The following is a 43944-nucleotide window of genomic DNA, read 5'->3' on the forward strand; positions in this document are numbered from 1 at the left end:
CAGCAGCAGGACAGCATCCGCGCATCGACCGATCGTCTCTGGTCGCTTCTGCGCGACGTCAAGCCACCGCCGTCGGGCCCGCTTTATGTCGGCTTTTCGAGTCCCTACCCGGTCACGCCCGCGACCATTCAGTTGTATGCGGCGCAGGCGCGGATGAATCTCGTCGTCCGCGGCGAGATGCTGCATCGAACGGCAGCGGCCACCGCAGACGCGCTTCTGCAGTCGAACATCCTCGTCGTCTCGAGCTCGATCCAGCACACGCTGGTCGGACCGCGGGTCGGCGATGATCTCATCGCCCGCATGGACGCGGAAAAGGGCGTCTGCCTGCTCGACAGCATGAGCTTTCCGGATGTGACGCTGCGGGTCTATCGGCGGGGGTGTTGATCGCGGCCGGCCGGTTCGAAATTGCTCCGCGATTGTGTGAGGCCAATCACTTAACCCAGGACACCTTCCCCGTAATGTCCCGGGTACGCCAACACGGGGAGATTTCACATGCGCAAGATCATTCTGGTTGCCGCCATGGTCCTGGCTTCTGCCTCTGCCCAGGCAGACGGCTCCCGCAGCCTGTCACTGTCCGCGGCGGGCGCTCAGGCCCCTGCTCCACAAACGACGCCGACCGCCGCCACGGCGCAGGTGAGCGAAGTCGCGCCAGCCGCGGAGGCGCCGAAATATTCCGATCGCCCGCCGGCAGTGTCGCTCTCTGCGCCGGCCGCCACGGTCACGCCGGCGGCTCCCGCGGTGACCACGCCCACGACCACCCCGGCGCCGGTCGCGACAACCAAGCCCGCCACCAAGAAAACGGCAAGGGCGGACCAGCCGAAGTCCAAGCGCTGGACCGAGCGCCGCATCATCAGCGAGCTGCACCGCCACGGCATCTATTGGTAAGCCGTTCGCCAAAAGCAAATGGCCGGGCAAAAAGCCCGGCCATGACGCTAGACTTTGGATCGGATCGCTGGCGTTTACTGCGACACCGTCTGCACCACGCTTCCGATCGGACGCGTGTTCGTGCTCGCGGTCGGCACCTTCATGTCCTTCATGATGGCTTCGTCATACTCCGGCAGCGTCTGCAGCGTCGACTTGGCCTTCATCTGCACGACCTTGTAGCCGCCGGCCTTCAACCGCGCGAGCAGCGTCGGCAGGGCCAGTCCGGTATTCTTCTGGAAATCGTGCATCAGGATGATGCCCTTGCCGAGCTTGTCCAGCCGGGTCATCACCGTCTCGATGATCTTCTCCGGCGTGGCGCCCTTGCGGAAGTCGAAGGAGTCGACGTCGGTCGAGAACATCGCGACGTTGCGGGTGCCGAAATAGCCCACGATCGCCGGATTATGCTGGAGCTGCGGAAAGCGGAAGAACGGCGCGGGGTTGGCACCCAGCGCGAACCTCACCGCGCTGATGCCCTTTTCGACCTCGTCCTTGGCCATCTGCTCCGTCATCTTCTTGCCGTTCAGATTGACGTGCGACCAGGTATGCGTGCCGACCGTATGGCCCTGGGCCAGCACCTGGCGCAGGATCTCCGGATGATAGGTCGCATGCTTGCCGACCGAGAAGAACAGACCCTTGGTGCATTCATCCGCCAGCGCCTTCAGCACATTCGGCGTGTTCACCGGCCAGGGACCGTCGTCGAAGGTCAGCACGACTTCCTTGTCGGTGAGGAAGTCGAATTGCTTGAAATGATCGAATCCGAAGCCGGGGCCGCCGGTGGTGTCGATCTCGACCACGCGGGCGACGCCCAGCGCGTTCGGATTGGCGCAGGTCGATTTCTGCTGAACCGGCATGGCCGGGGCGGGCGCGGGTGCCTGAGCAACTGTCGTCGGCTTGGCCGCGATCGTTGCGGTGGTCTCGACGTCATCCCTGGCGGCGAGCTTCGCCGGTGCCGGCAATTGATCGGCGGCACGGGCGGCAATTGTCTTGGGAGCGGCCTGATCGGCGCGCGAGGAATAATAAAACCAACCGCCGGCGGCGATCACGACCGCCGCAACTACACTGGCCAACATCAGGCCCAACGCATTACGCATCGCTATTCTTTCCAATTACGCAACCAAACCGGCGGAATTTCCCGCGCGACGAGCCATTAATGCGAAGTAACAGTTAACGTGACACCAACACGACGGCGGTTGTGGAGGAATTTCAGGGCGGTGCGCCAAAGTGACCGACGTCACAGTCGGGGTGCGGCCCGTGACCATCATCACAGTGGAAACTGTTTTGCTGGAGCATCGTAGCTCCCATCAACAACGGGCACCGTTGCCACGGCGCCAATGGGAGCTTCAAATGACCAACTCTCCTGACACCAAGTCTCTTAACACCAAGTCCTTCTCTGCCAGTCTCCGCGACATCAGCCTGGCGCTCGGCCTTGCCGCCATTGTCTCGCTCGTCTCGACGACCTCGAGCTTCGCCTTCTCGGCCGAGGCGCAGCAGCAGTGCACCGGCGACGCCTTCCGCCTGTGCTCGTCGGAAATCCCCAACATCCCGAAGATCACGGCCTGTATGATGAAGCATCGCTCGGACCTGAGCGTCGGCTGCCGCGCGGTGATGGACAAGGATCTCGCCAAGGGCGCGTCGCGCAAGGTCGCTGACGCCCAGGACAAGCAGTAAGAGCACGCAACACCGTCATCGTTGCGTCGGTTAGCTCCCCTCGCGAATACGCCCCGGCGTCAAGCCGGGGCGACGCGGCGGCGTCATGCGGCCGCCAATAAAGCCGTTGCGGCTGAGGGATCGTCGCACTAGCTTCGCCCGCACATTCTTCCGGGTAAGAGGCATTACGCGATGACCAGATTTCTTTTCATTCTTCTCTTGCTGCTCGGCGCGTCGGTCGCATCCGCGCAGCAGCAGCCGGGCCACGATGCCTGCGCGCGCGATGTCACCCGCTTCTGCCGCGCCGTGATGAACAATGGCGATGGCGCTGTGCTCGCCTGCCTCAAGCAGAACCGCACCAAGCTGAGCAAAGGCTGCGACAAGGTGCTGACCGAGCACGGGCAGTAGTGATTCCCGTGGCCCGGATGGAGCGAAGAAACCTACGTGCTGCTCCCCGCCGCGGTCGCGACCACCGGCAGCACCTCGGCGCTCGCACGATCTGGCGTCTCATCCTTCCAGCGCACCGAGCCGAACGGACGCTCCAGCATGCGGCGGATCCGCACCGGCTCGGGACCGATATGGAAATCGATCGCCTGCTGATGCAGCGCGCGTTCGGACTGCGTCGAGCGGTTGCGCTGGCGCAGATAGTCGAACCAGGTCGGGCAATGATAGCGCTCGGTCCACAATTCGGGGTCGGCGATGTCGCGGGCGATCGACCAGCCATAGGCGCCGTTACGTTGCCGTGAGAGCTGCACGTCCTGCATCACGTTGTGGAACGCGCGCGCGTTCTCCTGTGACACGCGGTATTCGATCTCGACCACCAGAGGTCCGCTGCGCCCCGTCAGGGACAGTTTCACCTCGGGATCGGCCAGCACGTCGGCATCCTCGTTGCGGGCACCGACGCGCGGCATCGTCAGCCAGATCCCGAGCAGGGGCGAGATCAGCATCAGGCCGGCGGCGGTCAACAATGCGACCTCGACGCCGGCATAGTCGGTGAGATGGCCCCAGCCCCAGGCGCCGATGGCGATGCCGCCGGAGATCGAGGCCTGGAATGCGGCGAGCGAGCGACCGGCGACCCAGCGCGGCGCCGAGAGCTGAACGCCGATATTGAACAGCGCGATCGCGGCCATCCAGACCGCGCCGGCCAGCACCAGCGCAGTTGCCGTCAGCACCGGCTCCGTGCTCAGGGCAAGGGCAGCCATCGCGAACGCCATCGAGATGGTGCAGGCGCGGATCGCGGCCTCGCCGCTCATGCGCTTGCGCAATTCGTGGATGTTGAGCGCGCCGACCACGGCGCCCATGCCGAAGGCACCCAGCATGATGCCGTAGGTCTGCGCACCGCCATGCAGCAGGTCGCGCGCGACCAGCGGCATCAGCGCCATGATGGCACCGCCGATCAGGCCCATCACCAGCGTGCGCAACAGCACGATCTTGATCGGCGGCGAATTGGTGATGTAGCGGAAGCCGGAGACCATGGCGCGGTTGAGCTTTTCCCGCGGCAGGCGCGATGGCTCTGTGCTGCGCCGCCACAGCAGCAGCACCACCAGCAGCGGCAGATAGAGGATCGCGTTGCAGGCAAACGCCGCTACCGCGCCGAGCGCCGCGACGATGACGCCGCCGACTGCGGGCCCAAAACTGCGGGCGATGTTGTAGCTGATGCCGTTCAGCGCGACAGCCGAAGGCAGCGCATCGGGCGGCACCTGTTCGTTGACCGAAGACTGCCACGCCGGGCCGAACAGCGCGTTGCCGCTGCCCACCACGAAGCAGAAGGCGAGCAGCGTCTCCGGGCTGATGAGATTGAACCCGGCCAGCACCGTCAGCGCGGTTGCGCCGGTAAGTGCAATCATCAACGAGACCAGGGTGACGATGCGGCGGTCATACATGTCGGCGATGGCGCCGGCCGGCATCGAGATCAGCATGATCGGCAGCATCAAGGCGGTCTGCACCAGCGCCACCTTGTCCGCCGAGGCCGCCATCTGCGTCATCGCCCAGGCTGCACCCACGCCCTGGATCAGGAGGCCGAGATTGGAGAGCAGGCTGGCGAGCCAGATGCGCCGGAACACGGTGTACCGCAGAGGCGCGGTGATGCCGTCGGCGGCGATTCTCTGGCGGTTCGTCTGCTCGGTCATATCCCCTTCCAAACGTGCTGGCAGAATGGTCTTGGAGTGATCTTGGGCGATTCCGGCAAATTCAGTGATGCCTGCGAAAGTCCTTCGCTGTCCAGTGGTTAGGCCGCTATAAGCGGTGCAAAGAGTTGGGTTGCCGGGAGGAACATATGAAGCTGTCGCGACGGACGATCCTGCAGGGGGCAGGCAGCTTGCCTTTCGCAGTTGCGAGCTTGCGGACGGGCGCATGGGCCCAGACCGCGCCCGCCGCGGCGCCTGGCACCGAGGTGCCGCCGATCCTGTTCGTCCACGGCAATGGCGACTACGACGCGCTCTGGATGACGACCTTGTGGCGGATGGAATCCAACGGCATCGCGCGCGATCGCATGATGGCGATCAACTTCACCGATCCCAATGCGCGCAGCGACGACACGGTCGAGCAGGCGAACCGTTCCTCGACCGAGGACCAGCGCCGCGAGCTCGCCGCTGCCATTGCCGAGTTGAAGCGCCGCACGGGCGCCTCGCGCGTGGCGCTGGTCGGCAGCTCGCGCGGCGGCTATGCGATCCGCAATGTCATCAAGAACGGTGGTGCCGGCGATGTCAGCCATGCCGTCCTGTGCGGCACACCCAATCACGGCGTGTTCGCGACCGACGACCAGCCCAACAACGAGTTCAACGGCCGTGGCGTATTCCTGCGCGGCCTGAACGAGGGCGAGAGCGAGGTGACGCCGGGTGTCGCCTTCCTCACCTTGCGCAGCGACGGCATGGACAAATACGCCCAGGCCGACGGTCGCTTTATCGGCAAGCCGGGCACGCCGACCGGCGTCACCAATGAAGGGCCGGAGCTGAAGGGCGCCACCAATCTCGTGCTCGGCGCACTCGATCATCGCGAAGTGGCGTTCCATCCGCGCGCCTTCCGCGAGATCTACAAATTCATCGCGGGACGCGAGCCCGCGCGAATTGCGATCGTCCCGGAGCCAAGCGTCCGGCTCAGCGGCCTCATCACGGGGACGCCCGGCGGCGTGCCGACCAATCGCCCGGTGGCGGGCGCAACCGTCGATGTCTTCCGCGTCGACCCTGAAACCGGAGAGCGCAAGGGCGGTGCGCTGCACAGCGCGAAGACCGGCGCCGACGGCCGCTGGGGGCCAGCGCAGGTCGATCCCGCCTGGTCGCTCGAATTCGTCCTGGCATCGCCCGAGATGCCGACGACGCATATCTACCGCTCGCCGTTCCCACGCTCATCCGACGTCGTGCATTTGCGCGCCGCGCGCCCGCTGGGGCCGGCCGACAAGGACGCAGGAGCTGTCGTGATCATGTCGCGGCCGAGGGGCTATTTCGGCCTGCCGCGGGACGTGGTGCTGTTCGACGGCAAGGAGCCGGCCGACGTCAAGCCGGGCGTGCCCACGGATGCGGCAGCAACCCTGCGGCTTCCCGCCAGCGAGGTTGGGCGTAACATCGTGGCCGAGTTCGGCGAAGAACGAATTGTGGCGCGCGCCTGGCCGGCCCAGGAGAACAGGATTGCGGTCGCCGAGCTGACTTATTAGCTATTTTGCCTGCGTCACATCTCTCGGGAGAGAGCCATGAATATCGCCAGCGTGCGTAGGCCCATCATCCCCCCGGCTCCCCCGCGTGCGCCCGACGACATGTCGTTCTTCGGCCGGCTTGCCGTGATCCGGCGCAACATGATCGCGACGTGGGGGCAGCCTGCTTACGAGGAAGAGGTCATCAAGGGCCGCTTCTTCCTTCGCAACAGCTTCATCCTGAATCAGCCGGATGCGATCCGGCACGTCCTGCTCAACAATTACGAGAACTATACGCGCACGCCGGCGGGCATCCGCATGCTGCGCCCGGTGCTCGGCGACGGGCTTCTGATCGCGGAAGGACACTCCTGGACGTTCCAGCGCCGGACGCTCGCGCCGGCCTTCACGCCGCGCGCCACCGCCAACCTCGTGCCGCACATGACGGCGGTGCTCGACGAGACCATCGCGAAGCTCGATACGCAGACGGGCGCGCCGGTCGATCTGCGCGAAATCATGCAGCGCATGACGCTGGAGATCGCGGGGCGCACGATGTTCTCGTTCGGCATGGACCGGCATGGCGCGACCCTGCGCAATTTCATTATGGAGTATGCGTCCCGGCTGGGACGGCCCTACTTCCTCGACATGCTGCTGCCGGTGTCGTGGCCGAGCCCGATGGATTTTGCCCGCGCCCGTTTCCGCAAGCGCTGGACCGAGTTCGTCGCGATGCTGATCGCCGAGCGGCGCGCTGCCGGCAAGAAGGACGGCGCGCCGCCGCGCGATCTGTTCGATCTCATGGACGCGGCGCGCGATCCGGAAACCGGCAAGGGCTTTTCCGACGAGCAGCTCGTCGACGAGGTCGCGACCATGATCTTGGCGGGTCACGAGACCACCGCAACGGCGTTGTTCTGGGCGCTATATTTGCTCGCACTCGATCCGGAGACGCAGGAAGAGGTGGCGTCCGAGACAAGCGGCGAGCATCTCGACAGCATGGCCGACATCGATCGTCAGAAATTCACCCGCGCGGTGATCGACGAGACCATGCGGCTCTATCCTCCCGCCTTCCTGGTCGCGCGCGCCGCACGCGAAAAGGACAATGCGGCAGGCGTCGAGATCAGCAAGGGCGACATCATCATGATCGCGCCCTGGCTTCTGCACCGTCACGAGAAGCTGTGGGATCAGCCGAACGCGTTCATTCCAAAGCGCTTCATGTCGACGGAGGCGCCCGATCGCTTCGCCTATCTGCCGTTCGGCGCAGGTCCGCGCGTCTGCATTGGCGCGCCGTTTGCGCAAGCCGAATCCGTGCTGGCGCTGGCTCGGTTGATCGGCGCGTTCCGTGTCGAGCTCGCCGATCAGGCGAATCCCGTGATCCCGCTCGGCGTCGTCACGACCCAGCCGGACCACTCACCTATGTTCCGTATCACCCGTCGGTGACAGGCGATTGCCTGGCCGATGGCGTGATTCAACCAGCAGAGTCCCGCCATGAGCGACATCCAGGCCCAGTTCTCCGTTCTGAAGCAGACCGCTGACACGAAGGTGGTCGATGCGATTGCGCGTCTGATCGAGGACGGCGAAGATCACGAGCTCAACCGCGTCAATGTCCTCGATTTCGCCACGCAACATGCCGTCGACGAAGAGCACGCGATCTCGGCCTTCCTGCACGCGGCGCGGCTCGGGTTGTTCGATCTCGGCTGGAACGTGCTGTGTCCGGGCTGCGGCGGCGTGCTCGGCGCGCACACGACGTTGAAGGCGCTCAAGCCAGACGACTATCACTGCGCGCTCTGCGCTTGCGGCTACAAGGCCTCCGTCGACGATCAGGTCGAGGTGTCCTTCACCGTGAATCCGCGCGTGCGGCGCATCGCGGCGCACGACCCCGACACACTGCCGGTGTGGGAGTATTTCAAGCAGGTGTTCTGGAGCTCCGGCGTCGACTTCAACAAGGAATCGTTTGCGACGCTGGCGAACGAGGTGACGCTGGATACGATGGAGTTGCCGGCCGGGGAGAAGGCGACCATGTCGCTGCAGCTGCCTGGTGACTTCGTCATCATCTTCGAACCGGTCACGCACGCCGCCCATTTCATCGACGTCCAGGGCGAGCCGACCAGGGATCGCCAGCAGCTCGCCATCATGTACAACAAGGTGCAGGCCCCGACGGGGACCACGACCATGCGGCCGGGTCCGCTGCGGCTATCGCTGGAGAACCAGGCCGGCGTGCGCGTGCTGCCGTCGGTGTTCATCGCGGCCGAGGCGCTCCATCATCTAATCGGCAAGCGCAAGCCGTTCCTCACCGCCAAGCGGATGCTGTCGAACCAGACCTTTCGGGATGTGTTCAAGGCGGACAATCTCAGTCTCGACCAGCGGCTCCAGATCACGTCGCTGACCTTCCTGTTCACCGATCTGAAGGGCTCGACGGCGCTCTACGAGCGCGTCGGCGACCTCGCCGCCTTCGATCTGGTGCGGGCGCATTTCCATGCGCTGCTCGAGATCATCTCCTCCGAGAAGGGCGCGGTGGTGAAGACGATCGGCGATGCCGTGATGGCGACCTTCGTCCGCCCCGAGCATGCCATCGTCGCGGGCCTGCGGATGCGTGCGGCGATGGACCAGCTCAACAAGCGGCGCGGCACCGATGATCTCATCGTCAAGATCGGCATCCATGAAGGTCCCTGCCTCGCGGTGATGCTCAACGAGCGGCAGGATTATTTTGGCCAAACGGTCAACATCGCCGCCCGCGTGCAGAGCCTGTCGACCGCGCAGGAGATCCACATCACCGGCCCGGTGCTCGATGCGCCCGCAGTTGCGGAGGTGCTGGAGCAGCGCGCGATCAAGCCGATCCAGAAACAGGCGGCGCTGCGCGGCATCGCCGACAAGATGGTGGTGTACGAGATCCCGTGAGCCTCAGGCGGTCATTCCGGGGCGATGCGCAGCGTCGAACCCGGAATCTCGAGATTCCGGGTTCGTGCTCTGCGCGCACACGGAATGACCGTGAACAGATTGCCGAAACGTAATGCAGCGCGCGGAACTGACGCACGTTGCGCCGGTTGAGTTTCCTGCTCATATAATGCTGGTAACGGCCGCGCCTCGCGGCTGTATCGATTTCGGTAGGATCTTATGCTCGACGGCCTGCGCCAATTCATCGCCGACATTGTCGCCCCCAATGACCAGAACCGCACGTTCGGCGACAGCGATTATCGGTTGGCGGCCACCGCGCTGCTGGTCCACGTAATCTCGCTCGACGGCCAGCCGAGCGCGGCCGAGCAGCGCAAGCTGCACAGCCTGATCGAAAGCCATTTTAAGCTCGATCGCGGCACTGCGGATCGTCTGATTGCGGACGCCACCCAGGTCGAGGGCGAGGCGGTGGACCTCTATCACTTCACCAGCGTCATCATGCGCTCGCTCGACGAGGAGGGCCGCAAGCGCATCGTCCGGATGATGTGGGAGCTGGTCTATGCCGACGGCCAGGTCTCCGAATTCGAAGACAACGTCGTCTGGCGCGCCTCCGACCTGCTCGGGATTTCCCAGCGCGACAGGATCGACCTGAAGCATACGGTGGCCGAGCGCGCCGGTGGTCAGGTGACGGACAGCGCCGTCGGCGGCTGATCCGCGCAAACCGTCGGATGGCCGGTTGTGCGGATCACATGACGAAACTTTAATGTAGCTGCCGGCCGTCCGGCTCCGGATTCGTCCGTAAAAACCCGGCTTTCCTGCTCCTCTTGACGCCCGCTCAGGCGGCCATGCGGCCGACGCCGCTTGCCTGTCGCGCACGGCTTATGCTCTCGTTCCATCATTGCGGGGCCAAAAACTTCAATTCAAGAGACTTCGATCGTGGCTGAGCGGGTAACGTTGATCACCGGTGCTTCGGCGGGCATAGGTGCGGAGCTGGCGCGCGTGTTTGCCGCCAATGGACATCGCCTCGCATTGACGGCGCGGCGCGCGGATCGATTGGAGGCGCTCGCGAACGAGCTCGCCGCCAAAGGCGGCAAGAAGCCGATCGTGATCGCCTGCGATCTCCAGGACCTGGACGCCGGCGAGACGATCGCGGCGGCGCTGGCCGCTGAAGGCGTCGAGCTCGACCACCTCGTCAACAATGCCGGTTTCGGCGTGTTCGGCGACGCCATCGAGCGCGATCGCGACGAGCAGATCGGGATTGTCGATGTCAACGTGCGGGCTCTGACCGATTTGTCGCTGCGCTTCGCCGATCAACTCATCAGGAACAAGGGCGGTCTTCTCAATGTCGGCTCGGTCGCGGGCTTCCTGCCCGGCCCCGGCATGGCCGTCTATTACGCGTCCAAGGCCTACGTGATTTCCTTCACCGAAGCGCTGCGGGCCGAGCTCGCGCCGCGCGGCGTTCGGGTCACCGTGCTTTGCCCGGGTCCCGTGCCCACCGAATTCCAGGCGCGCGCCGGCGTCGGCTCCGGACATGATACGGCCCTTCTCAATGTTTCAGCCGCCGATGTCGCGCAGGAGGCCTATCGTGGCCTGATGGCCAACAAACGGGCAGTGCTGCCTGGTCTGGGCATCAAGATTGTGCCATTTGCCCTGCGCTTCTTCCCGCGGGGCTTCATCCTGGCCGCCACCAGCCGATTCCAGAGGCAGAGGCATTAGATCTCGAAGCTCCCGTATTGGCCCGGAGCTTGCTTCGGTTTCGTTGTGTGCGCGAACTCACACGAAATTAACGATCGCTTAGTTATGCTGGCGGTCTGAACCGATAGCATTCGCAAAGGCCATGTCGTTCCGGACGGACAGGTTTGGTAGCGCAGAGGTGGTGCCCTTCCCGAGGAGGACGCCAGGCGCCGTCGCCTCCGAAACCCAATTGCCGGTTCTGATCATCCTGCACCAGGAATCCTCGACGCCGGGCCGTGTCGGCAATGCGCTGCGTGCGCTGGGCCATCGTCTCGACATCCGCCGTCCCCGCTTCGGCGATCCCCTGCCCGAGACGCTCGATCAGCATGCCGGCGCCGTGGTCTTCGGCGGTCCGATGAGCGCCAATGATTCCGACGACTATATTCGCCGCGAGATCGACTGGATCGAAATTCCGCTCCGCGAGCAGCGGCCGTTCCTCGGCATCTGCCTTGGTGCCCAGATGCTGGCGATGCAGCTCGGCGCCCGCGTCGCGCCGCATGCCGATGCGCTGACCCAGATCGGCTACTACCCGATCCGGCCCACAGCCGCGGGCCACGCGCTCTGCCCGGCCTGGCCGGCCCAGGTCTATCACTGGCATCGCGAGGGATTCGAGCTGCCTGTCGGCGCCGAGCTGCTCGCAGAAGGCGACGATTTTCCGGTGCAGGCGTTCCGCGCCGGCAATGCCTTCGGCGTGCAGTTTCATCCTGACGTGACCTACGCGATGATGCATCGCTGGACCACGCGCGGCTATGACGGCTTCAGTGCGCCCGGTGCGCGGCAGCGACATCATCATTTCGCCGATCGTGCCGTATACGATGTCGCAGAGCGTGCCTGGCTCGACCATTTCATCGACGGCTGGCTGACGCGCCGGCCGGTGCTGGCGCAAGCCGCCGAGTAATCGCGTGCTCGCGCAGGTTCTTGGCGCAGGTCCTTGGCGCAAGTCTCTGCCTCTTTCCTGGATATGCTAGGCTCACCGCCAACGAGCGCGCGAACGCGCCGGAAAGCAAAGGGAGAGCGTCATGGCCTACGAGCACATTCTCTATGAGGTGAGCGACAAGATCGCGACCATCACCCTCAACCGTCCCGATCGCATGAATGCGTGGACGCCGACCATGGAGCGCGACGTGCGCCATGCGATGGAAGCGTCAAACGCCGATGACGATGTCCGCGTCATCGTGCTGACCGGCGCGGGCCGCGCCTTCTGCGCCGGCGCCGACATGGATGCGCTGAAGGGGCTCGACCCCGATGACGTCCGGCGCGCGTCGAACCTGCCGCCGTTCGACATGAACCGGCGTCCGGACTGGCAGACGCGCTACGGGTTCTATCCGTCGATCAAGAAGCCTGTGATCGCCATGCTCAACGGCGCCACGGCCGGCATTGGGCTGGTGCACGCGCTCTATTGCGACCTGCGCTTTGCCGCCGACAACACGGTGTTCACGACGGCCTTCGCGCGGCGCGGCCTGATTGCCGAGCACGGCATCAGCTGGATGCTGCCGCGCATCGTCGGCCACGCCAACGCGATGGATCTGCTGCTCTCGGCGAGGCGCGTGCCGAGCGACGAGGCGTTGCGGATCGGCCTGGTGAACCGGCTCTGCCCGCCTGACAAGCTCCGCGAGGAGACCTATGCCTATGCGCGCGATCTCGCCGATTTCGTCTCGCCGAGCGCGATGGCCGTGATCAAGCGCCAGCTCTACGAGGTGCCGTTCCAGACGCTGGCGGAGGCAACGATCGAAGCCAACCGGGAGATGATGGTGGCGCTCGCCGGCAGCGATTTCCGGGAAGGCGTGGCGAGCTTCATGGAAAAGCGGCCGCCGAGGTTTACGGGGAGGTAGGGGGATTTCGGAGGGAGCCCGCCTTCGCCCTGCGGGCTTCGGCGAGGCAGCCTTCGCTCACTTCGCTGCGAGAGACTTCCCAAGGCTTGCCTAGCCGTAGCTCGCGAAGCGAACGAAGGCTGGTGGAGCCAGGCGGGATCGAACCGCCGACCTCGTCATTGCGAACGACGCGCTCTCCCAGCTGAGCTATGGCCCCTTTGTTGGCCGCTCTGGTAAACGCGACCGACAACCGGGCGCCATTTAAGTCCCCGCCAAGGTCAAGTCAAGGACGGGTGTCACCCGGTTTTAGCCATTCGGGGCGCGGACTTCCCTTGTTTGGGCGGGGGGGAACCGATATCTAGCAAAAGGCGTCAATCCCGACCGCAGCCAACGTTTTCAAAAGCCAGAGGCTTCAAAAGCCATGCGTGCCGTTCTCGACATCGTCATCATCGTGCTCGACCTCTACGTCTGGCTGCTGATCGCCTCCGCGATCCTGTCCTGGCTGATCGCCTTCAACGTCGTGAACACGCGCAACCAGTTCGTGTCGGCGGTGGCCGAGTTCCTGTACCGGATCACCGAGCCGGTGCTGGCGCCGATTCGCAACTTCCTGCCCAGTCTCGGCGGTCTCGACATCTCGCCGATCATCCTGATCCTGCTCATCATGTTCATCGAGCGGGTGATCCTGTACTACATCTACCCGAACGTGATCTGAGCGGGCTGGAGCCCTTGGTTGCGAACGAAGGTTGTAAGGAACCCTGGCGTTACTCGGCCGCAGGAATCAGCATCGCGCTGCGGGTGACGCCGCGCGGCGGTCGCGACGGCATCGACGGAATCGAGCAGCTGGCCGACGGCCGCAGCGTGCTCAAGGTGCGGGTGCGCGCCATCGCCGATGGCGGCGAGGCCAACAAGGCCGTTTTGGTCCTGCTGGCGAAATCGCTGGGCGTCCCCAAGGCCGGCGTAAAGCTCCTGTCCGGAGCTACCTCGCGGCTGAAGCAGATCGCGGTCGACGGCGATCCGGCACGGCTCGGCGAAGCCCTGCGCCAGCTCGTCTCGGCCCAATCGAAAGACTGAGGGAACTGACATGACCGCCAAGATTATCGATGGAAAAGTCATCGCCGCGGAACTTCGGGCCCGCGTCGCCGACGAGGTCGCCCGCGTCAGGCGCGAGCACAATCTGGTGCCGGGACTGGCGGTCGTGCTGGTCGGCAGCGACCCCGCCAGCGAGGTTTATGTCCGCTCCAAGCACACCCAGACCCAGGCCGCTGGCATGGCCTCGTTCGAGCACAAGCTGCCGGCCGACGTCTCGCAGGCGGAGCTTCTGGCGCTGGTCGCAAAGCTCAACCGCGATCCGGCCGTGCACGGCATTCTGGTGCAACTGCCGCTGCCGAAGGGGCTGAACACCGAAGCGGTCGTCAACGCCATCGACCCTGCCAAGGACGTCGACGGGCTGCATCCGAACAATGCCGGCCGGCTCGCCGGTGGTTTCGAAGCGCTGTCGCCCTGCACGCCGCTCGGCTGCATCATCCTGACCAAGAGCGTGCACGCCTCGCTGGAAGGCATGAACGCCATCGTCATCGGCCGCTCCAATCTGGTCGGCCGCCCGCTGGTGCAATTGCTGCTGAACGAGAACGCCACGGTGACGATCGCGCATTCGCGCTCGCGCGACCTGCCCGGCCTCGTGAAGCAGGCCGATCTCGTCTATGCCGCGGTCGGAAGACCTGAGATGGTGCGCGGCGACTGGCTCAAGCCGGGTGCGACCGTGATCGACGTTGGCATCAACCGCATACCCAAAGAAGACGGCAAGACGCGCCTCGTCGGCGACGTCGCCTATCAGGAAGCGCTTGGGGTTGCTGGCGCGATTACGCCGGTGCCGGGCGGCGTCGGTCAGATGACGGTGGCGTGCCTGCTGGTCAACACGCTGCGCGCGGCCTGTGCGATCGCCGAGCTACCGAAGCCGGCGGTGTAGCCAAACTCTCGTGCCCCGGCTCTGCAGCGCAGCGTGAAACGATGCGCTGCAGAGCCGGGGCCTAGCGGCAGCATGGGTCCCGGCCCTGCGACGCGTCACACCGGACGATGCTACGCATCGCCGGGACATGCCGCATCGCGTCCGGGACACCAAAGCTCAGCCCTTCTTCTTCTTCTCGCGATCCATGCCTTCGAGGATCAGCTTGTGCGCGTCCTCCGGACCGCCCCAGCGCAGGATCTTGACCCATTTGCCCTTCTCGAGATCCTTGTAGTGCTCGAAGAAGTGCTGGATCTGCTGCAGCGTGATGTCGGGCAGGTCGGAGTACGACTTCACCTTGTCGTAGCGCTGCGTCAGCTTCGACGACGGCACCGCCAGAATCTTCTCGTCGCCGCCGGCTTCGTCTTCCATGAACAGCACGCCGACCGGGCGCACGCTCATGACCGCGCCGGGAATGATAGCGCGGGTGTTGATGATCAGGACGTCGCAGGGGTCGCCGTCATCCGACAAGGTGTGCGGGATGAAGCCGTAGTTACCGGGGTAACGCATCGGCGTGTAGAGGAAGCGGTCGACCACCAGCGTGCCGGCCTCCTTGTCCATCTCGTATTTGATCGGTTCGCCGCCCACGGGGACTTCGATGAGGACGTTGACTTCGTGAGGTACGTTCTTCCCGATCGAGATCGCATCGATACGCATTCAAGGCTCCGTTATTGCCGAGGATAAATCGCGCCCGGCAGCGATTTGGCGCTGTCATACGCGGGCTTGGCCCGCTGATCCATCGCGTTTTTGTGAAATAATGAATCCGGAAATCACCGGCTCAAAGGCAACGGTATCGACGGAAGGGAAACGCTGCCGCTGAGCTTTCAGCAGCTCAATTGGTCCAAGCGAAGGCAACCTTGTCGAGCGACTTCGGCCCGAACCGCTCCGAGGAGCGGGCCACCATACGGCCCCCCAGCGCCCGGTAGAACTCGGTCGCAGGATCGTTGTCCGAGAGCGCCCAGACCACCATGCTCTTCAGCCCGCTTTGCATCAGGTCGCGGCGGGCGGAGGCGAACAGGCGGCGGCCGAAGCCGAGGCCCTGGAATTCTGGGCGCAGGTACAGCTCGTAGATCTCGCCGTCGAAATGCAGGCTGCGGGCGCGGTTGCGGCCGTAATTGGCGTAGCCCGCGATCTTGTCGCCGAACACCAGCACGCTGACGCGGCTGCCCTTGCGGATCGCGCTGTCCCACCATTGCGGGCCGCGGCGGTTGATGAGCTTTTCCAGCTCGGCGCCGGGAATGATGCCCTGATAGGCGGAGCGCCAGGCTTCGTCATGAGTAGACGCCACCGCAGTTGCATCTGCAGCTTTGGCCGGCCGGACCTCGATCAGGGTTGTGCTCATGGGCGCAATCAAACCAAGTCGCCGCGCCGGCGGCAAGACCTATCGTTAATTATCGGTTAACGTGTGGACTTTGTGCATCAGTATCTGAACCATGTTGTACCGAAAAAAGACAGGACGCCGACTCGAATGGCACCGGCGTGCCGTGTGTCGGTGCAAAACTCCCTCTACGGCAACGAATGAAGGGCGAGGGCCACGCAGAAAGTCCGCCCATAGTGATTCGTTCCTACTAGTGTGGCTGTCGCTGTTCGTGCTCGCCCTCGGCCATTCATGCGGCTTCTCAACATCTTCGCGCTTATGACTCTGCTGGCCTTGCTGACTGCGCCGCCTCTGTGCGCTCAGGTCACGTTTGGCCCATCGGGCGAGGAGGGCGAACCGTTTCGCCGACAAGAGTGGCGGGTGCCGTCGCCGGATACCGACATTGCTGCGCGTGCCCTGCTGTTTCGCCCTGCCGGGGCAGGTCCGTTCCGGCTGGCGGTCGTCGCACACGCCTCGACGCAGAATGGCTTGCGTCGAGCGCAAATGCCGCAGCCGGAATATCGTGCGCTCGCCGCCTATCTCGTCGGGCGCGGTTTTGCCGTGCTGGTGCCGGAGCGGCTCGGCCATGGCGCGACCGGCGGCCGCTATGTCGAGGACCAGGGCGGATGTGACGAGGCGGACTATGCGCGCTCGGGCCGTGCAACGGCCGAGGAAATCCGGCTCGCGATGGAGTTCTTGCGAAAGCAGGATTTTATCCGCAAGGACGCCGCCATCGTGATCGGCCATTCCGCCGGCGGCTGGGGGGCGCTGGCGCTCGCCAATGCCGATCCGAAGGCGATCGCCGCGATCACAGTATTTGCGCCAGGGCGCGGCGGCCATGCCAATGATGAGCCGAACCGGATCTGCGCGCCACACACGCTTCTTGCCGCCGCTGCAGAGTTCGGCAAGGGCGCGCGCATTCCTGTCACATGGCTCGTTGCAACCAATGACAGCTATTTTTCGCCGGCGTTTTCAAAGGGCCTGGCCGACGCATTTCGCGGCAGCGGCGGCAAAGTCGACTTCCACACCTTGCCGGCCGCCAGCAGCGAGGGGCACTGGATGATCGAAAGTGAGGCCGGCGTCAAAGCCGCGAGCGGGGAGCTCGTGGGTGCGCTGAATAAGGGCAGGCCAACCGCGACCAAGAAGCCATGACGCTGTATTTCCTGGTCAAATTTCTCCATGTGCTCGGCGCCATCGTCATCCTCGGCACCGGAACCGGCATCGCCTTCTTCATGCTGATGGCGCATCGCACCGACGATGCGGAGTTCATCGCGCGCACCGCTTCGGTCGTCGTCATCGCGGACGCAATCTTCACACTGTCGGCCGTGCTCCTCCAGCCGATCACGGGCGGCTTGCTGATGATGCTCTCGGCGACGTCGATCACCGAGCGCTGGCTGCTCGCCTCGCTCGTGTTGTATGCCGTCGCCGGCCTGTTCTGGATCCCTGTCGTCTTGATGCAGATCGAGATGCGCGATCTCGCGCGAAAGGCCGCGGAGCAGCACAAGGCGTTGCCACAACGATACTTCGTCCTGTTTCGCCGCTGGTTCGCGTTCGGCTTCCCCGGCTTCGGCGCGACGATGCTGATCCTCTGGCTGATGATTGCAAAGCCGTTTTGAGAGCCGTGATGAACCAGCGAACCATTCTGGTGCTCGGCGCCTCCGGCCTGATCGGCCGCTTCGTTACGGACGATCTTCGCTCGCGTGGCTTTCGCGCGCTTGGCGTGGCGCGCAGCCTGTCGCCGGCGCAGAAGACGAGCGCGCTAGATATCGAGCTGCCGATCCTCTCGTTCGACGCGCCTGCGTTCACACGGCTATTGCGCGAGCATGCGGTGGATGTCGTCGTAAACTGTCTCGGCGTGCTCCAGGACGGCCCCGGCAGCGACACAGGTGCCGTGCATCGCGATTTCGTCGCGCGCCTGCTTGCGGCGATCACCGACAGCGGCCGCGCGATCCGGCTGGTGCACATCTCGATCCCCGGAGCGGCTGAAGCCGATCGCACCGCCTTCGCAACGACCAAGCGCGAGGCCGAGCGCCTGATCGCGGCCTCAGGCATTACGCACGCCATCCTGCGGCCCGGCTTCGTAATCGCACCGTCCGCTTATGGCGGCAGCGCCATGCTCCGCGCGCTCGCTGCCTTCCCACTCAACCTGCCGGACAAGGTGATGGCGACGTCGTTCCAGCCAATAGCCATCGAGGATATTTCGGGCACCATCGCCTGGCTCGCGGCGCGCGACATCGACGATGCCTCTGTAAACGCGCTGAGCTGGGATCTGATGCAGGCTGAGCCGGTCACCATGGCCGGCGTCATCAGGCAATTCCGCCTTGCGTTCGGCACGGCCGGGTGGCCGCATGTCGCGATGCCGTCGTTCATGCTCGATCTCGGCGCCAAGATCGGCGATCTCGCCAATTATCTCGGCTGGATGCCGCCGATGCGCTCCACGGCCATCGCCGAGCTGCGCCGCGGCGTGAGCGGTGATCCCTCGGCATGGATCGCCGCCACGGGCATCACGCCGAAGACGTTGGTCGATATGATTGGTCGTCATCCCGCGACCGTTCAGGACAAATGGTTCGCGCGCCTGTTCCTGATCAAGGCGCTGATCTTCGCGAGCCTGGTCGCGTTCTGGCTGATCTCCGGCTTCATCGCGCTGTTCGTGTCCTATCGCGCCGCCGCCGGCATTTTGATCGCGCACAACTTCCCGGCCGCGCTGGTCGATCCCATCACCATCGGCACCAGCCTGATGGACATGAGCATTGGCGTGCTGATTGCCTTCCGCCGCACCGCGGCGACTGGGCTCGTTGCTGGCATCGTCGCCTCGCTCGGCTATATGTTCGGCGCGGCGGTGCTGACGCCCGATCTCTGGATCGAACCGCTCGGCGCGCTGGTGAAGACGGGGCCGGCGATCGTGCTGATGTTGGTGGCGCTCTTGACGCTGGATAATCGCTGATGAGCAAATGGCCCGATGACGACGTGATCCTGTTCGACGGCGTCTGCGTCTTCTGCTCGCGCTGGGTCCGCTTCGTCGCGCAGCGCGACGCGGCGAAGCGGTTTCGCTTCACGCCGATCCAGTCGGACTATGGAGCCCGGCTCGCGCGGACATTCGGCATCGATCCCGACGATCCCGACACCAATGCCGTGGTTCATGGCGGCGAGGCGTTTCTGAAGTCCGACGCTGCACTGACGGTATTGTCTCTGCTTCCCCGCTGGGGTTGGGTGAGCATGTTGTTCGCCGTACCGAAGCCGCTGCGGGACCCAGTGTACAACCTCATCGCGCGCAACCGCTATCGCATCTTCGGCAAGTATGACGCGTGTTTCGTGCCTGATGCAGATTTGCGGGCGCGAGTGATCGAGTGACGCGACAGCGGCGCCACAAGATTGGTGTCGTCCCGGCGAACGCCGGGACCCATAACCACAGGACGAAGTTTGGCGAAGACTGGAAGTAGGGTCAATCCGCGGTACGCGCACCACGCGTGACTGAAAGATCACGCGGTATGGGTCCCGGCGTTCGCCGGGACGACATTGGTGGGGAGGTTAGCGCTTCCCGATTGCCGCCAGCACTTCCGTCGCCGCCCGTTCCCCGCTGTCCCGCGCCCCATGCGCAGTCGTGAAGAAGGTTGGCGACGTCGCCTCGCCCGCAAAAAATAGCCGGCCATCGACCGGCGCGGCCAGCACGGCGCGATCCCCGGCGTGGCCGGGCAGCGCATGCGAATAGGAGCCGCGCGCGAACGGATCATGTGCCCAGCGCGACTCGTACAGCGGCTTCAGCTTGCGGCGGATGTCGTTGCCGAGAAAGCCGGCGATCTCGTCGATGCTATGCGCGGCGATGGCGCCGTCGCCGGAATCCTCCAGCGCGCGGGCGAAGCTGCCGCCGAAGAAGCCTTCGATGCAGGGCTGGCCGAATGGGCGGATGTGGTAGGTGCCCATCGCGGTGCGCATGGTGGCGCCGCGCAAGTTTGCTTCCTTGGGAAAGGCTTCGGCGTCCTCGAGCGCGAGCGTCACCTTGTCGTCGACGCCGAGCGGGAGGCCGGCCGCTGCGTCGACCTTGGACGGTAACGGCGGCGAAAAGCGGATCGTCTCATCGGCGATCAGGTTGGTCGGCACGGTGATGATCACCTTGTCCGCGGTCAGCGTGCCCTGCGAAGTCTCGAGTCGGATGCGTCGGCCGGAATGATCGATCAGCGCGACGTTGCAGTTCAGCGCCACCGGGCAGGGCGCGCCATAGGCCGCAACAAGCGCGCCATAGCCGCGGCGGACGCGCCAGTTGAGACCAGAGTCCTCATAGGCGTCCCAGTCCAGCGTCGACATGTCCTTGAGTTCGCAGCCGTTGATGTAGGTCGAGATCGCATCGATCATGGGATTCCAGCGATTGCCCACCTCGAGGCTCCGGCTCGCAGGCTCGTCCTTGCCCTTCTGCGCTGCTTCCCAGAGGCGCTCGTAGAACGCGTCCATCGCGCCCATGAAATCGTCGCGCTCGCCTTGCGGAAACGCGTTGCCATAGGCGCGCTCGCGCCAGGGCGGCAGGTCCTTGTTGAGCTCGAAACCGAGTCGCTGCGCGATCGAAACGAAGGAGTTCTTGTCCGCCGAGTGCAGCCAGCCGCAGCCGACGTCGAAGGTGACGTCAGGTGAGGCCTGTACGGTCCAGGCGCGGCCGCCGAGCCTGTTCCGTGCCTCCAGCACGATCGCGGAGAGACCGGAGCCCGCAAGAGCGTGTGCAGCGCCGAGGCCGGCGGCACCGGCGCCGACGATCGCGACGTCGACGGAGGAGGGGAGGGAGGTCATGGGCGGGCTCTAGCACGTTCGTTGGGTGTGCTGAAGCCGGACGGGTAAACGCTTTTGTAGGGCGGGCAAAGGCGCTCTTGCGCCGTGCCCACCATCGTCCATAGGTGGGCACGCTTGCGCTTTGCCCACCCTACGGCACTACGGAGAACGGTGGCCTTACGCCACCGCTTCCTTGGCCTTCTCCGCGCGCTTGCGCTCGTTCGGGTCGAGGTGCTTCTTGCGCAGGCGGATCGACTTCGGCGTGACCTCGACGAGCTCGTCGTCCTCGATATAGGCGAGCGCCTTTTCCAGCGTCATGCGGATCGGCGGGGTCAGGCGCACGGCTTCGTCCTTCGAGGTCGTGCGGATGTTGGTGAGCTGCTTGCCCTTGAGCACGTTGATCTCGAGATCGTTGTCGCGGGTGTGCTCGCCGACGATCATGCCCTTGTAGACCTTCCAGCCGGGCTCGATCATCATCGGGCCGCGGTCTTCCAGCTTGAACATGGCGTAGGCCACCGCGTCGCCCTGGTCGTTTGAGATCAGGACGCCGTTGCGGCGGCCCTGGATCTCGCCCTTGTACGGGGCGTAGCCGTGGAACAGGCGGTTCATGATCGCGGTGCCGCGGGTGTCGGTGAGCAGCTCGCCCTGGTAGCCGATCAGGCCACGGGTCGGCGCGTAGAACACCAGGCGCTGACGATTGCCGCCCGAGGGCTTCATCTCGATCAGCTCGGACTTGCGCTCGCTCATCTTCTGCACGACGACGCCGGAATGCTCCTCGTCGACGTCGATCACGACTTCCTCGATCGGCTCCAGGGTGGCGCCGGTGGCTTCGTCCTTCTGGAACACGACGCGCGGGCGCGACACCGAGAGCTCAAAGCCCTCGCGGCGCATGGTCTCGATCAGGATCGCGAGCTGCAATTCGCCGCGGCCCGAGACTTCCATCGCGTCCTTGTCGGAGGCTTCGACGACGCGCAGCGCGACGTTGCCTTCGGCCTCGCGGAGCAGACGGTCGCGGATCATGCGACTCGTCACCTTGTCGCCTTCGGTGCCGGCGAGCGGGGAGTTGTTGACGATGAACGACATCGACACGGTCGGCGGATCGATCGGCTGTGCCGGCAGCGGCACTTCGACGGTCGGATCGCAGAAGGTGTCGGCGACGGTGCCCTTGGTCAGGCCGGCAATGGCGACGATGTCGCCGGCTTCGGCTTCATCGAGCGGCGTGCGCTCGAGACCGCGGAACGCCAGGATCTTGGTGATGCGCCCGGATTCGACCAGCTTGCCCTCGGCGTTCAGCACCTTGACCTGCTGGTTCGGCTTGAGGATGCCGGAGGAGATCCGGCCGGTGATGATGCGGCCGAGATAGGGGTTGGCCTCCAGGATGGTGCCGATCATCCGGAACGGACCTTCCTCGACCTTCGGCGGCGCGACGTGACGCAGGATCAGGTCGAACAGCGGCTCCATGCCCTTGTCCTTCGGACCCTCCGGGCTGTCGGCCATCCAGCCCTGCTTGGCCGACCCGTAGAGGATCGGGAAGTCGAGCTGCTCCTCGCTGGCGTCGAGCGCGGCGAACAGGTCGAACACCTCGTTGATGACTTCGGTCGGGCGCGCGTCGGGGCGATCGACCTTGTTGATGACGACGATCGGCTTGAGGCCGACCTTGAGCGCCTTGGAGACCACGAACTTGGTCTGCGGCAGCGGGCCTTCGGCGGCGTCGACCAGCACCAGGGCGCCGTCCACCATGTTCAGGATGCGCTCGACCTCGCCGCCGAAATCGGCGTGGCCGGGGGTGTCGACGATGTTGATGCGGGTGTCCTTCCACTGCACCGAGGCCGCCTTGGCCAGGATGGTGATGCCGCGCTCGCGCTCCAGGTCGTTGGAGTCCATGGCGCGATCGGTCACCTTCTGGTTCTCGCGGAACGTGCCGGACTGCTGGAGGAGTTTGTCGACCAGGGTCGTCTTGCCGTGGTCGACGTGAGCGATGATGGCGACGTTACGGAGGTTCATGAGTGAGCTTCTTTGGTTCGAACAATGGGTTAAGCGCGATCTCGCCGGTCGGACCGGGACCTCTTCTCGAAACAACGCTGGAAGACTGGAAACGGGGCGCTTTCCGCCCAAAAAGGAAGCCCGGCCATATCGACCGGGCAGCCTACGCGTTGCGGCGCAATATATGCAAAAACCGCCAAAAAACAATGCGTTCTTTGGGCCTTGGTTGACTGAATTTTGCCCGGGAATTCCCGGGGCTTAGCTGCCGTTCCGGGCCGGCGGGGCCTTTCGCCCCATGATGGCCGCCCAGATCAAGACGACGCCTCCGATGCCGATGACTAGTCCCAAAAACACCAGCGACGCGATGTCGGAGGGGATCTGGCCACCCTCGACCACCGACATTCCGCCGAACAAGAGCGCGCAGAGCCCTGGCAGCAGCATGAAGATGCCGGCGATCGCCATCAGCGCGGTCAGGCAGCCGCTGCGCTGTTGCTGGTTCTGCGGAGGCACTGCCGGTGGGTTGGGGCTGGAATCGCTCATGGTCTCTTTCTCGCTGCCCTGATCAGCATCACGCCGGCAAATGCCACCAGCAGTGCGAGGGCGAGGATGGGGGTAAAGCGGGTGTCGAAGTGGGACGACTGGGTCTGGTCGAAGGCAAAGATCAAAGCGCAGATGCCGGGCAGCAGCAGGATAACCCCAAACATCACCATGAGCGCGGTGACGTATCCGCTTCGCGACGGTGGAAGTGGAGGCGTCTCGCTCAACGAGGCATCTCCTCGCGCTGCGTAGCTTCCCGATAAGTGTCGCCGCGCAGCGCCGCGCGAATGCCGTCGATCTTGCCGTTGCGGTAGAACAGATTGTAGGTGTCGAACGGAATGATCGCGCCTTGCTCGGTCACGAAATGGATGCAGCTGCGCTTGACGTTGCCGACGCAGAAATTGAAGCGATCGAGAAACTGCACGATGGTGACGCGGAACACGTTCTCGTAAGAAAGCCCTTCCGGCACCTGAAAGCTCGGCAGGCAGCACAGCAATTCGCAGACGCGCTCGGACGTGTTGAGCGGGCCCGACGACAGCGAGAACAGATCGACGAATTTCTCCCGCAGCACCGGATATTTCTCCGGGCTGATGGTGTTGGGCATCACGGCGACAAGCTGCTCCTGCGGAATCAGCGAGGTCAGCGGCAGCACCCTCTCGCCGTTGCGCAGGCCGTAGCCGATCGAGATGCTCTCGGGGTTGCAGGGCAGCGGGATCATGTCCTTGTCACCGAACACGCCGGTTTCGATCACGCGCTTGCGGATCTCCGACAGCATGATGCGGTCGGTATTTTTGTCGAAATTCTCGTTGCGGCCGGCGTCCTGCACCGGCTGCAGCGTGACGCCGCGCACGCATGTCCAGGTCAGCGCGTGGCGGACGATGTCGCCGATCTCGGCATCGTTGACGCCGCGCTTGATGGTCGCGACCAGCGTGGTCGACACGCCGTAATGCTCGAGATTTTCCAGCGCCTGCTGGCGGATTTTTCGCAAATCCGCGCCGCGCAAGTCGATCAGCGCGTCGCGCTGCAGCGAATCGAACTGGAGATAGACCTCCAGCCCGCGCCTGTTCTCGGCGAGCCGCGCCACGAAATCCTTTTCGCGGGCGATGCGCAGGCCGTTGGTGTTGATCATGACGTGCCGGATCGGGCGGGCGCGCACCGCGTCCAGAATCTCGAAGAAATCAGGATGCAGCGTCGGCTCACCGCCGGAGATCTGCACGAGATCGGGCTCGCCCTCGCTTGCGACCAGCGCGTCCAGCATCTTCTCGACTGTCGCGAGCGGGGTGAATTTCGTTCGTGCCGGCGAGGATTCCGCAAAGCAGACCGGGCAGGTTAGGTTGCAGTGCTCGGTGATCTCGATCAGCGCCAGGCAGGAATGCTGCTCGTGGTCGGAACAGAGACCGCAATCATAGGGACAGCCGAATTCGGTGCGCTGCTGGAATTGCAGCGGTCGGTCGCCGGGCTTGATGAAATCCTTGCACAGGCGCCAATAGGCGGCATCCGTCGACACCAGCGTCGACTGGACGCCGTGCTCCCTGCAGCGCTTTTCGTACCAGACCTCGTTGTCCAGGATCTGGATCTTGGTCGGCACCAGCTTCAGGCAGGTCTCGCAAAGAGATTGGGTCTGGCCCCAGAAAATATAGGGACGCGACTTACGCAACGGCGCGTTCATGCATGGGTCTCGCTTTGGGCGCCGTCGCCAGCATGACGCCGGCGTAGAGCAAAATGGACAGCGACAGCAGGTGAAACAGGGTGAAGGGGCCGATCAGCGTGCCGTAGGGCTTGAGGAATTCCCACGCGAAGCGTTGCGCTCCATAATAGGCGAGAACCAGGTAGAAACCATTGGTGATCACAAAGGCGTTCCGGTTCACGACGGCGAGCACATAGAGCAGCGCGAATACGGCCATGGCCGCGCTCTCATAGAGCTGCACGGGATGGCGCAGCATGCCGTCGCCGAAATCATGGGCCCATGGCAGCGCCGTCGGCGTGCCATAAGTGAAGTCGTCGAGACCCGCGAAGTAGCAGCCGAGCCGGCCGATCGCGATGCCGAGCGCCAGCGGCAGCGCAAAACGGGCACCGGTTCGCGCGGCGATCCCCGCGGACCATTTGTAGAGCTCGATCGCCACGATGCCGCCGGCAATCGCGCCCTCCACCGAGCGCGCAATGCCGCTCTCGCCCGACAGCCACAGATTGGCGGAGCCGAACAGGTAGGCCCCGAGGCCCGCGCCGAACACCAGCGCGGCGATATAGGGCAGCTCAAAGGATTGCGCCGGAAACTGCAGGCACTGCCGCGACAGCCAGTAGACGGCCGCCGCCGCCGCCAGCCACGCCAAGACGTCGAAGATGGTGTGTAGGAAAGCCCCGCTCATGCGGGGGATATTAGCCCAGGTTTCGTCCGTGAGGGATAGTGCGCCTGCTCGTTCTCCACGCCGGGGAAGCGAGGCGGATCGCTAGCTGGCCTCCCGCTCCTCGGTCGGATAGACGCCGCGCAGCACCTCCTCGAAGTGCATTTTCACCGCGTCGTTGCACAGGCAGGCGCGAAGCCTCAGGCCGTCGCGGTTGCGAACCAGGATCGATCCGCGCCTCGTGTCGAGAATCCGTTCCGCCTTGAACGATTGAAGCACGCGGCTGGCATAGCTGCGACCAACGCCCAGCAGCGTCGCAAGCTGTTCGTGGGTCAGCGGCACGCTATCCTCGTCGCCGGTGCGCTCCATCGCCGCCAAGATCCATTTGGCGGTCCGCTGTTCGATCGAATGGATCGCATTGCAGGCGGTCGACTGGAAGATCTGCGCCAGCATGCAATCGGCGTAGCGGGCAAAGATGTTGCGCAGCGACGCCGAGCGCAGCTTGGCCGCTTCCAGCTTGGCGACATGAACGCGCGCAAACGGGCCGCCGAATTTCACGCAGATCCGGGTATAGGCCGGCAGGAATCCTTCGCTGACGATGCCGCCCACCGCGCCTTCGCGACCGACCAGGATGGTCTCGACGTCTCGGCCATCCTCGTTAGGGACGAGAAAGGTCGCGAGCGCGGGTCCACAGGGGAAGTGGACGACCTGGACATCGTCACCGGGGCTGTAGAGCAGCTGGCCGGCGGCGGAGTTTTCGACGGTCACGTGCGGTGCGAGCAGGGCGTAGTCTGCCTGGTTCAAACGCCGCAACAAATTGTTGGCCGGACGGCTCTCGACCTCGGTCATCTTGCTGATACGCGCATCCATCGTGAACTCCCATCCTCCTCCCACCTTAACGAGTTCCGTGCATTCCCTGTGTGCACAAGTGGACAGACTGGAGAACGACAATGTGGTGGGTTTCGTTCCGGGAACCCTCCGATGCGCTGTGCGCAGGCATCGTGTCGCGGCAGTCCTGATCCGAACCCCCACACACAAGATGCGATCATGACACCCGCACTTTCCAATGGCTCAAGCTGGCCGGCCGATGTTCTGATCGTCGAAGACGACCCGATCATCGCGATCGATTTCGAGGACCGTCTGCTCGGGTTTGGGGTGACGGGCGTGCGGACCGTCGGCTCGGTGACGCAGGCGCTCGGCGCCATCGCCAAGCGTGCGCCCGACTTCGCGCTGCTCGACGTCGAGTTGATCCGCGAGACGAGCTTTGCGGTCGCCGCGCGGCTGGCCGCGCTGAAGATCCCGTTCGTCTTCGTCACCGGCTATGGCGCCGAGGCGCGCATTCCGCCTGAATTCTCCGGCCAGCCGCGGTTGCAGAAGCCGTGCTCGAGCGACGCGCTGGAGGCGGCGCTGAAGGTGCGCGCCCTCGATTAGCGATCAGGCCTGCTTCGGATCGAGCGTGGTCGACCATAGCGCGACGTCGGCGCGGTCGCGCAAGGTCACCGTCATTTGGCCCGAGGCGCCGTCGATCTTGACGTGACCGAAGAACTGCATGCCGGCGGAGGGCGGCAGGTTCTGGCTGTCCTTGCCCGGCGCCTTGACGAAGCGCACCTCGGGCCCAAACGTGTTGTCGAGCGCGTTCGGACCGAACGTGCCGGCATGCAGCGGACCCGACACGAATTCCCAGAACGGCTCGAACTCCTGGAATTGCGCCTTGTTCGGATCGTAATAATGCGCGGCAGCGTAGTGCACGTCCGCCGTCAGCCACACCGTGTTGCTGATCGGCGCCATCTTGATGAAACGCAGGATGTCGGCAATCTCGAGCTCGCGGCCGCGCACCGGGCCGTCACCCTGCGCGATCGCTTCCGAACCGCCCTTCGGCGTGTCCGACACGACGAGGCTGAGCGGCATGTCGGAGGCGATCACCTTCCAGGTCGCGCGCGAATTGAGCAGGCCGCGCTTGAGCCAGGCGATCTGGTCCGGGCCGAGGAAGTAGCTGGCGGGGCCGTAAGCGGTGTCCAGATTGGCGCCGTTCGGACCGCGATAGCTGCGCTCGTCGAGCACGAACAAGTCGAGATGCGGGCCGTAGGAGATCTGGCGATAGACCCGGCCCGGCTCAACGATGCTCTCGCGCATCGGATACATCTCGTGGAAGGCGCGGCCCGCGCGGGCGGCGAGCAAGCCGATGTCGCGCTCCTTGTAGGCGGCCGGCAATTCCTTCGACAGCGACCAGTTGTTGGTCACCTCGTGGTCGTCCCATTGCACGAAGATCGGCACCTCGGCATTGAAGGCGCGGAGGTTTTCGTCGGAGAGATTGTATTTGTGCGCGGCGCGGTACTCGTCCAGCGTCTCGGCGACCTTGGCCTTCTCGGGGATGGTGACGTTCTTCCAGATCTTGCCGTCGGCGAGCTTCACCTCGGATTGAATCGGGCCGTCCGCGTAGATGGTGTCGCCCGAGTGCAGGAAGAAATCCGGACGGTGCTTGCGCATCGCCGAGAAGGTGAACATGCCGCCGTCGTCGGGATTGATGCCCCAGCCCTGGCCGGCGACGTCTCCGCCCCAGACGAAGCTGACGTCGCGGCGGTCGGCCGGCGCGGTGCGGAAGCGGCCGACCACCGGCTCGCCCTCGATGGCGCTGTGGGAGAGGTCGCGGAAGCGGACGCGGTAAAAGATGTCCTGGCTAGCAGGCAGGTTCTCGATCAGCATCTTCGCGGTGAAGTCGCTCTCGGGGAGCGCTGCGATCGGCGGTAGCGCGCGGGCATCCCTGAATGACTCCGTCGTTGCCACCTCGACCAGCATCTGCGCGGGCCGATCGGTGCGCGCCCACACCACGCCGCCGTCGACAGTGACGTCGCCCGACTGCACGCCATGAGTGACCATCGGCCGATCGGCCGCGCGCGAGAGATAGGGCATCGCCATCGTGCCGAGCGCACCGGCGCCGGTGGCAAGGAGGCGGCGGCGGGAGAATTTGATGTTCATGGGACGCGTCCGCTGGCTACTGTCTTGCGCTGTCATTCCGGAGCGCGCGAAGCGCGAATCCGGAATCTCGAGAATCCCCGGTACGCAATTGCGCACCTGCGGTCTGGTCCTTCGGACCATCCCGGAATGACCGTGGGAGCTATATTGAGACAATGTGACGCAGCGATAACGCGCGCAAGCGTTACGCGTTGCCGGCGGCCCTGAACTGGGCGCCGGCGCGCTGCAGGTTCTGCGGCAGGCTGAACAGCACCGCCTTGCGGTCGGCGACGGCGGCGTGGAACTGATCCAGCGCGATGTTGAAGGCGGTGAGCGCGGCTTCCTCGATCGCGCCGTGATCGAAGCAGCGCAGCGTGTCGCGCAGGATCTCGTCAGCCTCGGTCTGCATCTGGTCGAGCTCTTCGGTCGTCTCGCATCTGCGTGCGGCGGCGATCATGTCGAGCAGCCGTTCGCGCTGATGGTTGTTGTTGTCGCGCTCGTCCTTCTTCAGATAGCCGGCGAACCAGGCGCCGATCGAGCCCATGGCGGACAACGCCATCAGGCTCCACCAGATGTAATCGCTGTATTTGTCGAGGAAGGTCTTTTCCTCGCCGTCGACGAAGGCGGCAGCGCCCGGATGCACCGGGATCACCGCATCCTTGTCGGTGTCGGGCGTTTCGATCTTCGCCGCCAGCGGGAATTCCGTCACCAGTTGCTGGCGCACGGCGAAGAGCTGGCGCGTGAACGCTGCGATGGTGGTTTCGGACACGCCTTTGCGCGCCACGACGTGGTGCGAGAAGCTGATGGTCTTGACCTCGTCATCCGGGCGGGCGGGCGAGCCGCCATAGGTGCCGGCGGGAATCTCGGACGCTTCGTAGACCGGGTGGTTCTGCGCGATCGCATCCGCGGACTCGATCGCGAGGAAGCTGGGCGCGCCGAAATCCTTGGTGGAGGCGGCGATCGCATCTGCCGTGATTTTGCTGTTGACCGGGCCGGCCGCGAGATAGACGTCGGCCTTCTGGGCCTTGATCGCTTCGGCGACCTCGTTGGCCGGGAATTGCACGATCTCGACCTTGGCGGGATCGACGTTGTATTGCTGGAGGATCACCTTGAGCAGATTGACGTTGGCCTGGGTGCGGCCGACCACGCCGACGCGATGGCCGGCGAGCTGCGAGATCTTGGTAATCTTCGCGCCCCGCTTCTTGCCTTTGCCCGGTACGGACCACAGCACCACGACGTTCTTGCGCAGGGTCGCGACCGCTTGCGCGTTCTTGGGCACGTCGAGGTCGCCGCGCACGATGGCGAGATCGACCTTGCCTTCCGCAAGCGCATTGGCGCTGGCGGTGGCGCCGTCGGTCTGGATCGGTCGCAGCCGCACCTGGCCCTTGCTCTGCGTGAAGGCCTGCGTCAGCGCCTGCACGACCTTGACGTCGTCGCTGTTGGCGGGACCGACCGCGATCTTCAACGTCACGGGCCGCATGGCGAAGTAGTAGCCGCCGACGAGTGCGCCGATGATGGCAAGCACGAGCGCAAGAGACACGAGCGCGGTCTTCCGCGCCGCGGATCGCGGCGAAGGCGGAGAGGGCGTTTCGGCCAGGTCCAATCCCCCGGTCATCGATCTCCCAAACAGGCGCTTCAGGCTCAGTTTCATCTTGGCCGGCGATTTACGCCCGTAATTGTAGCAAATTTCTTGTCCGGCGGGGTTACATCTCCGTCATGGTTAGCGGATGGCGGAAATCCCGTATGAACCCGGGCGTCAGCGGGGTGTTAGGGTAAAGTTCCCCTGAAGGACGGAGATAGGACCATGGCAGAACGGCTCTCGGCGGAGGCGCGCAGGCAGGCGCTGGGCGGACTACCCGGTTGGGGCGAGGTTCAGGGCCGGGATGCCATCGGTAAAACCTTTATCTTCAAGGATTTCAACGAGGCGTTCGGCTTCATGACCCGCGCCGCGCTGGCCGCCGAGAAGATGGATCACCACCCCGAATGGCGCAACGTCTACAAGACGGTGGAGGTGGTGCTGTCGACCCACGACGCCGGCGGCGTCACGGCGCTCGACATCGCGCTGGCCAAGACGATGAACGCGATCGCAGGCTGAGACCGGCCGACGTCTTGCAGTGATCGGCCACATCCCCATCTTGTGATCAGTCGGGATGCGGCGGTCCGCCGCCCGGGCTGAACGGGAGTTTGTCGAACATGGCTGCCGAACACAGCGTCGGTTTCGAGCCGGCCGATCGGCTCGCGGAAGATCGCGAGAGCGTGCGCCGCCGCTTCTGGCGCAAGCTGAAGCGTGTCGCCGCGCAGCTGCCGTTCGCGGAAGACCTGCTTGCTGCTTATTACTGCGCGTTCGACCGGCAGACCCCGCGCCACGTCCAGGCCGCGCTGTTAGGTGCGATCGCCTATTTCATCCTGCCGTTCGATTTCGTCGCCGACGTGATGCCGGTCCTCGGCTTCGCCGACGACGCCGCCGTGCTCGCCACCGCCATCCGCATGGTTTCCGGCCACATCACGAATGAGCATCGCGAAGCCGCGCGCGCTGTGCTGAAGCGCGGGGTGGGTGAGATGGAAGAAGGCGCTGCGCAGTAGGCGCGGTCTGCCAACGCTGTCATTCCCCGCGACCCGGCTACGCCAAGGCTTCGCCGGGGTTGAGGTCCAGGGGCGCCGAAGCTTTAGCGAAGGCGGCAGGCGGGGAATCCAGTACGCCGCGGCTCCTCGGTTCAATCGTGACTGCCTCTGGAAGACTGGATCGCCCGCCCCAGCGCGCAAGTGCGTACAAGGGGGGCGATGACAGCGAGCGTGAGGAAGAAGCTCGCTACTTCTTCCCCGCCTCCACCCGCGCCTTCTCCGCGTCCCATGCCTGGAATTGCTTGAACAGCGTTTCCCTGTCCGCGTCGGACACGTTTGCGGCCGTGGGGCTCTGCTTCAGGAACGCCTCGAATCGTTGCCGTGTCACCGGCTCGACGCCGTGCTTGTCGAGCCATTGCTGCGCCACCGGCAATCTGTTCCACCCCGACAGGGGTGCCGCGAGCGAGACCTCCTTCCATTTGGGATGGAAAGGCGCGTTTTGGAGCGCCGGGAATTTCGTGAAGAACGCGTCCACGAACAGCGCGAGCTTGCGATAGCGCTCGGTGTTTGGCGCCCAGCTATAGGCCGCGAGCACCGCCGGCACCGCGATGGTGTCCACGCTCTCGCCCTCCTTGATCAGGTTCGGATAGTCCTTGGTCGTCAGCGTCGCCGGCAGATAGTCGCTCTGGAGCGGCTTTGCATAGTCAACCTTGGCAAGATGGAAGCGGCCGTCATTGTTGAAGGTCGAGACCGATTTGTACGGCTTGCCGCCGACCACGATGACGGCGTCGATCTCGCCAGCCTTCAATTTCTCCATCGCGATGCGCTGCTCGACATAGACGAAGTTCGCCTTGATCCCGAGCCGCTCGAACACCGTGAGCGCGGTGACGAAGGTGCCGCCATTGGGCAGGTCGACGCTGACCTTCTTGCCTTCGAGGTCTTTCAATGTCGCGATCGATTTCGGCGCGATCACCTGCATCTCTTCGTTGTAGAGCTTTGTCACATAGGTGAACTGCTTCTTGATGTCCTTGGCAAAACCCTTGCGCTCGAGATAGTCGAGCGTGTCGGCCCGCACGATGCCGAGATCGACGCCTTGCAGGAACAGGATGTCGGCAACGCTCTGCACCGAGCCGCGGCCGACGATCGGCAGCACGCGGATCTTGTTGCCGTCGTCGAGCACCGAGGCGAGGTCGGCGCCGAACTGCACGTAGGTGCCGCCGATCGTGCCGGTGATCAGCGTGACGGTGTTGGCATTCAGCGCCTGCTTGGTCGAGGTCGAGCCGAACTGGAAGATGGCCTTCAGGCCGTCCGAGACCTTGGCCGGATCGTATTCGGTCTGCTCGGCGCCGGCGGTGGAGGCATAGATCGTCATGATGGCGGCAAGTGCCATTCCAAAAGCGTTACGCATGATGTCCCCTGAAGAGTTCTAATTCTGAAACCGGACGAGGCGCTGGCGCGCCTCCGCCGATCCGAGTGATGCAGCCCGCTGGTACCAGTCACGTGCGGCGGATGCGTCGGCAATGACACTTCGCGCATCGCTGGTGCCGAGCACCGTGGGATCATAGGTCTGCGCCAGCAGAAGCGCGGCCGTTGCATCTTGCGCATTGGCCGCGCGTTCGAGCAGCAGCCGCGCTGCGGCGATGTCACCGATCCTCAACAGGCTCTTCGCGCGCGTCATCAACCCTGCCAGCGTGTCGGCGTCGAGCGTCCTGACCGGCTCAGGCGGTGCAGGCTGTGCCGCGACGGGCTCCGGTGCCTGCACTGGTGCTTGCACCGGTCCTTGCGCTTGCAGCGCAACCTGATAGGCGGTCGCTATCGCTTCGCGGCTTGGCACCAGCGGTGCAGGGAGGTCCCGTGAGTCGGCGCTCGCCAGCGTCGTGTTGGACACGCGGGCCGGATCCTTGAGCGGGGTCTGCGGTGTCGCCGGCGCACTGGCCGACGCCATGGCCATGTCCGGCGCGACCCCCACCCAGCTACCGGCATTGGCGGTCAAGAAGCCGCGAAAGTCGGATTGATACAGTACGGCCAGAACTGCCAGGGTGGACGCTGCCAGAACAGCGGCGAGAACACGCGGCACAATTCTGGAACGCAACTCCACCGGCGTATATTCGCTTGGGTCCGGCGCGCCGAGCGGATCGGACAGGAACAGCGGAATCGGATCGTCCTGCGAAAGATCGGCCCGTGCGGCGCGCGCACGGACAAAGGACGCGGTCGGCGGATGTGATGCGGCTCGATGGAAGTCGAGCGCACTCGACTCCGTCGACGGGCGATGCGCCGTCGTCTCCATGGTGATGCTCCCCATACTAACGCAACGCAGGGGCATTCCCGGCTTCAGTCTTCTTGCTTTTGTCCAGAAGTGTCCCGCAAATGGAACCGGTAAAACGCCGTTTGAATCAGCCTAAAAAACGACGGCGGTTTGCGCGAATCGGGAAATAGTTAGGTTTGATTGCGGCGAGGCGGAGGAATGCACCGCAATTCTGGCGGTGATGGTTGAGGAAGGTTCAACCAGACGGCGCCGCACGAAAAAGCCGGCGCAGCTTCAGCGTCGCCGGCGATTCGAGCGGTGACAGTTGTGTATGTGGCGATGGCGACGCCTGCATCCTCACGGATGCAGGATCACCTTGCCCATGGCCTGACGTCCCGCGAGCACCTTCAGTGCGTCCGCGGTCTGCGCCAGCGGGAAGGTGCGGTCGACATGCGATGAGATCTTGCCTTCTGCGGTCCACTTCACGAGCTTCTCGAGATTGGCGCGGTTCTTCTCCGGGTTGAGCCGGGTCCAGGCGCCCCAGAACACGCCGCGGATGTCGCAGCCCTTCAGCAGCGCGAGGTTCAGCGGCATCTTCGGAATGTCGCCCGCGGCAAAGCCGATCACGAGGAAGCGGCCCTCCCACGCGATCGAGCGCAGGGCCTGCTCGGCGTAGGCACCGCCCACGGGATCGAAGATGATGTCGACGCCCTTGCCGCCGGTGAGTTTTCGCAAGCCTTCCTTGAGATCTTCCTTGGCGTAGTTCAGCGTCAGCTCGGCGCCATGCGCTTTGGCGAATTCGAGCTTCTCGTCCGACGAGGCGCAGGCGATCACCTTCAGGCCCATCAGCTTGCCGAGCTCGCAGGCGGCAAGGCCGGTGCCGCCGGCCGCGCCTAACACCGCAAGGGTCTCGCCCGGCTTCGGGCTGGCGCGATCTTCCAGCGCATGCAGCGCGGTGCCGTAGATGATGATGATGCCGGCCGCGCGGTCGTAATCGAGATTGTCGGGGATCTTCACGATCGACGCCGCCGGCAGCGCGATCTTCTCGCGCGCGCCGTTGTGGCCGCAGGAGGCGACGACGCGATCGCCGACTTTCAGATCGGTGACGCCGGCGCCGATGCTCTCGATCACGCCCGCGACTTCCGCGGCCGGCGAGAACGGGAACGGCGGCTTGATCTGGTACTTGCCCTGAATCATCAGGATGTCGAAGAAGTTCAGCGCCGCCGCCTTGATCGCGATCACCGCTTCGCCGGGACCGGCCACCGGATCCGGCACCTCGGCCAGCACGAGATCGTCGGGCTGGCAATATTGCGAGCAGAGAATGGCTTTCATGACGGCACCTGAAGCGTTTCGAGTGGAATTATAGTTGGTCCGGTTTTGCCGGATTTAGGCACGGCCGACAATCCGGATTCTTTGTCTACGTCAGCACGAAGGCCTATCCTCCGTCATTGCGAGCCAACGGGTCCGCGTGAAGCGCGGCCCGATGACAGGCTCCGCGAAGCAATCCAGACTATTTCCGCGGGACGGACTCTGGATTGCTTCGCTGCGCTCGCAATGACGGAGCAAGAAGAAAATGGAGGATTCAAACGATGTTTGAAACAGGCCTGCTCAGGAACAAGCGCATCCTCGTCACCGGCGGCGGCTCGGGCCTTGGCGCCGCGATGGGGCGTCGTTTCCTCACGCTCGGCGCCGAGCTCGTGATCTGCGGCCGCAAGCTCGACCGGCTGGACGCAGCAGCGAGCGAGATGCGCGCGCAGACCAGTGGCAAGGTCACCACCATCGCCTGCGACATCCGCGACGGCGCCGCCGTCGACAGCATGATAGAGCAGATCTGGCGCGAGGCGCCGCTCGACATCCTCGTCAACAACGCCGCCGCGACCTTCATCGCGCAGAGCGAGCATCTGTCGTTCCGAGCGGCCGATGCGATCCTGGCGCCGACGCTGCATGGCGCAATGTACTGCACGCTCGCCGCCGGCAGGCGCTGGATCGAGGACAAGCATGGCGGCGTCGTGCTCTCGATCCTCTCGACCTCGACCATCACCGGCCGTGCCTTCACCGTGCCGTCGGCAATGGCGAAATCGGCGCTGCTGGCGATGACCAGAAGTCTTGCGGTGGAATGGGGGCCGAAAGGCATCCGCACCGTCGCCATCGCGCCGGGTCCGTTTCCGACCGCGGGCGCGTCGGGGCAGCTCCGCCCCGAAGGCCGTGACGAGGGCTGGACCGCGCGCAATCCGCTTGGCCGGACCGGAGAGCATGGCGAGCTTGCCGATCTCGCCAGCTTCCTGGTCTCGGACCGCGCTGCTTACATCAATGGCGAGATGGTCGTCATCGACGGTGGCGCGCATTTGCGCAGTTCCGGCGCCGAGGATTTGTTGCGTTGGACCGAGACGCAATGGGCCGACCAGCGCGCCGCCCGATCCAAAGCTTAAGGCGGCGCTGATACCGCTAACTGCCTTCCCAAATTGGACTTTCCCGGCTATCCCTGCCGCGGGGACAAAGCGCGGCCGGGCCATCTTCCAGTCACAATATTGAGGGAACCACTCCAGCATGTGGCGGGTGCTATCTTTAGCTTTGATGATCGGCATGATGACGTGCGGGATCGCCGATCTTGCGCGGGCGCAGACGGCGCAACCGGCGCCGAAAGCCGCACCGAAGTCGGCGGCTCCGCCGGCCAATACGACTGCAAAGAGCGCGGCAAAGCCCGAGAGCAAGCCTGCGGCCCCGCCCGCGGCGGTTGCGGGTGGCGCGGAGCCGACCCTGATCGGCCAGTTCGGCACCTGGGGCGCTTATTCGGCGACGCCCAACGGCAAGAAGGTCTGCTTCGCGCTGGCAAAACCCTCGTCGTCGAAGACCAATCCGCCGAATCGGCCGCGCGATCCCGCTTATGCTTTCGTCTCGACCCGTCCGGCCGAGAAGGTGAACAACGAAGTCTCGGTCATGATCGGCTACGCGCTGAAGCCGGGCTCGGAATCGTCGGTCGAGGTCGGCGGCGCCGCCTTCGCCATGTACACGCAGGGCGACGGCCTCTGGATCAAGAACGCGGCCGAGGAGGAGCGGATGGTCGAAGCGATGCGCAAATCCGCCGAGCTGGTCGTCAAGGGGGTGTCGGCCAAGGGCACCGAGACGACCGACACGTTCTCGCTGAAAGGCCTCGCCCAGGCCCTGGACAAGATCGCCCAGGATTGCCGGCGGTAAGCCTCTCGGCTTAGTCCTTTTAGGCTAAGTGACAACCACGGTCGCAATCGGCTGTTCCGGTTGCTATATAGGGCCGGTTCCAAGTTTTTCCGTCTTTCCGGGATGGTCCGAAGGACCAGACCCGGAATCTCGAGGTTCCGGGTTCGACGCTTCGCGCCGCCCCGGAACGACCACCTAGTCAGGTCCATTCAATGCAACCGACGACGACCGAGCCGCATAACGCAATCCTGGTGGAGAAGACGCCACTCGAGACCTATGTGCCGCCGGCGAGGCCCTCGCTGATCGGTCTGTCGCGGACGGAGCTTGCCGATCGCCTCGGCGAGATCGGCGTCGCGCCGGCGCAGCGCAAGATGCGCGTGCAGCAGCTCTGGCACTGGCTCTATTTCCGCGGCGCTCAGAGCTTCGACGACATGACCTCGATCTCGAAGGGCATTCGCGCCGAACTCGCGCAGCATTTTACGGTCGACCGGCCCGAAGTCGTGGCCGAGCAGATCTCCAACGATGGCACCCGCAAATGGCTGCTGCGTCTGCCGAGCGGCGACAATGTCGAGCGCGCCCATGAAGTCGAGTGCGTCTACATTCCCGAGACCGATCGCGGCACGCTCTGCGTCTCCTCGCAGGTCGGCTGCACGCTGAACTGCTCGTTCTGCCACACCGGCACCCAGCGGCTGGTGCGCAATCTCACCGCGGGTGAGATCGTCGGACAGATCATGGTGGCGCGGGATCGATTGAATGATTGGGCCGATCGCGAGGACGGCACGCGCCGCGTCACCAACATCGTGATGATGGGGATGGGCGAGCCGCTCTACAATTTCGACGCGGTGCGCGACGCGCTGCTGATCGTCGGCGACAATGAAGGCATCGGCATCTCCCGCCGCCGCATCACGCTGTCGACCTCGGGCGTGGTGCCGAACATCGTGCGCGCCGGCGAGGAGATCGGCGTCATGCTCGCGATCTCGCTGCACGCGGTGCGCGACGAGCTGCGCAACGAGCTGGTGCCGCTCAACCGCAAATATCCGATCAAGGAGCTGCTGCAGGCCTGTCGCGATTATCCCGGCGCCTCGAATGCGCGCCGCATCACCTTCGAATATGTGATGCTCAAGGGCGTCAACGATTCGCTCGACGATGCAAAATTGCTGGTGAAGCTGCTCAAGGGCATACACGCCAAGATCAACCTGATCCCGTTCAATCCCTGGCCCGGCACCGCGTACGAGTGTTCGGACTGGGACCAGATCGAAAAATTCTCCGAATACATCTTCAACGCCGGCTATTCCTCGCCGGTGCGCACGCCGCGCGGCCGCGACATCCTCGCTGCCTGCGGCCAGCTCAAGTCGGAGACCGAGAAGCTCAGCGCACGCGAACGCCAGGCGCTGCGCGCCATGGCGATGACGGATTGAGGATGACACCGTACTCGACGTTCGTCATGGCCGGGCTTGACCCGGCCATCTGCATTTATGAGCTGTCATTCCGGGGCGCGCGTAGCGCGAACCCGGAATCTCGAGATTCCGGATTCGGCGCTGCGCACCGCTCCGGAATGACGATGATACGCAACAGGTCCATCAGATGTCCCTGATCGGCCGCCTCATCGTCATCTTCATCGGCTTCCTTGCCGCCTGCTTCGTCGGCGGCATGATCGTCGTCGTCGCCCTGCTGTTTCCGGAGTTCGCCGATCTCGGTGCCGGCCCCGTCGATCAGGGCACGATCGACATTTTGCTGGGCTTCGGCTTCATCTTCGTCTCCGGCTTTGCGCTGGTGCCGGCGGCGGTGATCGTTGCGATCACTGAGGCGCTCTACATCCGCAGCGCGCTCGCTTATGCCGTTGGCGGCGGCCTCGTCGGGCTTGGCTGCTATCTCGGCCTCGTTCCCTTTCACTCCGACACATTTCAGTTCGAAGGCATCGTGCGGCGCCATCTGGAGATCATGACCGGCGCCGGCATCGTCGCCGGCGTGGTCTACTGGCTGATCGCCGGCCGCAACGCCGGCGCCTGGCGCATCCCGCCGCCCCCGCGCCAGCCACCTCCGCCGCTGCCGTCGAATTCAAGGCCGGACGCGCGATGAGTCGTGCCGCTTCCGGGGTTTCCATCCCCGTCCCACTCCGCTAAACCGCGCGCCATGAACCGGACTGGACTCTTCATCGCCCTGGCGCTGTGGCTCGTGATCGGCGTTGTTTTCGGCCTCTATCCCGAGCTCGATCTCAAGCTCGCGTCGCTGTTCTTCGACCCCCAAACCAAAACCTTTCCGCTCAAGCTGAACGACTGGGCGGGCTTTGCGCGGGACGCCGCGATGTGGGTCGCCTGGGCCTTCGTGCTGCCGTCGCTTGTGGCGCTCGTGGTCAAGATGATCCGGCCCGACCGTCCCTTGATGGTGTCGGGGCGCGCGATCGTATTTCTGCTGGTCACCATCATCATGTCGGCCGGCATCCTCACCAACCTCACCTTCAAGACCTATTGGGGCCGCCCGCGCCCGGTGGTGGTGACGCAGTTCGCCGGCGACCAGCAGTTCGTGGCGTGGTGGGATCCGCGGGGCGATTGCGTGCGCAACTGCTCGTTCTTCTCGGGCGAGGGCGCGACCGCGTTCTGGACGCTGGCGCCGGCCGCGCTGGCGCCGCCGGCATGGCGCCCGCTCGCCTATGCCGGCGCGGTGGTATTCGGCGCCGTCACCAGCGGGCTGCGCATGGCGTTTGGTGGCCATTTCTTCACGGATGTGGCGATCGCCGGTCTCGTCAGTTTCGTCGTGATCTGGTTTGCCTACGCGCTGATCTACCGCTGGCCACGGACCCGGTTTTCGGACGAGGCGGTCGATGCCGCCCTGACCCGGCTGAACATGCCCGCCTACCGGCTCCGCCGGCGCCTGTTCAGCGGCAAGACCGGTCCCGAACCCTCGGTTTAAGCCATTAAATGGGTGCCGAGCCCCGCGAAATTTGATATTCGCGCGGTCAACCCGTCCATGACATCAGCCCCTTGAGACCCGATTGGAAGCGCCATGACCACGATCCTGAAAAGCCTGCCCAAGGGTGAGAAAGTCGGCATCGCTTTTTCGGGCGGCCTCGATACCTCTGCGGCGCTGCTCTGGATGAAGCAGAAGGGCGCGCGCTGCTACGCCTACACCGCCAATCTCGGCCAGCCCGACGAGGCCGACTACAACGAGATCCCGCGCAAGGCGATGGAGTTCGGTGCCGAGAAGGCCCGGCTCGTCGATTGCCGCACGCAGTTGGTCCATGAAGGTATCGCCGCGATCCAGTCGGGCGCCTTCCATATCTCGACCGGCGGCATCACCTATTTCAATACCACCCCGCTCGGCCGCGCCGTCACCGGCACGATGCTGGTCGCGGCGATGAAGGAAGACGGCGTCAACATCTGGGGCGACGGCTCGACCTTCAAGGGCAACGACATCGAGCGCTTCTATCGCTACGGACTGCTCACCAATCCCGGCCTGAAGATCTACAAGCCCTGGCTCGACCAGCAGTTCATCGACGAGCTCGGCGGTCGCGCCGAGATGTCGGCGTTCATGACCGCCCAGGGCTTTGCCTACAAGATGAGCGCCGAAAAAGCGTATTCGACCGACAGCAATCTGCTCGGCGCCACGCACGAAGCCAAGGACCTCGAGAGCCTCGACAGCGGCATCAAGATCGTCAACCCGATCATGGGCGTGCCGTTCTGGCGCGACGACTGCAACGTCAAGGCCGAGAAGGTCGCGGTGCGTTTCGAGGAAGGGCAGCCGACCGCGCTCAACGGCCAGACCTTCGCTGATCCTGTCGCGCTGTTCCTGGAGGCCAACGTCATCGGCGGCCGCCACGGCCTCGGCATGAGCGACCAGATCGAGAACCGCATCATCGAGGCCAAGAGCCGCGGCATCTATGAAGCGCCGGGCATGGCGCTCTTGCACATCGCCTATGAGCGCCTCGTCACCGGCATCCACAACGAGGACACCATCGAGCAGTACCGCATCAGCGGCATGCGTCTCGGTCGTCTGCTCTATCAGGGCCGCTGGTTCGACTCGCAAGCGTTGATGCTGCGTGAGACCGCGCAGCGCTGGGTCGCGCGCGCCGTCACCGGCGAGGTGACGCTGGAGCTGCGCCGCGGCAACGATTATTCGATCCTCAACACCGAGAGCCCGAACCTCACTTATGCGCCTGAAAGGCTCAGCATGGAGAAGGTCGAGGATGCCGCGTTCTCGCCCGCCGACCGCATCGGCCAACTGACCATGCGCAATCTCGACATCGCCGATACCCGGACCAAGCTCGGTCTCTATTCGAAGACCGGTTTGCTGTCGGGCAGCGAAGGCTCGCAGATATTCAAGCTCGAGAACGACAAGGGCTAATGCCCTCGCTGCCGCAGGGTGGGCAAAGCGAAAGCGTGCCCACCATCTTTCCGCGACCGAGATAGTGGTGGGCACGGCGCTCACGCGCCTTTGCCCACCGGACGATTGCGCGTAGCCCGGATGGAGCTACGCGCTTAATGACGATGTCATGCTCGACCGTTACGATTCCGCTCCTGTTGGAAACGGAATCGCGGAGCATCGCGTATGGTCAAGAGATCGGCACTCGCCTCTCTCATCGTCCTCGTTGGGACATCGTCATTGTCGGCTCAGACGATCTATCCGATCGATCGTGCCGAGATCCTGACCGGCGCGCAGTTCGACTTCAAGGTCGAGTTTCCCGGGCCGGTCGATCCGGCCAAGTTGAAGGTGACGGTGAACGGCGCGGATTATGCGACCGCGTTCGGCCGTTCGGCGACCTTCATCGAGCGCGAGGACGGCAAGGAGCAGTCGGCGCTGATTCTGCGCGACGTCACGCTGACCACGCCGGGCAGCATTGCCGTGGATGTGAGCGACGGCACGCGCCAGCGCAGCGTCACGTGGATGGTCTACGACACGGGTCCGCGCAAGGCGAAGAACGTCATCCTGTTCATCGGTGATGGCATGTCGCCGGCGCATCGGGTCGCGGCCCGAATCCTGTCCAAGGGCATTGCGGAGGGCAAGAGCCGCGGGAAGCTCGCCATCGACGACATGCCTCATATGGCCCTGGTGGCGACCGCGGGCTCGGACTCGATCATCACGGACTCCGCGAACTCGGCCAGCGCCTATGCGACCGGGCACAAGAGTGCCGTCAACGCTCTCGGCGTCTATGCGGACCGCACTGCAAGCCCGTTCGACGATCCCCGGGTCGAAACCATCACGAGCCTCGCCAGGAGGCGGCTCGGCATGGCGATCGGCATCGTCACCAACACCGAGATCGAAGACGCAACGCCGGCGGCGATGGTCGCGCATACGCGCCGGCGCGCGGCCTATGACGAGATCGTTGAGCAGTTGTTCGCGGCCAGGCCGGATGTGGTGATGGGCGGCGGCAGCGCGAATTTCCTGCCGAAATCTGCCGCCGGCTCCAAGCGCAAGGACGAGACCGACTACATCGCGAAGTTTCGTGACGCAGGCTACCAGGTGGCGACCACCGCGAGCGAGCTCAGCGCTTCTGCCGCAAAGCCGGAGACGGGCAAGCTGCTCGGCCTGTTCGCCACGGGCAACATGGACGGTGCGCTTGACCGCAAATTCCTGAGAGGTGGCGGCGTGAAGAAGTTTCCCGAGCAGCCTGACTTGACCGAGCAGGTGCAGGCAGCGCTGGACATCCTTGCGAAGAGCGAGGCCGGCTTCTTCCTGATGGTCGAATCCGGACTGATCGACAAATATGCGCATGTCCTCGACATGGAACGGGCCGTCTACGACACGATCATGCTCGACAATGCGGTGCGCCAGACCCGCGAATGGGCGCGTGCGCGGGGCGATGATACCCTCATCCTGGTGCTCGCGGACCACAATCATCCCAACGGCCTTGTCGGCACGATCAACGACGACATGAGCGCCACGCCTAACGTTTCCCTGCGCGAGCGCGTCGGCGTCTACGAGCAGGCCGGATTTCCCAATTATCCGGCGCCCGATGCGGATGGCTATCCGTCACGCGTCGATGTCAGCCGCCGGCTCGCGATCTTCTCGGCCAGCCTGCCGGACCACTACGAGACGTTCCGCCCGAAGCTCGATAATCCCAACGAGCCCACCGTCAAGGCGGGCGACGACGGGACCTTCAAGGCCAACGACAAATACAAGGACGTCCCAGGCGCGGTGCTGCGCCCGGGCAATCTGTCGGCAATGATCGGCGCCAGCGTGCATTCGGGTGAGGACGTCATCCTCACCGCGACCGGGCCGGGCAGCGATGGTGTGCGCGGCTCGATGGACAATACCGAAGTCTTTCGCCTCATGGTCGACGCGTTGGGGCTGGCCGCTCGGCAGTAGCAGCGATGCGGTCCAAACAAAAATGGCCGGGATTGCTCCCGGCCATTTGCATTTGTGCTTGCCGTTACCGCGGCGGCGCGGTGCCGGCCGGAGGCGGCGGCAGCGAAGCCTGGCCACCGTTGAGCAGCGGCGTGATGTTGCGGATGGTCACGCGCCGGTTTATCAGGCTCGGACCCTGCGACTGCTCCTTCAGATACTGCTCGCCATAGCCCTGCGACGTCAGGTTCTCCGCGGGCACGTTGAATTGCTGCGTCAGCAACTCGGCCGCGGACTGCGCACGACGGTCCGACAATGACAGATTGTCGACCTCGTTGCCGACCGCGTCGGTGTGTCCCTCGATCAGGAACACCGCGCGCGGGTTCTGCTGAATCGCCTGGTTGAGGCCGTCGGCGATCACCTGCAGCCGAGCCGCCTGGTCCGGCGGGATGGTCCACGATCCCGTCTCGAAGTTGATCGAGTTGACGTCGATGCTCGGCATCTGCATGCGAACATTGGGGCTGTAGCGGATCTCGTCGAGCGAGTAACGCCGATCGATCCGCTGCACCGGCGGCGCAACCATCGTTTGGTAGATCACGTCCGGCGACGCTTCCTGGGCGTCGACGATGTAGCGATCATAGGGAATGTTCACGACCGGCGGCGGCACGTCGACATAGAAGCCGCCGACCGCCCGCGGATCGCGGTAGGTGTTGTCGATGATGACGAGCTCGCCCCCGCGGGGGTCCCTGCGGATTCGCCGCCGCAGCGAACCGTCCGCACCGACCACGGTGATGATCTCGCTGCCGTCGGGACGGACCACGACGGTGCGGGTTTCACCGCCGACGGTGTCGGTGCGGATGTCACGGGCGCCATAGCGGAAGCGATAAAGGTCGTTGCCGCGGACGTAAGCCTGCCCGCCCGGATCGCGGATGATGATGCGGTCCGGCTCGGTGTAGATGGTGCGGCCACCTTCGACGACCTCACGTCGCTGGCTGTGCATGTCGGCAATGGTGGCGCCGATCACGGCGCCGGCCACCACGCCTGCACCGATCGCGAGCGGGGTCAGGTCGCGCTGCTGCGGGCGCGGCGGAGGCGGCAAGGGTGCGGCGATCGTCGGCGCGGCCCGGAAGGC

Annotated in this window: 45 protein-coding genes and 1 tRNA gene (1 of these 46 cut by a window edge); 28 read left to right on the plus strand and 18 right to left on the minus strand. The window is 64.6% G+C overall.

Annotated features, from left to right (window positions below):
* Positions 1–384, plus strand: partial view of a hypothetical protein gene (locus XI03_RS33135; protein WP_271594444.1) — the 3' end only. It extends 1263 nt beyond the left edge of the window; the window shows 384 of its 1647 coding nt (coding positions 1264–1647); the start codon falls outside the window, past its left edge; it ends in the stop codon at positions 382–384.
* Between the two features lie 108 nt (positions 385–492).
* Positions 493–885 carry a hypothetical protein gene (locus XI03_RS33140; protein WP_028139316.1) on the plus strand — a complete coding sequence of 131 codons (393 nt, stop codon included), beginning with the start codon at positions 493–495 and terminating at the stop codon, positions 883–885.
* Positions 886–959: 74 nt separating this feature from the next.
* Here XI03_RS33140 and XI03_RS33145 read toward each other — a convergent pair whose 3' ends face one another.
* The gene (locus XI03_RS33145; RefSeq protein WP_271594445.1) at positions 960–2015 is read right to left on the minus strand and encodes a polysaccharide deacetylase family protein; all 1056 of its coding nucleotides are present in this window, start codon (positions 2013–2015) and stop codon (positions 960–962) included.
* Between the two features lie 253 nt (positions 2016–2268).
* On the opposite strand from XI03_RS33145, the gene XI03_RS33150 reads away from it, so the two are divergent.
* On the plus strand, positions 2269–2592 hold the full coding sequence (locus tag XI03_RS33150) for a hypothetical protein (RefSeq protein ID WP_271594446.1): 324 nt from the start codon (positions 2269–2271) through the stop codon (positions 2590–2592).
* Between the two features lie 171 nt (positions 2593–2763).
* Complete coding sequence (locus XI03_RS33155; RefSeq protein ID WP_028139313.1) at positions 2764–2979, plus strand: hypothetical protein; 216 nt, start codon at positions 2764–2766, stop codon at positions 2977–2979.
* Positions 2980–3011: 32 nt separating this feature from the next.
* On the opposite strand, the gene XI03_RS33160 is transcribed toward XI03_RS33155, so the two are convergent.
* Entirely contained in the window at positions 3012–4700 is a 1689-nt protein-coding gene (locus XI03_RS33160) for an MFS transporter (RefSeq protein ID WP_271594447.1), read from the minus strand.
* 146 nt (positions 4701–4846) lie between these two features.
* Here XI03_RS33160 and XI03_RS33165 point away from each other — a divergent pair, with 146 nt between their 5' ends.
* From XI03_RS33165 to XI03_RS33195, 7 genes are all read left to right on the plus strand, one after another.
* Complete coding sequence (locus XI03_RS33165; RefSeq protein WP_038950925.1) at positions 4847–6220, plus strand: hydrolase; 1374 nt, start codon at positions 4847–4849, stop codon at positions 6218–6220.
* 36 nt (positions 6221–6256) lie between these two features.
* Positions 6257–7627, plus strand: a complete 1371-nt coding sequence (locus tag XI03_RS33170; RefSeq protein ID WP_028139310.1) for a cytochrome P450 — start codon at positions 6257–6259, stop codon at positions 7625–7627.
* Between the two features lie 48 nt (positions 7628–7675).
* Entirely contained in the window at positions 7676–9085 is a 1410-nt protein-coding gene (locus XI03_RS33175; protein ID WP_271594448.1) for an adenylate/guanylate cyclase domain-containing protein, read from the plus strand.
* A gap of 216 nt (positions 9086–9301) precedes the next feature.
* Complete coding sequence (locus tag XI03_RS33180) at positions 9302–9790, plus strand: tellurite resistance TerB family protein (RefSeq protein ID WP_018318970.1); 489 nt, start codon at positions 9302–9304, stop codon at positions 9788–9790.
* A 225-nt stretch (positions 9791–10015) separates the two neighbouring features.
* On the plus strand, positions 10016–10795 hold the full coding sequence (locus XI03_RS33185) for an SDR family NAD(P)-dependent oxidoreductase (RefSeq protein ID WP_038950926.1): 780 nt from the start codon (positions 10016–10018) through the stop codon (positions 10793–10795).
* 121 nt (positions 10796–10916) lie between these two features.
* Positions 10917–11711, plus strand: coding sequence for a glutamine amidotransferase (locus XI03_RS33190; protein ID WP_038950927.1), 795 nt, complete (start codon positions 10917–10919; stop codon positions 11709–11711).
* 121 nt (positions 11712–11832) lie between these two features.
* Positions 11833–12645 carry an enoyl-CoA hydratase gene (locus tag XI03_RS33195; RefSeq protein ID WP_028139306.1) on the plus strand — a complete coding sequence of 271 codons (813 nt, stop codon included), beginning with the start codon at positions 11833–11835 and terminating at the stop codon, positions 12643–12645.
* 120 nt (positions 12646–12765) lie between these two features.
* On the opposite strand, the gene XI03_RS33200 is transcribed toward XI03_RS33195, so the two are convergent.
* Positions 12766–12841: transfer RNA gene (locus XI03_RS33200), tRNA-Ala, on the minus strand.
* A gap of 204 nt (positions 12842–13045) precedes the next feature.
* On the opposite strand from XI03_RS33200, the gene XI03_RS33205 reads away from it, so the two are divergent.
* From XI03_RS33205 to folD, 3 genes are read left to right on the plus strand one after another with little or no spacing between them, the layout of a single operon-like run.
* Positions 13046–13336 carry a YggT family protein gene (locus tag XI03_RS33205; protein ID WP_007598721.1) on the plus strand — a complete coding sequence of 97 codons (291 nt, stop codon included), beginning with the start codon at positions 13046–13048 and terminating at the stop codon, positions 13334–13336.
* A gap of 14 nt (positions 13337–13350) precedes the next feature.
* Positions 13351–13695: a DUF167 domain-containing protein gene (locus XI03_RS33210; protein WP_038972975.1), complete on the plus strand. Its 345-nt coding sequence runs from the start codon at positions 13351–13353 to the stop codon at positions 13693–13695.
* Between the two features lie 10 nt (positions 13696–13705).
* Positions 13706–14590 carry a bifunctional methylenetetrahydrofolate dehydrogenase/methenyltetrahydrofolate cyclohydrolase FolD gene (folD, locus tag XI03_RS33215; protein WP_038950929.1) on the plus strand — a complete coding sequence of 295 codons (885 nt, stop codon included), beginning with the start codon at positions 13706–13708 and terminating at the stop codon, positions 14588–14590.
* 156 nt (positions 14591–14746) lie between these two features.
* Here folD and ppa read toward each other — a convergent pair whose 3' ends face one another.
* Both ppa and XI03_RS33225 read right to left on the minus strand, forming a co-directional pair.
* Positions 14747–15283, minus strand: coding sequence for an inorganic diphosphatase (ppa, locus tag XI03_RS33220; protein ID WP_018318963.1), 537 nt, complete (start codon positions 15281–15283; stop codon positions 14747–14749).
* A gap of 175 nt (positions 15284–15458) precedes the next feature.
* Entirely contained in the window at positions 15459–15968 is a 510-nt protein-coding gene (locus tag XI03_RS33225; RefSeq protein WP_018318962.1) for a GNAT family N-acetyltransferase, read from the minus strand.
* A gap of 267 nt (positions 15969–16235) precedes the next feature.
* Here XI03_RS33225 and XI03_RS33230 point away from each other — a divergent pair, with 267 nt between their 5' ends.
* From XI03_RS33230 to XI03_RS33245, 4 genes are read left to right on the plus strand one after another with little or no spacing between them, the layout of a single operon-like run.
* Entirely contained in the window at positions 16236–17135 is a 900-nt protein-coding gene (locus XI03_RS33230; protein ID WP_271594449.1) for a dienelactone hydrolase family protein, read from the plus strand.
* Complete coding sequence (locus XI03_RS33235; protein WP_095424597.1) at positions 17132–17599, plus strand: DUF2269 family protein; 468 nt, start codon at positions 17132–17134, stop codon at positions 17597–17599. Before XI03_RS33230 ends, XI03_RS33235 begins: the two co-directional genes overlap by 4 nt.
* Positions 17600–17607: 8 nt before the next feature.
* Positions 17608–18927, plus strand: coding sequence for an SDR family oxidoreductase (locus XI03_RS33240; RefSeq protein WP_271594450.1), 1320 nt, complete (start codon positions 17608–17610; stop codon positions 18925–18927).
* On the plus strand, positions 18927–19334 hold the full coding sequence (locus XI03_RS33245) for a thiol-disulfide oxidoreductase DCC family protein (protein ID WP_271594451.1): 408 nt from the start codon (positions 18927–18929) through the stop codon (positions 19332–19334). Before XI03_RS33240 ends, XI03_RS33245 begins: the two co-directional genes overlap by 1 nt.
* Before the next feature lie 177 nt (positions 19335–19511).
* On the opposite strand, the gene XI03_RS33250 is transcribed toward XI03_RS33245, so the two are convergent.
* From XI03_RS33250 to XI03_RS33280, 7 genes are all read right to left on the minus strand, one after another.
* Entirely contained in the window at positions 19512–20759 is a 1248-nt protein-coding gene (locus XI03_RS33250) for a flavin monoamine oxidase family protein (protein WP_271594452.1), read from the minus strand.
* A 156-nt stretch (positions 20760–20915) separates the two neighbouring features.
* Positions 20916–22742, minus strand: coding sequence for a translational GTPase TypA (typA, locus tag XI03_RS33255; RefSeq protein WP_271594453.1), 1827 nt, complete (start codon positions 22740–22742; stop codon positions 20916–20918).
* A gap of 237 nt (positions 22743–22979) precedes the next feature.
* A complete protein-coding gene (locus tag XI03_RS33260; RefSeq protein WP_038973635.1) occupies positions 22980–23261 on the minus strand; it encodes a hypothetical protein in 282 nt (93 codons plus the stop codon).
* Positions 23258–23485, minus strand: coding sequence for a DUF308 domain-containing protein (locus tag XI03_RS33265; protein ID WP_271594454.1), 228 nt, complete (start codon positions 23483–23485; stop codon positions 23258–23260). Before XI03_RS33265 ends, XI03_RS33260 begins: the two co-directional genes overlap by 4 nt.
* Positions 23482–24927 (minus strand): radical SAM protein, encoded by a 1446-nt coding sequence (locus XI03_RS33270; RefSeq protein WP_152102120.1) that lies wholly within the window; start codon positions 24925–24927, stop codon positions 23482–23484. The genes XI03_RS33265 and XI03_RS33270 overlap by 4 nt, the downstream gene beginning before the upstream one ends.
* Entirely contained in the window at positions 24908–25624 is a 717-nt protein-coding gene (locus XI03_RS33275; protein WP_271594455.1) for a prolipoprotein diacylglyceryl transferase family protein, read from the minus strand. The genes XI03_RS33270 and XI03_RS33275 overlap by 20 nt, the downstream gene beginning before the upstream one ends.
* Positions 25625–25705: 81 nt before the next feature.
* The gene (locus tag XI03_RS33280; RefSeq protein ID WP_271594456.1) at positions 25706–26470 is read right to left on the minus strand and encodes a Crp/Fnr family transcriptional regulator; all 765 of its coding nucleotides are present in this window, start codon (positions 26468–26470) and stop codon (positions 25706–25708) included.
* Between the two features lie 177 nt (positions 26471–26647).
* Between XI03_RS33280 and XI03_RS33285 the strand changes: the two genes are divergently transcribed.
* Entirely contained in the window at positions 26648–27031 is a 384-nt protein-coding gene (locus tag XI03_RS33285; RefSeq protein WP_028139293.1) for a response regulator, read from the plus strand.
* A 3-nt stretch (positions 27032–27034) separates the two neighbouring features.
* Here XI03_RS33285 and XI03_RS33290 read toward each other — a convergent pair whose 3' ends face one another.
* Together XI03_RS33290 and XI03_RS33295 are read right to left on the minus strand one after the other, a co-directional pair.
* A complete protein-coding gene (locus tag XI03_RS33290) occupies positions 27035–28576 on the minus strand; it encodes an alkaline phosphatase D family protein (protein WP_271594457.1) in 1542 nt (513 codons plus the stop codon).
* A 181-nt stretch (positions 28577–28757) separates the two neighbouring features.
* Positions 28758–30203 carry a TAXI family TRAP transporter solute-binding subunit gene (locus XI03_RS33295; protein WP_028139291.1) on the minus strand — a complete coding sequence of 482 codons (1446 nt, stop codon included), beginning with the start codon at positions 30201–30203 and terminating at the stop codon, positions 28758–28760.
* Between the two features lie 153 nt (positions 30204–30356).
* Here XI03_RS33295 and XI03_RS33300 point away from each other — a divergent pair, with 153 nt between their 5' ends.
* On the plus strand, positions 30357–30647 hold the full coding sequence (locus XI03_RS33300) for a 4a-hydroxytetrahydrobiopterin dehydratase (protein WP_271594458.1): 291 nt from the start codon (positions 30357–30359) through the stop codon (positions 30645–30647).
* 98 nt (positions 30648–30745) lie between these two features.
* On the plus strand, positions 30746–31135 hold the full coding sequence (locus tag XI03_RS33305; RefSeq protein WP_028139289.1) for a YkvA family protein: 390 nt from the start codon (positions 30746–30748) through the stop codon (positions 31133–31135).
* A gap of 226 nt (positions 31136–31361) precedes the next feature.
* On the opposite strand, the gene XI03_RS33310 is transcribed toward XI03_RS33305, so the two are convergent.
* The 3 genes from XI03_RS33310 to XI03_RS33320 all read right to left on the minus strand — a co-directional run bounded on the left by XI03_RS33310 (position 31362) and on the right by XI03_RS33320 (position 34691).
* A complete protein-coding gene (locus XI03_RS33310; protein WP_038950943.1) occupies positions 31362–32522 on the minus strand; it encodes a TAXI family TRAP transporter solute-binding subunit in 1161 nt (386 codons plus the stop codon).
* Positions 32523–32540: 18 nt separating this feature from the next.
* Positions 32541–33401, minus strand: coding sequence for a hypothetical protein (locus XI03_RS33315; RefSeq protein ID WP_271594459.1), 861 nt, complete (start codon positions 33399–33401; stop codon positions 32541–32543).
* Positions 33402–33716: 315 nt separating this feature from the next.
* Positions 33717–34691 carry an NADPH:quinone oxidoreductase family protein gene (locus XI03_RS33320; RefSeq protein ID WP_271594460.1) on the minus strand — a complete coding sequence of 325 codons (975 nt, stop codon included), beginning with the start codon at positions 34689–34691 and terminating at the stop codon, positions 33717–33719.
* Between the two features lie 257 nt (positions 34692–34948).
* Here XI03_RS33320 and XI03_RS33325 point away from each other — a divergent pair, with 257 nt between their 5' ends.
* From XI03_RS33325 to XI03_RS33355, 7 genes are all read left to right on the plus strand, one after another.
* Positions 34949–35788, plus strand: a complete 840-nt coding sequence (locus XI03_RS33325) for an SDR family oxidoreductase (RefSeq protein WP_271594461.1) — start codon at positions 34949–34951, stop codon at positions 35786–35788.
* A gap of 118 nt (positions 35789–35906) precedes the next feature.
* Positions 35907–36554, plus strand: a complete 648-nt coding sequence (locus XI03_RS33330) for an invasion associated locus B family protein (protein ID WP_028139284.1) — start codon at positions 35907–35909, stop codon at positions 36552–36554.
* 191 nt (positions 36555–36745) lie between these two features.
* Entirely contained in the window at positions 36746–37951 is a 1206-nt protein-coding gene (gene rlmN, locus XI03_RS33335; protein WP_271594462.1) for a 23S rRNA (adenine(2503)-C(2))-methyltransferase RlmN, read from the plus strand.
* A 166-nt stretch (positions 37952–38117) separates the two neighbouring features.
* Positions 38118–38612, plus strand: coding sequence for a hypothetical protein (locus tag XI03_RS33340; protein ID WP_038973626.1), 495 nt, complete (start codon positions 38118–38120; stop codon positions 38610–38612).
* Positions 38613–38666: 54 nt separating this feature from the next.
* Complete coding sequence (locus tag XI03_RS33345; protein ID WP_028139281.1) at positions 38667–39443, plus strand: phosphatase PAP2 family protein; 777 nt, start codon at positions 38667–38669, stop codon at positions 39441–39443.
* A gap of 93 nt (positions 39444–39536) precedes the next feature.
* A complete protein-coding gene (argG, locus tag XI03_RS33350) occupies positions 39537–40874 on the plus strand; it encodes an argininosuccinate synthase (RefSeq protein WP_038950950.1) in 1338 nt (445 codons plus the stop codon).
* 204 nt (positions 40875–41078) lie between these two features.
* Positions 41079–42836, plus strand: a complete 1758-nt coding sequence (locus XI03_RS33355; RefSeq protein ID WP_271594463.1) for an alkaline phosphatase — start codon at positions 41079–41081, stop codon at positions 42834–42836.
* Between the two features lie 64 nt (positions 42837–42900).
* Here XI03_RS33355 and XI03_RS33360 read toward each other — a convergent pair.
* A partial coding sequence (locus XI03_RS33360; RefSeq protein ID WP_271594464.1) for an OmpA family protein occupies positions 42901–43944 on the minus strand: 1044 nt, incomplete at its 5' end.

Source organism: Bradyrhizobium sp. CCBAU 65884 (assembly GCF_028128835.1).
GTDB classification, from domain to species: domain Bacteria; phylum Pseudomonadota; class Alphaproteobacteria; order Rhizobiales; family Xanthobacteraceae; genus Bradyrhizobium; species Bradyrhizobium ottawaense.

What these genes read in the sequence shown, in the direction of transcription:
- XI03_RS33285 (WP_028139293.1), top strand. Translation starts at nt 26,648, where the DNA reads ATGACACCCGCACTTTCCAATGGCTCAAGCTGGCCGGCCGATGTTCTG.
- argG (WP_038950950.1), top strand. Translation starts at nt 39,537, where the DNA reads ATGACCACGATCCTGAAAAGCCTGCCCAAGGGTGAGAAAGTCGGCATC.
- XI03_RS33355 (WP_271594463.1), top strand. Translation starts at nt 41,079, where the DNA reads ATGGTCAAGAGATCGGCACTCGCCTCTCTCATCGTCCTCGTTGGGACA.
- XI03_RS33245 (WP_271594451.1), top strand. Translation starts at nt 18,927, where the DNA reads ATGAGCAAATGGCCCGATGACGACGTGATCCTGTTCGACGGCGTCTGC.
- XI03_RS33250 (WP_271594452.1), bottom strand. Translation starts at nt 20,759, where the DNA reads ATGACCTCCCTCCCCTCCTCCGTCGACGTCGCGATCGTCGGCGCCGGT.
- typA (WP_271594453.1), bottom strand. Translation starts at nt 22,742, where the DNA reads ATGAACCTCCGTAACGTCGCCATCATCGCTCACGTCGACCACGGCAAG.
- XI03_RS33140 (WP_028139316.1), top strand. Translation starts at nt 493, where the DNA reads ATGCGCAAGATCATTCTGGTTGCCGCCATGGTCCTGGCTTCTGCCTCT.
- ppa (WP_018318963.1), bottom strand. Translation starts at nt 15,283, where the DNA reads ATGCGTATCGATGCGATCTCGATCGGGAAGAACGTACCTCACGAAGTC.
- XI03_RS33190 (WP_038950927.1), top strand. Translation starts at nt 10,917, where the DNA reads ATGTCGTTCCGGACGGACAGGTTTGGTAGCGCAGAGGTGGTGCCCTTC.
- XI03_RS33260 (WP_038973635.1), bottom strand. Translation starts at nt 23,261, where the DNA reads ATGAGCGATTCCAGCCCCAACCCACCGGCAGTGCCTCCGCAGAACCAG.
- XI03_RS33150 (WP_271594446.1), top strand. Translation starts at nt 2,269, where the DNA reads ATGACCAACTCTCCTGACACCAAGTCTCTTAACACCAAGTCCTTCTCT.
- XI03_RS33275 (WP_271594455.1), bottom strand. Translation starts at nt 25,624, where the DNA reads ATGAGCGGGGCTTTCCTACACACCATCTTCGACGTCTTGGCGTGGCTG.
- XI03_RS33315 (WP_271594459.1), bottom strand. Translation starts at nt 33,401, where the DNA reads ATGGAGACGACGGCGCATCGCCCGTCGACGGAGTCGAGTGCGCTCGAC.
- XI03_RS33300 (WP_271594458.1), top strand. Translation starts at nt 30,357, where the DNA reads ATGGCAGAACGGCTCTCGGCGGAGGCGCGCAGGCAGGCGCTGGGCGGA.
- XI03_RS33305 (WP_028139289.1), top strand. Translation starts at nt 30,746, where the DNA reads ATGGCTGCCGAACACAGCGTCGGTTTCGAGCCGGCCGATCGGCTCGCG.
- XI03_RS33160 (WP_271594447.1), bottom strand. Translation starts at nt 4,700, where the DNA reads ATGACCGAGCAGACGAACCGCCAGAGAATCGCCGCCGACGGCATCACC.
- XI03_RS33225 (WP_018318962.1), bottom strand. Translation starts at nt 15,968, where the DNA reads ATGAGCACAACCCTGATCGAGGTCCGGCCGGCCAAAGCTGCAGATGCA.
- XI03_RS33345 (WP_028139281.1), top strand. Translation starts at nt 38,667, where the DNA reads ATGAACCGGACTGGACTCTTCATCGCCCTGGCGCTGTGGCTCGTGATC.
- XI03_RS33205 (WP_007598721.1), top strand. Translation starts at nt 13,046, where the DNA reads ATGCGTGCCGTTCTCGACATCGTCATCATCGTGCTCGACCTCTACGTC.
- XI03_RS33165 (WP_038950925.1), top strand. Translation starts at nt 4,847, where the DNA reads ATGAAGCTGTCGCGACGGACGATCCTGCAGGGGGCAGGCAGCTTGCCT.
- XI03_RS33290 (WP_271594457.1), bottom strand. Translation starts at nt 28,576, where the DNA reads ATGAACATCAAATTCTCCCGCCGCCGCCTCCTTGCCACCGGCGCCGGT.
- XI03_RS33145 (WP_271594445.1), bottom strand. Translation starts at nt 2,015, where the DNA reads ATGCGTAATGCGTTGGGCCTGATGTTGGCCAGTGTAGTTGCGGCGGTC.
- rlmN (WP_271594462.1), top strand. Translation starts at nt 36,746, where the DNA reads ATGCAACCGACGACGACCGAGCCGCATAACGCAATCCTGGTGGAGAAG.
- XI03_RS33340 (WP_038973626.1), top strand. Translation starts at nt 38,118, where the DNA reads ATGTCCCTGATCGGCCGCCTCATCGTCATCTTCATCGGCTTCCTTGCC.
- XI03_RS33170 (WP_028139310.1), top strand. Translation starts at nt 6,257, where the DNA reads ATGAATATCGCCAGCGTGCGTAGGCCCATCATCCCCCCGGCTCCCCCG.
- folD (WP_038950929.1), top strand. Translation starts at nt 13,706, where the DNA reads ATGACCGCCAAGATTATCGATGGAAAAGTCATCGCCGCGGAACTTCGG.
- XI03_RS33325 (WP_271594461.1), top strand. Translation starts at nt 34,949, where the DNA reads ATGTTTGAAACAGGCCTGCTCAGGAACAAGCGCATCCTCGTCACCGGC.
- XI03_RS33330 (WP_028139284.1), top strand. Translation starts at nt 35,907, where the DNA reads ATGTGGCGGGTGCTATCTTTAGCTTTGATGATCGGCATGATGACGTGC.
- XI03_RS33310 (WP_038950943.1), bottom strand. Translation starts at nt 32,522, where the DNA reads ATGCGTAACGCTTTTGGAATGGCACTTGCCGCCATCATGACGATCTAT.
- XI03_RS33235 (WP_095424597.1), top strand. Translation starts at nt 17,132, where the DNA reads ATGACGCTGTATTTCCTGGTCAAATTTCTCCATGTGCTCGGCGCCATC.
- XI03_RS33320 (WP_271594460.1), bottom strand. Translation starts at nt 34,691, where the DNA reads ATGAAAGCCATTCTCTGCTCGCAATATTGCCAGCCCGACGATCTCGTG.
- XI03_RS33175 (WP_271594448.1), top strand. Translation starts at nt 7,676, where the DNA reads ATGAGCGACATCCAGGCCCAGTTCTCCGTTCTGAAGCAGACCGCTGAC.
- XI03_RS33240 (WP_271594450.1), top strand. Translation starts at nt 17,608, where the DNA reads ATGAACCAGCGAACCATTCTGGTGCTCGGCGCCTCCGGCCTGATCGGC.
- XI03_RS33180 (WP_018318970.1), top strand. Translation starts at nt 9,302, where the DNA reads ATGCTCGACGGCCTGCGCCAATTCATCGCCGACATTGTCGCCCCCAAT.
- XI03_RS33155 (WP_028139313.1), top strand. Translation starts at nt 2,764, where the DNA reads ATGACCAGATTTCTTTTCATTCTTCTCTTGCTGCTCGGCGCGTCGGTC.
- XI03_RS33280 (WP_271594456.1), bottom strand. Translation starts at nt 26,470, where the DNA reads ATGGATGCGCGTATCAGCAAGATGACCGAGGTCGAGAGCCGTCCGGCC.
- XI03_RS33270 (WP_152102120.1), bottom strand. Translation starts at nt 24,927, where the DNA reads ATGAACGCGCCGTTGCGTAAGTCGCGTCCCTATATTTTCTGGGGCCAG.
- XI03_RS33195 (WP_028139306.1), top strand. Translation starts at nt 11,833, where the DNA reads ATGGCCTACGAGCACATTCTCTATGAGGTGAGCGACAAGATCGCGACC.
- XI03_RS33230 (WP_271594449.1), top strand. Translation starts at nt 16,236, where the DNA reads ATGCGGCTTCTCAACATCTTCGCGCTTATGACTCTGCTGGCCTTGCTG.
- XI03_RS33295 (WP_028139291.1), bottom strand. Translation starts at nt 30,203, where the DNA reads ATGAAACTGAGCCTGAAGCGCCTGTTTGGGAGATCGATGACCGGGGGA.